General features: G+C 65.8%; 55 protein-coding genes (2 of these 55 only partly in view). 30 read left to right on the top strand and 25 right to left on the bottom strand.

Features of this window, described 5'->3' with window-relative positions:
• Nucleotides 1-756 carry the end of an FAD-dependent oxidoreductase gene (locus NGM29_RS01425; RefSeq protein WP_254158487.1) on the top strand. It extends 795 nt beyond the left edge of the window, so 756 of the gene's 1,551 nt are visible here — the last part of the coding sequence; its start codon lies beyond the left edge, outside the window; the stop codon is at nt 754-756.
• An 83-nt stretch (nt 757-839) separates the two neighbouring features.
• Nucleotides 840-1,424: an L-threonylcarbamoyladenylate synthase gene (locus NGM29_RS01420; RefSeq protein ID WP_254158486.1), complete on the top strand. Its 585-nt coding sequence runs from the start codon at nt 840-842 to the stop codon at nt 1,422-1,424.
• A gap of 30 nt (nt 1,425-1,454) precedes the next feature.
• Here NGM29_RS01420 and NGM29_RS01415 read toward each other — a convergent pair whose 3' ends face one another.
• Both NGM29_RS01415 and NGM29_RS01410 read right to left on the bottom strand, forming a co-directional pair.
• Entirely contained in the window at nt 1,455-2,186 is a 732-nt protein-coding gene (locus tag NGM29_RS01415; protein ID WP_254158485.1) for a CRISPR-associated protein Cas4, read from the bottom strand.
• Between the two features lie 139 nt (nt 2,187-2,325).
• Nucleotides 2,326-2,916 carry a conditioned medium-induced protein 4 gene (locus tag NGM29_RS01410; RefSeq protein WP_254158484.1) on the bottom strand — a complete coding sequence of 197 codons (591 nt, stop codon included), beginning with the start codon at nt 2,914-2,916 and terminating at the stop codon, nt 2,326-2,328.
• 177 nt (nt 2,917-3,093) lie between these two features.
• Between NGM29_RS01410 and NGM29_RS01405 the strand changes: the two genes are divergently transcribed.
• Complete coding sequence (locus tag NGM29_RS01405) at nt 3,094-5,241, top strand: heterodisulfide reductase-related iron-sulfur binding cluster (RefSeq protein WP_254158483.1); 2,148 nt, start codon at nt 3,094-3,096, stop codon at nt 5,239-5,241.
• Here NGM29_RS01405 and NGM29_RS01400 read toward each other — a convergent pair whose 3' ends face one another.
• Nucleotides 5,242-5,961 carry a type 1 glutamine amidotransferase gene (locus tag NGM29_RS01400; RefSeq protein ID WP_254158482.1) on the bottom strand — a complete coding sequence of 240 codons (720 nt, stop codon included), beginning with the start codon at nt 5,959-5,961 and terminating at the stop codon, nt 5,242-5,244.
• Nucleotides 5,962-6,222: 261 nt separating this feature from the next.
• Nucleotides 6,223-7,065 (bottom strand): alpha/beta fold hydrolase, encoded by an 843-nt coding sequence (locus NGM29_RS01395; RefSeq protein ID WP_254158481.1) that lies wholly within the window; start codon nt 7,063-7,065, stop codon nt 6,223-6,225.
• 173 nt (nt 7,066-7,238) lie between these two features.
• Between NGM29_RS01395 and NGM29_RS01390 the strand changes: the two genes are divergently transcribed.
• Both NGM29_RS01390 and NGM29_RS01385 read left to right on the top strand, forming a co-directional pair.
• Entirely contained in the window at nt 7,239-8,399 is a 1,161-nt protein-coding gene (locus NGM29_RS01390) for an HD domain-containing protein (protein WP_254158480.1), read from the top strand.
• Between the two features lie 302 nt (nt 8,400-8,701).
• Complete coding sequence (locus NGM29_RS01385) at nt 8,702-9,346, top strand: hypothetical protein (RefSeq protein ID WP_254158479.1); 645 nt, start codon at nt 8,702-8,704, stop codon at nt 9,344-9,346.
• A 15-nt stretch (nt 9,347-9,361) separates the two neighbouring features.
• Here the strand turns inward: NGM29_RS01385 and hisB are convergent, their stop codons facing one another.
• A complete protein-coding gene (hisB, locus tag NGM29_RS01380; protein WP_254158478.1) occupies nt 9,362-9,949 on the bottom strand; it encodes an imidazoleglycerol-phosphate dehydratase HisB in 588 nt (195 codons plus the stop codon).
• Between the two features lie 268 nt (nt 9,950-10,217).
• Here hisB and NGM29_RS01375 point away from each other — a divergent pair, with 268 nt between their 5' ends.
• Nucleotides 10,218-10,487 carry a DUF8028 family protein gene (locus tag NGM29_RS01375; protein WP_253430712.1) on the top strand — a complete coding sequence of 90 codons (270 nt, stop codon included), beginning with the start codon at nt 10,218-10,220 and terminating at the stop codon, nt 10,485-10,487.
• A gap of 178 nt (nt 10,488-10,665) precedes the next feature.
• On the opposite strand, the gene hisA is transcribed toward NGM29_RS01375, so the two are convergent.
• Nucleotides 10,666-11,403: a 1-(5-phosphoribosyl)-5-[(5-phosphoribosylamino)methylideneamino]imidazole-4-carboxamide isomerase gene (gene hisA / locus NGM29_RS01370; protein WP_254158477.1), complete on the bottom strand. Its 738-nt coding sequence runs from the start codon at nt 11,401-11,403 to the stop codon at nt 10,666-10,668.
• 188 nt (nt 11,404-11,591) lie between these two features.
• On the opposite strand from hisA, the gene NGM29_RS01365 reads away from it, so the two are divergent.
• From NGM29_RS01365 to NGM29_RS01355, 3 genes are all read left to right on the top strand, one after another.
• The gene (locus NGM29_RS01365; protein WP_254158476.1) at nt 11,592-12,773 is read left to right on the top strand and encodes an inorganic phosphate transporter; all 1,182 of its coding nucleotides are present in this window, start codon (nt 11,592-11,594) and stop codon (nt 12,771-12,773) included.
• A gap of 93 nt (nt 12,774-12,866) precedes the next feature.
• Nucleotides 12,867-13,256 carry a ferredoxin Fer gene (fer, locus tag NGM29_RS01360; RefSeq protein WP_253430706.1) on the top strand — a complete coding sequence of 130 codons (390 nt, stop codon included), beginning with the start codon at nt 12,867-12,869 and terminating at the stop codon, nt 13,254-13,256.
• 217 nt (nt 13,257-13,473) lie between these two features.
• Nucleotides 13,474-14,490, top strand: coding sequence for an A24 family peptidase C-terminal domain-containing protein (locus NGM29_RS01355; RefSeq protein ID WP_254158475.1), 1,017 nt, complete (start codon nt 13,474-13,476; stop codon nt 14,488-14,490).
• 24 nt (nt 14,491-14,514) lie between these two features.
• On the opposite strand, the gene NGM29_RS01350 is transcribed toward NGM29_RS01355, so the two are convergent.
• Complete coding sequence (locus NGM29_RS01350) at nt 14,515-16,374, bottom strand: asparagine synthase-related protein (RefSeq protein ID WP_254158474.1); 1,860 nt, start codon at nt 16,372-16,374, stop codon at nt 14,515-14,517.
• 350 nt (nt 16,375-16,724) lie between these two features.
• Between NGM29_RS01350 and NGM29_RS01345 the strand changes: the two genes are divergently transcribed.
• On the top strand, nt 16,725-17,003 hold the full coding sequence (locus tag NGM29_RS01345; protein ID WP_254158473.1) for a hypothetical protein: 279 nt from the start codon (nt 16,725-16,727) through the stop codon (nt 17,001-17,003).
• Between the two features lie 12 nt (nt 17,004-17,015).
• Here the strand turns inward: NGM29_RS01345 and NGM29_RS01340 are convergent, their stop codons facing one another.
• The 3 genes from NGM29_RS01340 to NGM29_RS01330 form a co-directional block, all read right to left on the bottom strand.
• A complete protein-coding gene (locus NGM29_RS01340; protein WP_254158472.1) occupies nt 17,016-18,986 on the bottom strand; it encodes an AMP-dependent synthetase/ligase in 1,971 nt (656 codons plus the stop codon).
• 196 nt (nt 18,987-19,182) lie between these two features.
• The gene (locus NGM29_RS01335) at nt 19,183-21,144 is read right to left on the bottom strand and encodes an AMP-dependent synthetase/ligase (protein ID WP_254158471.1); all 1,962 of its coding nucleotides are present in this window, start codon (nt 21,142-21,144) and stop codon (nt 19,183-19,185) included.
• Nucleotides 21,145-21,296: 152 nt separating this feature from the next.
• Complete coding sequence (locus tag NGM29_RS01330) at nt 21,297-21,752, bottom strand: universal stress protein (RefSeq protein WP_254158470.1); 456 nt, start codon at nt 21,750-21,752, stop codon at nt 21,297-21,299.
• A 115-nt stretch (nt 21,753-21,867) separates the two neighbouring features.
• Between NGM29_RS01330 and NGM29_RS01325 the strand changes: the two genes are divergently transcribed.
• From NGM29_RS01325 to glmM, 3 genes are all read left to right on the top strand, one after another.
• The gene (locus NGM29_RS01325) at nt 21,868-22,608 is read left to right on the top strand and encodes an SDR family NAD(P)-dependent oxidoreductase (protein ID WP_254158469.1); all 741 of its coding nucleotides are present in this window, start codon (nt 21,868-21,870) and stop codon (nt 22,606-22,608) included.
• 255 nt (nt 22,609-22,863) lie between these two features.
• Nucleotides 22,864-23,793, top strand: a complete 930-nt coding sequence (locus tag NGM29_RS01320) for a hypothetical protein (RefSeq protein ID WP_254158468.1) — start codon at nt 22,864-22,866, stop codon at nt 23,791-23,793.
• Nucleotides 23,794-23,947: 154 nt separating this feature from the next.
• Nucleotides 23,948-25,264: a phosphoglucosamine mutase gene (gene glmM, locus NGM29_RS01315; RefSeq protein ID WP_254158467.1), complete on the top strand. Its 1,317-nt coding sequence runs from the start codon at nt 23,948-23,950 to the stop codon at nt 25,262-25,264.
• Between the two features lie 57 nt (nt 25,265-25,321).
• On the opposite strand, the gene NGM29_RS01310 is transcribed toward glmM, so the two are convergent.
• Nucleotides 25,322-25,483 (bottom strand): hypothetical protein, encoded by a 162-nt coding sequence (locus NGM29_RS01310; RefSeq protein ID WP_254158466.1) that lies wholly within the window; start codon nt 25,481-25,483, stop codon nt 25,322-25,324.
• Between the two features lie 234 nt (nt 25,484-25,717).
• Here NGM29_RS01310 and ddfA point away from each other — a divergent pair, with 234 nt between their 5' ends.
• Nucleotides 25,718-26,059: a DdfA family disk-determining factor gene (ddfA, locus tag NGM29_RS01305; RefSeq protein WP_254158465.1), complete on the top strand. Its 342-nt coding sequence runs from the start codon at nt 25,718-25,720 to the stop codon at nt 26,057-26,059.
• Between the two features lie 56 nt (nt 26,060-26,115).
• On the opposite strand, the gene NGM29_RS01300 is transcribed toward ddfA, so the two are convergent.
• The gene (locus NGM29_RS01300; RefSeq protein ID WP_254158464.1) at nt 26,116-27,051 is read right to left on the bottom strand and encodes a class I SAM-dependent methyltransferase; all 936 of its coding nucleotides are present in this window, start codon (nt 27,049-27,051) and stop codon (nt 26,116-26,118) included.
• 204 nt (nt 27,052-27,255) lie between these two features.
• Between NGM29_RS01300 and dnaG the strand changes: the two genes are divergently transcribed.
• The gene (gene dnaG, locus NGM29_RS01295; RefSeq protein WP_254158463.1) at nt 27,256-28,599 is read left to right on the top strand and encodes a DNA primase DnaG; all 1,344 of its coding nucleotides are present in this window, start codon (nt 27,256-27,258) and stop codon (nt 28,597-28,599) included.
• Nucleotides 28,600-28,740: 141 nt separating this feature from the next.
• Here the strand turns inward: dnaG and NGM29_RS01290 are convergent, their stop codons facing one another.
• Nucleotides 28,741-30,387 (bottom strand): long-chain fatty acid--CoA ligase, encoded by a 1,647-nt coding sequence (locus NGM29_RS01290; protein WP_254158462.1) that lies wholly within the window; start codon nt 30,385-30,387, stop codon nt 28,741-28,743.
• 109 nt (nt 30,388-30,496) lie between these two features.
• Complete coding sequence (locus tag NGM29_RS01285) at nt 30,497-30,739, bottom strand: DUF7533 family protein (protein ID WP_254158461.1); 243 nt, start codon at nt 30,737-30,739, stop codon at nt 30,497-30,499.
• A 119-nt stretch (nt 30,740-30,858) separates the two neighbouring features.
• On the opposite strand from NGM29_RS01285, the gene NGM29_RS01280 reads away from it, so the two are divergent.
• Nucleotides 30,859-31,485 (top strand): riboflavin synthase, encoded by a 627-nt coding sequence (locus NGM29_RS01280; RefSeq protein WP_254158460.1) that lies wholly within the window; start codon nt 30,859-30,861, stop codon nt 31,483-31,485.
• Nucleotides 31,486-31,509: 24 nt separating this feature from the next.
• Here NGM29_RS01280 and NGM29_RS01275 read toward each other — a convergent pair whose 3' ends face one another.
• Nucleotides 31,510-32,520: a PrsW family intramembrane metalloprotease gene (locus NGM29_RS01275; RefSeq protein ID WP_254158459.1), complete on the bottom strand. Its 1,011-nt coding sequence runs from the start codon at nt 32,518-32,520 to the stop codon at nt 31,510-31,512.
• 120 nt (nt 32,521-32,640) lie between these two features.
• On the opposite strand from NGM29_RS01275, the gene NGM29_RS01270 reads away from it, so the two are divergent.
• The 5 genes from NGM29_RS01270 (at nt 32,641) to NGM29_RS01250 (ending at nt 38,479) form a co-directional block, all read left to right on the top strand.
• Nucleotides 32,641-32,889, top strand: coding sequence for a hypothetical protein (locus tag NGM29_RS01270; RefSeq protein ID WP_254158458.1), 249 nt, complete (start codon nt 32,641-32,643; stop codon nt 32,887-32,889).
• 154 nt (nt 32,890-33,043) lie between these two features.
• The gene (locus NGM29_RS01265) at nt 33,044-33,421 is read left to right on the top strand and encodes a DUF7532 family protein (RefSeq protein ID WP_254158457.1); all 378 of its coding nucleotides are present in this window, start codon (nt 33,044-33,046) and stop codon (nt 33,419-33,421) included.
• Nucleotides 33,418-34,890, top strand: a complete 1,473-nt coding sequence (locus NGM29_RS01260) for a ribonuclease FAU-1 family protein (RefSeq protein ID WP_254158456.1) — start codon at nt 33,418-33,420, stop codon at nt 34,888-34,890. The genes NGM29_RS01265 and NGM29_RS01260 overlap by 4 nt, the downstream gene beginning before the upstream one ends.
• A 254-nt stretch (nt 34,891-35,144) precedes the next feature.
• On the top strand, nt 35,145-36,686 hold the full coding sequence (pheS, locus tag NGM29_RS01255; protein ID WP_254158455.1) for a phenylalanine--tRNA ligase subunit alpha: 1,542 nt from the start codon (nt 35,145-35,147) through the stop codon (nt 36,684-36,686).
• Nucleotides 36,686-38,479, top strand: a complete 1,794-nt coding sequence (locus NGM29_RS01250; protein ID WP_254158454.1) for a tRNA ligase subunit PheS family protein — start codon at nt 36,686-36,688, stop codon at nt 38,477-38,479. The genes pheS and NGM29_RS01250 overlap by 1 nt, the downstream gene beginning before the upstream one ends.
• A 34-nt stretch (nt 38,480-38,513) precedes the next feature.
• Here NGM29_RS01250 and NGM29_RS01245 read toward each other — a convergent pair whose 3' ends face one another.
• Together NGM29_RS01245 and NGM29_RS01240 are read right to left on the bottom strand one after the other, a co-directional pair.
• Nucleotides 38,514-39,767 carry a GNAT family N-acetyltransferase gene (locus NGM29_RS01245; RefSeq protein ID WP_254158453.1) on the bottom strand — a complete coding sequence of 418 codons (1,254 nt, stop codon included), beginning with the start codon at nt 39,765-39,767 and terminating at the stop codon, nt 38,514-38,516.
• 331 nt (nt 39,768-40,098) lie between these two features.
• The gene (locus NGM29_RS01240; RefSeq protein ID WP_008013187.1) at nt 40,099-40,296 is read right to left on the bottom strand and encodes a hypothetical protein; all 198 of its coding nucleotides are present in this window, start codon (nt 40,294-40,296) and stop codon (nt 40,099-40,101) included.
• Between the two features lie 239 nt (nt 40,297-40,535).
• On the opposite strand from NGM29_RS01240, the gene NGM29_RS01235 reads away from it, so the two are divergent.
• Nucleotides 40,536-40,844 (top strand): non-histone chromosomal MC1 family protein, encoded by a 309-nt coding sequence (locus NGM29_RS01235; protein WP_253430680.1) that lies wholly within the window; start codon nt 40,536-40,538, stop codon nt 40,842-40,844.
• 55 nt (nt 40,845-40,899) lie between these two features.
• Here NGM29_RS01235 and NGM29_RS01230 read toward each other — a convergent pair whose 3' ends face one another.
• Nucleotides 40,900-41,145 (bottom strand): ferredoxin, encoded by a 246-nt coding sequence (locus tag NGM29_RS01230; protein WP_254158452.1) that lies wholly within the window; start codon nt 41,143-41,145, stop codon nt 40,900-40,902.
• Between the two features lie 230 nt (nt 41,146-41,375).
• Here NGM29_RS01230 and NGM29_RS01225 point away from each other — a divergent pair, with 230 nt between their 5' ends.
• Nucleotides 41,376-42,125: a class I SAM-dependent methyltransferase gene (locus NGM29_RS01225; protein WP_254158451.1), complete on the top strand. Its 750-nt coding sequence runs from the start codon at nt 41,376-41,378 to the stop codon at nt 42,123-42,125.
• 14 nt (nt 42,126-42,139) lie between these two features.
• Here NGM29_RS01225 and NGM29_RS01220 read toward each other — a convergent pair whose 3' ends face one another.
• Nucleotides 42,140-43,309 carry a CBS domain-containing protein gene (locus tag NGM29_RS01220; RefSeq protein WP_254158450.1) on the bottom strand — a complete coding sequence of 390 codons (1,170 nt, stop codon included), beginning with the start codon at nt 43,307-43,309 and terminating at the stop codon, nt 42,140-42,142.
• A gap of 212 nt (nt 43,310-43,521) precedes the next feature.
• On the opposite strand from NGM29_RS01220, the gene NGM29_RS01215 reads away from it, so the two are divergent.
• Together NGM29_RS01215 and NGM29_RS01210 are read left to right on the top strand one after the other, a co-directional pair.
• Entirely contained in the window at nt 43,522-44,052 is a 531-nt protein-coding gene (locus tag NGM29_RS01215) for a 50S ribosomal protein L16 (protein ID WP_254158449.1), read from the top strand.
• A gap of 162 nt (nt 44,053-44,214) precedes the next feature.
• Entirely contained in the window at nt 44,215-44,670 is a 456-nt protein-coding gene (locus NGM29_RS01210) for a GNAT family N-acetyltransferase (protein WP_254158448.1), read from the top strand.
• A gap of 79 nt (nt 44,671-44,749) precedes the next feature.
• On the opposite strand, the gene NGM29_RS01205 is transcribed toward NGM29_RS01210, so the two are convergent.
• Complete coding sequence (locus tag NGM29_RS01205) at nt 44,750-45,592, bottom strand: beta-keto acid cleavage family enzyme (RefSeq protein ID WP_254158447.1); 843 nt, start codon at nt 45,590-45,592, stop codon at nt 44,750-44,752.
• Nucleotides 45,589-45,780 carry a hypothetical protein gene (locus tag NGM29_RS01200; RefSeq protein WP_254158446.1) on the bottom strand — a complete coding sequence of 64 codons (192 nt, stop codon included), beginning with the start codon at nt 45,778-45,780 and terminating at the stop codon, nt 45,589-45,591. The genes NGM29_RS01205 and NGM29_RS01200 overlap by 4 nt, the downstream gene beginning before the upstream one ends.
• A 129-nt stretch (nt 45,781-45,909) precedes the next feature.
• On the opposite strand from NGM29_RS01200, the gene NGM29_RS01195 reads away from it, so the two are divergent.
• From NGM29_RS01195 to NGM29_RS01185, 3 genes are read left to right on the top strand one after another with little or no spacing between them, the layout of a single operon-like run.
• Complete coding sequence (locus NGM29_RS01195; RefSeq protein WP_254158445.1) at nt 45,910-46,881, top strand: ring-cleaving dioxygenase; 972 nt, start codon at nt 45,910-45,912, stop codon at nt 46,879-46,881.
• Between the two features lies 1 nt (nt 46,882).
• Nucleotides 46,883-48,085 carry an iron-containing alcohol dehydrogenase family protein gene (locus tag NGM29_RS01190; protein WP_254158444.1) on the top strand — a complete coding sequence of 401 codons (1,203 nt, stop codon included), beginning with the start codon at nt 46,883-46,885 and terminating at the stop codon, nt 48,083-48,085.
• A 56-nt stretch (nt 48,086-48,141) separates the two neighbouring features.
• The gene (locus NGM29_RS01185) at nt 48,142-49,008 is read left to right on the top strand and encodes an ATP-grasp domain-containing protein (protein ID WP_254158443.1); all 867 of its coding nucleotides are present in this window, start codon (nt 48,142-48,144) and stop codon (nt 49,006-49,008) included.
• A gap of 208 nt (nt 49,009-49,216) precedes the next feature.
• Here the strand turns inward: NGM29_RS01185 and thsA are convergent, their stop codons facing one another.
• The 4 genes from thsA to NGM29_RS01165 form a co-directional block, all read right to left on the bottom strand.
• Nucleotides 49,217-50,887, bottom strand: coding sequence for a thermosome subunit alpha (gene thsA / locus NGM29_RS01180; RefSeq protein WP_254160665.1), 1,671 nt, complete (start codon nt 50,885-50,887; stop codon nt 49,217-49,219).
• A 202-nt stretch (nt 50,888-51,089) separates the two neighbouring features.
• A complete protein-coding gene (locus NGM29_RS01175; protein ID WP_254158442.1) occupies nt 51,090-51,869 on the bottom strand; it encodes a hypothetical protein in 780 nt (259 codons plus the stop codon).
• 78 nt (nt 51,870-51,947) lie between these two features.
• Nucleotides 51,948-52,505, bottom strand: a complete 558-nt coding sequence (locus NGM29_RS01170) for a KH domain-containing protein (RefSeq protein ID WP_254158441.1) — start codon at nt 52,503-52,505, stop codon at nt 51,948-51,950.
• Between the two features lie 82 nt (nt 52,506-52,587).
• Entirely contained in the window at nt 52,588-53,427 is an 840-nt protein-coding gene (locus tag NGM29_RS01165) for a sulfurtransferase (protein ID WP_254158440.1), read from the bottom strand.
• A gap of 239 nt (nt 53,428-53,666) precedes the next feature.
• On the opposite strand from NGM29_RS01165, the gene NGM29_RS01160 reads away from it, so the two are divergent.
• Entirely contained in the window at nt 53,667-54,533 is an 867-nt protein-coding gene (locus NGM29_RS01160) for a sulfurtransferase (protein ID WP_254158439.1), read from the top strand.
• Nucleotides 54,534-54,684: 151 nt separating this feature from the next.
• Nucleotides 54,685-55,206 carry the 5' portion of a rubrerythrin family protein gene (locus NGM29_RS01155; RefSeq protein ID WP_254158438.1) on the top strand. 117 nt of this gene lie beyond the right edge of the window, so the window shows 522 of its 639 coding nt (coding positions 1-522); it begins with the start codon at nt 54,685-54,687; its stop codon lies beyond the right edge, outside the window.

Below are 55,206 nucleotides of genomic sequence, written 5' to 3'. Positions count from 1 at the left end.
GACGAGCCACCCGAGGGTATGTACTACCGGGACGACGACCCATACCGGTCCGTCCGAACGTACTGCGACGACGACGAGACGCTGTTGTTAGTCGGCGGCGAGAACCACAAGACTGGACAGGGGGGCTCGACCGCCGACCGGTACCGCCGACTGGCCCACTGGACGCGCGAGCACTTTCCCGTGGCGTCGATCGAGTACCGCTGGTCGACGCAGGACTACGTCTCGGTCGATTCCGTGCCGTTCGTCGGCCCCGCAGGTCCGGGGGCGAAACACGTCCTCGTCGCGACTGGGTTCGGGGGCTGGGGAATGACCAATGGCACTGCCGCTGGACAGCTACTCGCCGAGACCATCGCCGGTGACGCGCCGACACCACGGGCCCTCGAGACGTTCGATCCACTTCGATTCACGCCGAAGCCCTCGCTCCCGAAGACGCTCACCGAGAACGCCGACGCTGCGAGCCAGTTCGTCACCGACTGGGCGCGGACGCTCCTCTCGCCGGCCGTCGCGTCGATCGAATCGGGGGAGGGCCGAGTCCTGCGGCGAGGGCCGAAACCGGTCGCTGCCGCGCGCGACGACGAGGGCGACCTCCACGCGGTGTCGGCCGTCTGTACGCACACCTACTGCGTCGTCGACTGGAACGACGCCGAGTGCACCTGGGACTGTCCCTGTCACGGGTCGCGATTTTCGCCCGACGGGACCCTGCTCGAGGGGCCGGCGACCGAGGACCTCGAGCCCACGAGTCGCGACCTCGAGTGACGTCGTAGCGCTCGACTGATCGTCGAACGAACCGACGGTCGCGGGACGGTACGTTTTTGCCCCCGACGAACCGACGCTCGCACATGTCCGACCTCGAGCGAGCGGCGACGGCTATTCGGAACGGGAGCCTCGTCGTCTACCCGACCGAAACCGTCTACGGACTCGCGGCGAACGCCCTCGACCCCACGGCCGTCGAGCGAGTCTTCGAGGTCAAGCGCCGTGATCGATCGAACCCCATCTCGCTCGCCGTTCCGTCGGTTCCGGCGGCCCTCGAGTACGTCCGGGCGAGTGACCGCGAACGTCAGTTCATGGCGCGGTTTCTCCCCGGTCCGGTGACGGTGCTCTGTCGTCGCCGCGAGACCGTTCCCGACGTACTCACCGCCGGCAACGACCGGGTGGGTGTTCGCGTTCCGGATCACGACCTCGCGCTCCGCCTCTGTGAACGCGCCGAAACGCCGATCACGGCGACGAGCGCCAACGTCAGCGGCCGCGGGAGCGTTCGACGTCCCGCCGATCTCGATCCCGAGGTTCGAGAGGCCGTCGACGTCGTCCTCGAGGCCGGCGAGACGGCCGGTACCGAGAGCACCGTCGTCGACATCGCTTCGGGGACGATCCACCGGCGTGGCGCGCTCGCCGACGAAATCGAGGCCTGGCTCGCCGCCTACTGACGACGCTCGCGTCCTCATCGTCGATTCGAGTCACCCGAATCCCAGCAGCGATCGGAGGCTTCGTGTTCGGACACCACAGGTGTCGGCGTACTCGCAGGCGGTACACTTCTCGCGGTTGCTGAGTCGCGACGGTGGCTCCTCGAGTTCGCGGACGGTTCGGAGTGCCCGTCGGTACTCGGCCTTCCGGCGCGTCCTCATCGGAACGTAGCGGATCTCCCCGTAGGCTGGATACTCGAGCCAGGCACCGCCAACCGGTTGTTCGTGTGTCCATGCGAGGGCCTTCGCGGCGGCGACGGCGTGGACGCGCTGGGATTTCCAGACGCCCTGGTCGGGCGGTTTGCCGGCGGAGACGAGGGCCGGTTCGAGCGGATCGTGCAGTACTTTGTGAACGATACCACGGCACTCTCGACCGGTGACGAGGGCGTCCACGGTGGCGGGGTCACAGGTCGCCGCCCATCGGTCCCCGTTCGTCGCGTCGTGGTCGCGATTCGGCGGCGGCTGGAACCGCGTCTCCTCGGCGGCGTTCGTCAATCGATCGCGCGTTCGACAGAGCCTGGCGCGATAGACGGACGGCTCGAGTTCAATCGGTTCGTGGGCGAGTGCCTTGTCGGTCGCCGTGAGGAGGGATTCGTACCGGGTCGCGAGGTCTCGGACGGCGGCGACTCCGGGTGGCGGCTCGCGGTCGTCGGCGCGTCGGGCGTAATAGAGCTTTCGCGGACAGTAGGTGGCCGTCCGGAGGTCGCTGAACGCGACGTGCGTCATGGTCGGTCTGGCCGCGTATTGGTATATAAATTGCTGGCTCGGTGGGGAAGGGGCTGAGCTGCACGGGAGCGACGCGGTCAGCAGGAAACAGCTGTACGCGGTAGCCAATTAGAAGCAAACCGCTCTACGAAGTGACCGATCAGAAGGAGACGTCCGTTTCCATGCCCTCGGTCGCGTCCTCGAGACCGTCCTTCCGGACGTCGCTCGCCATCTTGGAGGCGAGTTCCGAGTCGGCCAGCAGGCTATCGAACTCGTCGCGGTAGCGGTCGTTCGCCGCTCGCGATTCCGCTTTCGCGGCCGCGACGAGGCGGTAGCGCCGGATCGTCTCCGGGTCGACGTCGTACTCCTCGGCGAGGGTCGCGTCGGCCTCGTCACGTTCGCGAATCGCTACCAGGTCGATCTCGTCGGCGTCGCCCTCGTCCACGAGGTGTAGCGCACACCGGGCCTCGAAGACGTTCTGTGGGTCGACCTCGAGGTCGGCGGCGATCTCGTCGTCATCGTCGCGTTCGTAGTAGCGTCTCGCGACGGTCTGTAGCTCCGCCTCCGATAACGGCGTCTCGAAGCCGTATCGTTCGCGCATCTGTGCGATCACGTTCTCGAGGCGCTCCTCGACGGTTCGCTCGTCCTTCTCGAGCGATCCACGGGTGTCTTCCTGGGATTCGGTGACGGTCTCTTCGCCGTCGGTAACGCTGGTGAAGATGTCTCGGAGTTCTTCGGTTTTCTCGTTCATGGATGCACACTGGAGACGGGTGGATATTTAAGCCTGTTGCCGTATAGCGTTGGCCGACGGGTGAGCGAATCGTTCTCAATAAACTCTCAACGGCGTATCGATTCTCGGACGACGGCTCCGGGACACCCCGTGGACGGTGTGACAAGAGTTAAGTACGTTCTCTCCGCGTCATAGTACATGAACGTTATCGCACAGACGGAGGTGACCAGGGAAACGTACTACGGCATCTCCTCCGTGGAGAAGGTGCTGTTTTACTTCCTCGCCGCCGTCGCCATCCTCGTCTTCCTGTTCGGCGTCTACGCACGGTTCGCCCGTTACGCCGAGGGAGACGACGACCCCTTCCCTCGCGTCGACGACCTCGCGAGTCGAGTCGTGGCCGCGTCGAAAATCGTCCTGACGAACGAGAAGCAGTTCAATCGCGACCTCTACGGCGGACTGATGCACGCCTTCATCTTCTGGGGCTTTCTCTCGCTGTTCATCGCGACCTCGATTCTCGCATTCGACGAGTACGCCTACGGCCTCGTGTTCGACGCCTCCTTCTGGCACGGCGACTTCTACCTGGCCTACCAGTTCATGGTCGACGCGATGGGCCTGCTGTTCGTCGTCGGCCTCGGAATGGCGATGTACCGCCGGTACTGGGTACAGAACGAACGCCTGTGGGGTCGACACACCTCCCTCGAGGACACCGCGTTCGTCTGGATTCTCTTTCTCCTGGGCCTCGGCGGGTTCGCCCTCGAGGGAATCCGGATCTACGCGACCGGCATGCCCGAGTTCGAGGTGGTGAGCTTCGTCGGCTACGGCCTGGCGATGGGCCTCGGAGCGCTCGAGTCGATGGGCATGAGCGAGTCGCTCGCGACCTCGATGCACTGGTGGGCCTGGTGGTCGCACTCGCTGCTCGCGTTCTTCTTCATCGCGTGGATTCCCTACGCGAAGCCGTTCCACATGCTCTCCTCGTTCGCCAACGTCGTCACGCGCGACGAGAAGACCGGCAAGCGCCTGCCCGGCGTCCCAGCCGACCTGGACGCGACGAACGCCGAGTCCATCGACGACTTCACCTGGAAGGAGATTCTCGACCAGGACGCCTGTACCAAGTGTGGGCGCTGCTCGTCGGTCTGCCCCGCGAAGGCGTCCGACCGGCCGCTCGACCCGCGGAACGTCATCCTCGACCTGAAATCCTACCGCGAGAGTCTCAACGCCGGTGGCGAGGAACGACCGATCATCGCCGACGGCGGTACCTCGGTTATCGACGCGGAGACGATGGAATCGTGCATGGCCTGCATGGCCTGCATGGACGCCTGTCCCGTCGAGATCGAGCACCTCCAGTCCTTTACGCGACTCAACCGCCAGCTGGTCGACCAGGGTGACGTCGACTCGAACATGCAGGACGTCTTCCAGAACGTCATGCAGAACGGCAACACCTTCGGCGACTCGCCGCGGAACCGCGCCGACTGGGCCGACGAACTCGAGTTCGACCTCGTGGACGCTCGCGATGAGGAGGTCGAGTACCTCTGGTACGTCGGCGACTACCCGAGCTACGACGAGCGCAACAAGCGAGTCGCCCGCTCGCTGGCGACCATCCTCGAGGCCGCCGACGTCAGCTTCGGCATTCTCTTCGAGGACGAGAAGTACGACGGCAACGACATCCGCCGCATCGGCGAGGAGTTCCTCTACCTCGAGCTGGCGGGCCACCACGTCGAGTCGTTCGAGGCCTGTGACTTCGAGAAGCTGATCTGCACCGACCCGCACAGCTACAACACGTTCGAGAACGAGTACCCCGAGGTCGACTTCGCGGAGTTCGCGGACGATCCGATGATGCCGTTCGAGTACGACGAGTACTGGAATCAGCGCGGGGAAATCGAGGTGCTCCACTGGACGCAGGCCGTCGAGGAGCTGGTCCAGGACGGCAAGTTGGCCCTGTCGGGCACCGAACTCGACTACACCGTCACCTACCACGACCCCTGTCACCTCGGGCGGTACAACGACGAGTACGAGGCTCCGCGCGAACTCATCCGGGCGACCGGCTGTGACCTCCAGGAGATGCCGCGCAATCGTGCCGACTCGTTCTGTTGTGGCGGCGGTGGCGGTGGCCTCTGGATGGACTTCGACGAAGAGCCGAAACCGAGCGAGGAACGGCTTCGCGAGGCGCTCGAGGACACCGACGCCGGCGCTGGCGTCGAGAAGTTCGTTGTCGCCTGCCCGATGTGCATGACGATGTACGAGGACGGGCGCAAAACTGGTGGATTCGAAGAGGACATCGAGATCGTCGACGTCGCGGAACTGCTCGTCGAGGCCATCGGTGAGCGAGAGACGGCGGGCCTCGAGTGATCACGCCGAGACGTCTCGAGCCCCGTCGTCCGCGGCCGCTCGCTCACGAACTTCGCGCACGAAATCGACGAAGTTCTCGAAGACGAGACTCGCCGGGCGCGTCCTCGCGTGGTTCTCGTCGGTGACCTCGGCGAGCAGACGCTCGCGGGTTTCGGACTCGAGGTCCTTGTTCTCGAGCAGCTTTCGCATCGTCGGCTGGTCGAACTCGGGGTGGAACTGGACGCCGAAGACGTTCCCGAGGCGATAGCCGTGGTTCGAGTACTCGTTTTCGGCCAGGGGCTCGGCATTGGGGGGTAACTCGAGGACGGCGTCGGAGTGGCTCGTGTAGCCGACGAACTCGCGGTCGATTCCGTCGAACAGGGGCGAGTCGCCGGTGTGCTCGATATGACTGTAGCCGACCTCGTACTCGCCCATGTCGTCGACGGACCCGCCGAGGACGTCAGCCAGGAGCTGGTGGCCCCAGCAGATGCCCAGAAACGGGACGTCGCGATCGATGGCTTCGGCGACCCACGTCTTCGCTGGCTCGATCCAGTCTTCGTCCCAGTAGACCGAGGCTCTCGAGCCCGTGACGACGACGCCGTCGTAATCGTAGGTTTCGGGGAGTTCGCCGTCGGTGATGTCGAACTCGGCGAGCGAGGCGTCGAGTTCGCGTCGAAAGTTTCGTCGCGTGCTCTCGCCCTCGTAGGCGGCGTTGAGCAGCGCGAGACGCACCTGTGTCATAGGTCTGTAAATGTCCTCCGGATAGTAAGGCCTTCTGCCCGCTCGCTCACGGAAGTCGCTCTCGAGAAAAACACGGGGGAATGTGGTGGTTGATAGGTGGTGTGGGTGGAACGTTGACGATCGATTCGACAGACTGATCCCGCCCGTCCCCGTGCAGATTCTACTCCGGAGCGAGCGAGCATGAATCCACCGGATACCGTCAGTTAACTAGCCGATTTTTGGCGTCAGCGTCCTCGTTCACGGATGGCACGGCTAGGGCGCTCACCGCTCGAGGCCGTCGGTGTGATCCTCGAGGAACCCAAACAACCGATCGTTTACCGTCCGCGAGCGTTCGACGTTCGCGAGGTGGCCAGCGCCCTCGAGCGGGACGAACGTCCCCCTCGGAAGGCCGTCGGCGAGGTCGCGTCCGGCGCCAGACGGGACGAGTGCGTCGGCCGTGCCGTGGAGGACTAACGTCGGCTGGGTCACCTCCACGAGCCACTTCTGAGCGTCGAACTCGGCTAGAGCGGCAAGTTGCGCACGTCGCCCGGCGGAATCGGCGTCGCCCTCGAGACGCCAGTCCACGATGCCGTCGACGACGTCCGGCTGGCGGTTTCGAAAGTCCCCGGAGAGGGCGGACTCGAGGGTGGCTCGAATCGCGTTGCGTCGGTCGTCTTGGGCGGTCGTCGCGTCACCACTCGTTTCTTCGCCGCCGTCTTCCAGCGGGTCGAACAGCGCCTCGAGGTCGAACGCCGACCCGTGTGCGGCGGTTCCCAGGAGCGTTAGCGTCTCGACGCGACCGCTCGAGCGAGCGGCTTCGAGGGCAATGGCGCTGCCGAGTCCCAGGCCGACGGCGTGGACGCTCCGGCTCCCAATCTCGCGGCAGACGGCCTCGAAGTCGCTCGCGAGCGTCTCAAGGTCGTACGGCCCGGTCGTCCCCTCGGAGCGACCGGTGCCCCGGAGGTCCCAGACGACAGTCTCGAAAGGGCCTGCCAGGGAGGCGTGTTGCCAGCCCCAGAGCCAGCCGCCGAGGCCGGCCTCGTTGACGAAGACCACCGCTGGCCCCTCGTCGCCGCCCTCGGCGCTGTAGAACAGCGACGCACCGCGGTTCCGTACGGTCGGCATGCGGTATTCGAGGGGGCGGGAACACAGGGGCGTTTCGGTTCGTGCACGTCGACTCGAGAACGAAACCGAGACCGTGAACGAGAACGAGAACGAAACCGAGACCCTGAACGAGAACGAAAACCCGGTCGCGACGGTTCCGATTTCGTTTTGACACTCCCGCCGCGAGTACGCCCATGAACGCGATCAAAGACGCCGTCCACGACTACGTCGAGGTCGACGGCGTCGTACAGGATCTCCTGGACACGGCGGCGATGCAGCGACTCCGGTACGTCAAACAGCTCTCGACCGTCCGACTGGTCTACCCCTCGGCCAGCCACACCCGGTTCGAACACAGTCTCGGAGTCTATCACCTCGCGCGCCAGGCGCTCACCCACCTCGGCGTCGAGGGGGCCCGCGCGGAGGCCGTCCGCGCAGCGGCCCTGCTCCACGACGTCGGCCACGGTCCCTACGGCCACCAGACCGAACGGATCATCGAGCGCCACCTCGGGCGCCACCACGACGACGTTCACCACCTCTTCGAGGACTCGGAACTGGCGGCCGTCCTCGAGTCCCACGGCCTCGCCCCGGAAGTGGTCGCGAACCTGATCGCCGGCGAGGGCAAACTCGGCCAGCTCGTCTCGGGGGACCTCGACGTCGACCGGATGGACTACCTCGTGCGCGACGCCCACCACACGGGCGTCCCCTACGGCACGGTCGATCCGGGGCGGCTCGTTCGAGTCCTCCGGTTCGTCGACGACGCGCTCGTCCTCGAGGAGGGCAACGTCGCGACCGCCGAGAGCCTGCTCGTTGCCCGCGCGCTGATGAACGCGACCGTCTATCGCCACCACGTCTCCCGCATCGCGGGGTCGATGCTCGAGCGCGCCTCCGAGACCCTGCTCGAGGAGACCGATCTGACGGCCGAGCGATTCGCCCGGATGACCGATGCGGACCTCCTGTCGGCGCTCCGGGAGTGCCAGCCCACGACCGATTTCGCGGCTCGACTCGCGGAACGGCGCCTCTACAAGCGAGCGGCCTGGGCCGAACTCGAGGCGGTGCCGGAATGGCTGCTCGAGGCCGACCACGACGAGGTTCGAGAACTCGAAGACGACGTCGCCGACCGGGCAGACGTCGATTCGCGGTCGGTCGTCGTCGACTGTCCAGGTCGGCCGAGCATGCCCGAGACCGAGACGCGCGTCGTCGTCGGCGGCTCCGTCCGCAGGCTTCACGAACAGTCGCCGCTCGTCCAGGGGTTACAGGCCGCCCAGCGCGCCCAGTGGCGGCTCGGTGTCTACGCCCCGGAGGCCGACCTCGAGGCGGTCGAACGGGCGGTCTCGTCAGTGCTGGCCCTCGAGTGATCGCGGTCGGTGTGTCGCAGAGGGAGGAAGAGTGCCCACGGTCGACGTATCGCAGAATACGGGGGGATGGGCGACGCGTGTGACGCCGCCACCGTACTGGATTCGTGGCCCGTCGCAGGTACCCCTACCCAGGACAGGATCTATGTGATATGGTCTCAAGGAACATGATTCTGTCGCTCGCTGTCGGCCAGTGAGACACGAGGGCGGCGCTCCGTGGCGAGACGACGTTTGCTCGATTCGTCGAGACTCGACCCCATCGCGTCTGACTCACGTTTTTGGTTGTCCGGTTCGGACGAACGTTCATGCGCGCAATCCAAAGCTGTGACTTTTGTGGAGAACCGGCCGCCGGAACCTTCGAAATCGTCCCGGCAACGCTCGAACCGAACGAGCGCGAACAAGGTCGCGCGGTTCTCTGTGATGCCTGCCACGCCCGCCTGGAGACGCTCCTCGAGCCGTTGCTCGACCGACTCGGAGGCGGCGAGAGCGGACGCGACGGAAATGGTCGTCCCTCGCGTGACCGCGCGCCGTCCGAAACTGGCGCTGCTTCTGAAACCGACGATGTCGCCGTGTCGATCGGCAGAAACGACGAAACCCGGGCCGCTGACGAGAGGCGAAGCGACGACGCCGAGGGCGCCGCTCGAGCGAGCAGGCAGGGGGTTACGACAGAGACGAACGTCGAAGCCGACCGAGAATCTGCTGGAGGCGGTTCTGAACCCGTCGAAAGGGATACTGAACCCGCGTCGGGTGACGACTCGCAGCCGCCAGCCGCCTACGGCAAGGTCCTTCGACTCCTCCGCAATCGCGAACTCCCGATGGACCGCGCCGACCTCGAGGGGCTCGCTGCCGGCGCCTACGACCTCGAGAACCACGAGGTCGACGCGATCATCGACCACGCGCTCGAGGAGGGGAAACTCGTCGAGGACGGCGATCAGTTGCGTCGGCCGTAGCGGACGTCGTCGTAGTCAGAGCGTCCCCTTCGTGCTCGGCGTCCCCTCGCGCCGCTCGTCGAGTCGCGTCGCGTCGTCGAGCGTTCGCGCGAGCGCCTTGAACAGCGCCTCGACTTCGTGGTGGGCGTTCTCGCCGTCGACGGCCAGGTGGAGGGTGAGCCCGGCGTGCATCGCCAGCGACTCGGCGAAGTGACGCGCCATGTCGCTCGTGAACTCCCCTACTCGATCCTGTGAGAACGTGCCGTCGAAGTAAAACCGGGAGCGCCCGCTCACGTCGATGACTGCGTCTGCGACCGCCTCGTCGAGCGGGACGCGCCGGTCGGCGTACCGGACGATTCCCGCGCGGTCACCGAGCGCCTCGTCGAACGCGGTTCCGACGACAATGGCGACGTCCTCGACGGTGTGGTGGTCGTCGACGTGGAGGTCGCCGTCGCAGTCGAGTTCGAGGTCGAACAGGCCGTGCTCGGCGAAGGCGGTACACATGTGATCGAAGAAGCCGATCCCGGTGTCGATCTCGGCGGTTCCCGACCCGTCGACGGCGAGAGTGCACTCGATAGTCGTCTCGCCCGTTTCGCGGGAAACGGTCGCCGTTCGCTGACTCATGCTCGAGGTATGCGGCGGCCGATACAAGGCGATTGCGCTCGAGGCGGTGTCAGATCGGCTCGAGTTTAGTCCTGTTTGTGTCGAGATTCGACGACAGAAATTACCGCCTCTAATGGTGTTTTAAAATTTTAGGAGCGTTCTAAACGCGTTTCAGGCATCCGATACCCCAGTCGATAATCGGTGAAACGGACCGAAACGACCTCAATGTTCGTCCCCTTATATGATGGGTGCAGTGAATGTCTCTGCTACCCAGAGGTGTTCGATGACCATGCCAAATCCGTCCCCGCCCTCGACTGAATCGCTCACGCCGTCTCCCGAAGCGGTCAGCCAGTACAGTTCCCGACTTCGCCAGACGCTCGGCGTCGTCAGACCCTCAGCACAGTTCCTGAGTTTCTGGATCGCCATCGCGCTGCCGTTCGCGTATCTACCCCTCCTCGCGAACGGCCTGAACGATCCGACGATCGCCCTGACATTCGTGACGCTGCTGGTCGTCAACGTCTTCGCCCTGTACGCCGGTCACGGCTACAATCAGCACTGACGGTCGACACTGCTGGGGCCCTCCACTCCTCCAACTTCGACCCTCCACTCCTCCAACTCTGTCTTCCTTCTCGACCCACGTACCACGCTCCACTCCACTTTTTACGCGTCATCGGATACCTTGGAGCGGCGATACGTTCGCCCGTCGCCGGTGAACGATCGTCACGCCGTCCGCCGAATTACCCGCCGTCAGCCACTCGCTGGGCCGCCTCGAGCGTGAACGCCCCCTCGTAGAGTGCGCTTCCGACTACGACCGCCGCGGCCCCGGCCTCGTGAAGCGCCGCGATGTCCTCGAGCGACGCCACCCCGCCGCTGGCGACGATCGGGACGTCGGTTGCGTCGACGAGGTCGTGAACCGGTTCGGTCTGGACGCCCTCGAGTTGCCCCTCGACGTCGACGTTCGTGAAGAGGATTGCCGCAGCGCCGAGGTCGTCGTACCGCCTCGCGGCGTCGACGGGCGTGATGCCGGCGCCTTCGGTCCAGCCCTCGACGACGACCTCGCCACCTTTCGCGTCGAGGCTGACGACGACGGAGTCCGGGTACTCGGCGCTGATCTCGGCCACGACGTCGGGATTCTCGACGGCCGCCGTTCCCAGGATGACCCGATCGAGGCCGCGCTCGAGGAGGTCGAACGCGTCGCTGGCGGTTCGAATGCCGCCGCCGAGCTGGGTCGGCACGTCGACGACCTCGAGGACGGCGTCGATGGCGTCGGCGTTCGCTCGCTCGCCCTCGAACGCGCCGTCGAGGTCGACCAGGTGGAGACTGCGAGCACCGGCGTCGATCCACCGCTTCGCGGCCGCCACGGGGTCCCCGTAGCGTTTCTCGGTGCCGCGCTCGCCCTGGACGAGCTGGACGACCTCGCCGTCCTGGACGTCGACCGCCGGAATCACCTCGAACTCCGCGAACTGCTGGCTCATGCGGAGTACGCAGAGGGCGACGCGAGTAAATGCCCCGGTTTTCGGCTACGGTACGGTCCCACGGTCGTCGTTTTACCACTCCTGTTGACGCTCGTGACGACTCCCTGAATCGTCGCCCTCTGAAGCGTCTGACCGTCCGACCGACCCAAATAGGCGCGTTTTTAGGCCCCTGCCCCATACGTTCGTCCGTGTCGGAGATACTGTTATACGCAGGTGTTCTCGTCGCGATTTTCGTCGGCTACAACATCGGCGGCGCGACCACGGGCCCGGCGTTCGGTCCCGCCGTCGGCGCGAACGTCATCACGAAGGTCGCTGCCGCGGGACTGATGTCTATCTTCTTCTTCGTCGGCGCCTGGACCATCGGCCCCGCCGTCGTCGACACGCTCGGCAACGACCTTATCACTGACAGCGACATCTTCACGCTCGAGGCCAACGTCGCCGTCCTCTTTTTCATCGGCGGCGCCCTCTTCATCGGGAACTACGCGGGCGTCCCCGCGTCGACCTCGATGACCGCGGTCGGCGCCATCGCCGCGCTCGGGTTCGCGACCGGCGAGTTGAACGTCGGCGTCGTCCTCGAGATCGCCATCTGGTGGGTCGTCGCGCCCGTCATCGGCTTCTGGGTGTCGGGCGTCATCGGCCGCTACTTCTACCCGCAGATCAATGCCTGGGTCGCCATCGAGTCCAAGCGCGGCGGCGAGCCGATGCTCTCGCTCGACCGCTCCGGGCTGGTCCCGCGGGTCGCCTACCGCGCCGGTTCGGGCCGTCGACAGCGAACTGGTGCGATAGTCGTCGTCGTGATCGGCTGTCTGATGGCCTTCAGTTCTGGAACGAGTAACATCGCCAACGCCATCGCCCCGATCTACGGCGCCGGCGGCCTCGACCTGGGTCCGCTCATCGTCATCGGCTCGATCGCCGTCGCCGTCGGGGCGTTCACCATCGCCCGCCGGACCCTCGACACACTCGGTAACGACATCACGAACCTGCCGCTGACGGCGGCAATCGTCGTCGCGGTCGTGGCCTCGGCGATCGTCATTTTCCTCTCGCTCATCGGGATTCCCGCCAGCTTCGTCGTCGTCGCAACCATGTGCATCGTCGGGCTGGGCTGGGGACGAGCGACCCGGACGACGACGCTTTCGGACGCCGCCCGCGGCGAGGAAACGGCCGTCTCGATCGGTGCGCTCACGGCCGACGAAGAGGGCGAACGACCGCCCGAAATCGGCGAGGAAAGCGCCGAGGACATCCCGAAGGCGGCCGACCTGTTCGACCCGTCGACGACCGCTCGCGTCATCCTGATGCAAAACGTCGTTCCGCTCATCTCGACGGTCGCGGCGTTTCTCACCTTCCGATTCGTCCCGCTGTTTGGCTTTTGAGCCCGACCGTTCTCGGATCGGGACTGTCCGGACTGATAAACCGTTGCAAATGAACAGCAAGCTATACCAGTACGGGCCTCGAAGCGCCACCTGATGCCCACGGTAGAATACCTCAACTACGAAGTATTGGACGACCAGGGATGGAGTGTCGACGACGACGACGTCTTCGAAAAAGCCGCCGACGCCGACTTCGACGCCGAGGACTACGGAACCCTCGAGGTCAACGAGGGCGAGTACATCCTCGAGTCCGCCGAGGCCCAGGGCTACGACTGGCCCTTCTCGTGCCGTGCCGGCGCCTGTGCAAACTGTGCGGCCATCCTCAAGGAGGGCGAAATCCAGATGGACATGCAGCAGATCCTCAGCGACGAGGAAGTCGAGGACAAGAACGTCCGCCTGACCTGCATCGGTACTGCCGAGTCCGAGGAGGTCAAGATCGTTTACAACGCCAAGCACCTCGACTACCTGCAGAACCGCGTCATCTAGTCCGGAACGCGCTTTCCAACATTTTCTAGTATCACGGGTAAACGCATTTGTATCCGATCGGCTCGAGCGAGAGCGGGTCGAGGACCGGACGCAATTCGTGTTGCTCGAGGATCGTCACGGGTTCTAGGCGCCTTCCCAGTGATTCCGGGCGTGCCACCTCGTTCGAGACTCCGTTGCAGCCGTAACACCTACCACCCACCGGGACGCCGTAGCGAACGTGTACGACGTCGTCCCGATCGCCTCGACGCCTGACGTCCTCCGGCTCGTCGCCGTCCCCGTCTTCGCCTGGGCGGCCGTCCGCGACGTGAAGACCCGCCGGATCTCGAGTTCGGTTTGGGTCCCGCTGTCGGCGCTCGCCGCGGTCCTGTTCGTCTGGGACGGCTGGGTCGCCTACCAGGCTGGCGGGGTCGTCTGGAGCCACGAGTTTCTCGTCCCCTCGGCGCTGAGTCTCGGGGTCGTCGTCCCGCTCGCGTACCTCTTCTGGTGGTTCGGCGGATTCGGCGGTGCCGACGCGAAGGCGTTGCTGGTGCTCGCGTTGCTGTTTCCGACGTACCCTGCCTACGAAATCGGCTCGTGGACGCTCCCCACCGTCACCCCAGAGATCGCCAGCGCGTTCTCGCTCGCCATCCTGACCAACGCGGTCCTCCTCGGCGTCCTCATCCCGGTCGTCCTCGCGATTCGAAACGCCATCGCTGGGCGAATCGCCCCCGTGATGTTCATCGGCTGGCCGGTCGAGTGGACGACCGTCTCGAGCACCCACGGACGACTCCTGGACGCGCCCTCGGGGCGGTCCCTGAGCGGTCTCGACCTGGACGCCCTCCGAATGTATCTTCGCTGGCGGGGTCTCAGCCTCGAGGAACTCCGGACGGACCCGGAGACGTATCGCGACCCGGCGAGTCTCCCCGACGAACCGAATCCGCCGACCGACGGCGCGGTGACGGCCGAGGTTCGGAGCGACGGCGGGTCGAGTCCCGTCCAGGACAGCCTCGAGCGCGATACCGACGCATCAGCCGACATCGAAGTCGAAGACCCCTGGGGCGCCGCAGCCTTCCTCGAGGACATCGACGGCACGGCCTACGGCACCGGCCCCGAGACGCTCCGAGACGGCCTCGAGGTCCTCACCGAACGCGAGGCCGTCTGGATTTCGCCGGGAACGCCGTTCCTGGTGCCGATCTTCGCGGGGCTAGTCGTCGCGCTCGTCTACGGCGACCTCCTGTTTACCCTTCTGTTCTAACTCCCCGAGTTACTCGAGTGACGATTACTCGAACCACTCCTCACCTACGTCGGCGAGCCACGACGGATCCCCGAGGTCGACGCCTTCGACCCGCGCCAGCGTTCGCAGCGCGTAGAGGTTTCGGCTCGAGGGAACGGCCTCGAGAACCGCATCGTCGACGATTCCGTGCCAGGCGAGCGGGTGGGAGCCGGGTTCGCGCCACCGTTCGCGCGGGGCGAGAAACGGCGGCTCCCAGTCGCCGCCGCGCTCGAGGAACTGCCGAACGGGGGTGTGACGGACGAGTGAGAGCAAGCGATCGACGGGCTCGAGCGTTCGATCCGTCACCGCGGCCCGGTCGTGGGTGACACCGGCGACCCGCCAGTAGATGGCCGTGGCGAGGTCGGCGTGGAGCCCCTTTCCGCGACGGAAGGCGAGGGGAACCGCCTCCCAGGCCCGGACGTAGGCGGGGTCCCACAGCGGGAGCCACCACTCGAGGCCGGCGTCCTCGTAGACCCGGCAGTCGCCGTTGGTGAACGTCGACATGCGCCCGCGCCACTCCCAGCGTTCGTAGGCTGCGGCGGCCGTCGCGGGGTCAGAGATCGTCTGAGGATCTCGGTCGTCGAGGAGGCCGCGTCGAATGCGCTCGCGAAACGCATCCTGGATGCTTCCGCCATCGTCCGTGGGCACGTTCGCGACGTCGTCCAGATCCCAGAGCACGTAGTGCGTCTCGAGGACGTACTCGACCAGCGCCTCGAGCGTGGGGTCGATCGTCTCGAGGGCTTCGTCGACGGTTCCCCGTTCGTCGGCATCCACGGCGGGCCCACAGCCGACAGTCGTCCGGTCGATGTCGAACCGGGGCTCGCCCGCGAATCGCGGCAGTCGTTCGCTGGGTGTCGCCACGGTGTGACCTGGACAGTAGAGCGCGTCTTCTGGAAGCCGGCCGTCCTCGAGCAACCCGTGGACGGCGGGCCACTCGGCCAGAAACGGGAGGGCGTCCCTGCTGAAGGCCCACTCCCGGTAACGGTGGCCGGCCTCGCCGTGGTACCGCTCACGCCACATCGCTCGCGAGTAGGGGTAGAACTCCCAGCGGATCCCGAGTTCGGCCGCGACCTCTCGGCTGACCTCGACGTCGGGGTGGCCCGAGCGGCCGAAGGTAAAGCCGATCACCTCCCGTCCGCGCTCGACGAGGGCTGCGGCGAGCAGTCGGGAGTCGTACCCGCCCGAGAGTGGGAGGACGACGGGGCGGTCGCCGGCGACGACCTCGAGTCGGTCGAGTGCGGCCTGGAGGCCGGCCTCGAGGCGCGTGAGGGGTGCCTCGAGCATGTCGCCGGCGCACTCGTCCTCGGCAGTCGGCGTTTCGGCGGCGGGCCAGTACTCGCGGTAGGTGTGGCGAGTGACGATTCGATAGCCGTCGCTGGTGGTGCCAGTGCCGTCGACGTCGCTCGACTCGAGTCGAACCATTTCCCCCGGTTGCACGGCGAAGACGTCCCGCCAGATGGTGTCGGGACCGGTTACGTACCGCGTCAGGAGGAACTCGCGCTCGGCGACCGGGTCTCGAGGCGCGTCGACGGCGTCTCTGGCGATCCACCCGCGATCGCTGACGACCGACCCGGCGGCGTCGTACCAGAGGGGAATCGAGCGAGCGCCGTCGGCGACGAGGTACGTCGAGTCTGCGTCGAGGCCGACGACGGCCGCGAAGAAGCCCTCGAGGGAGTCGGCGCAGGCGGCGACGGCCTCGAGGTGAGCGTCCCCGTCTTGATTCCGGCCGGCCCTGTCCTCGAGCGCCCGTGCGAACCGCTCGGCGATGGCCGGCGCCTCGAGGAGGTCCGCCCCGTCGAATGCCTGGCCCCGGACGGCGACGCCGCGGCGGCGCACCCACCTCTCGTCCTGTAGTCGAACGTTCATTCGTCGATGTATTCACTACCGAAACCACCCAGTTATAGCTCTCGACTGATCGCTGCCGGATTCGGCTCGATCGAAGGGAACGCACTCGAGTGCTCGTGCGGACCGTTCAGCGATAACTGCAGCGACGGCCGACGCCTCAAGGACCTGCCCTCCGTCGAACGCACGGTCGCGAACGACGACGTCAACGCGCCGGATCCACTGGTCGGCCCGTAGCGCCACGTTCGTGGCTCGAGTAACCGTGGTATTCCCATCTGGAATGTGGATACGCCGGATCAGCGAGTGGACCGCCGATCGGATGTGGTCGACGTATCCGTGAAAAAACACTTGTGGCAGCAAGAGCGAGGTGTACCATGGTCCTCCAGCGATTGAACCGGTACGGATACGCCGTCCTCGGCTGTCTGATCGCCGCACTCGCGTCGGTGATCGCAGGTGTGAGCGAATTCGCCTGGGCGTTTCTCGTTCTCTCCGGTGTGCTCCTGTGGCTGGCACTGACCCGGAACACGCGCTCGGATTCGGAGGGCGTCTATCCCCACGATCGCGAACCCGACCCGGAGGCGGAAGAAGAACGGACCCGAACCCGCGAATCCGAACTCGAGGGCGACAAGGCGAGAGGGGGTGGACTGGGGTAGTCGCGTTCCCGCTCAGTCGGCCGCTTCGGCCGGTCGATCGGACGCGCGCTCGGGATAGATGTCCGCCACCTCCTCGTCGAATTTCTCGAGGATCACGCGACGCTTCTTCTTCATCGTCGGCGTCAGCATCTCGTTTTCCTCGGTGAACTCTTCGGGAACGAGCTGGAAACGCTTGATCTGCTCGTGTTTCTCGAAGTTCTCGTTCACCGCGTCGATCTCCGCCTGGACGAGGTCGTGGGCGGCCTCGCTGTCGACGATCCGCGCGTCGTCCTCGAGCTCGAGTTCGTCTCGCAGATACTGGAAGTTGGGAACGACGAGCGCGCCGACGAACTTCTCGCCGTCACCGACGACCATGCACTGCTCGACGACCTGACTCTGGGCGAAGCTGTCCTCGATGGGGGCGGGGGCGACGTTCTTCCCCGTCGAGAGGACGAGCATCTGTTTCGAACGCTCGTGGAAGACGAGGTAGCCGTCGGGTCGAATTGTGACGATGTCGCCGGTGCGGAACCACCGTCCCTCGTTGTCCTCGACGAACGCCTCGGCGGTCTTCTCGGGCTTGTTCCAGTATCCCTTCGCGACCTGCGGGCCCTTGATGAGCAACTCGCCGGTTTCGCCGATCGCGGTGTCGGTGCTCTCCTCGGGGACGACGGTCTCGTCGACCTTCAGATCGGTGTCGACGAGGGCGGGGCCGATCGTCCCGATCTTGGGTTCTTCCGGCGGATTCGTCGTGACCACGGGTGCGGTCTCGGTCAGGCCGTAGCCCTCGTAGATGGGCAGGCCCATCCCGTGATAGAGTGTGCAGAGCTCGGCCGAGAGGGTGCCGCCGCCGCTGACGAGCATATCGATGTTGCCGCCGAGGGCCTCCTTGACCTGCGAGAAGACCAGCGTGTCGGCGACCGTCATCTTCAGCTTCAGACCGGCTCCGGGGCTGTCAGCGCGGTAGTACGCCCGGCTGACATCGGTCGCCCACTCGAAGATGCGCTCCTTGATCGGCGATTCGCTCGCCTGTTCGCGGATGGCGTCGTAGATCTTCTCGTAGACCCGCGGCACGCTCGTCGCCGTCGTTGGCGAGACGAGCTGGAAGTCCTCCTTGAGCGTGTCCGAACTCTCGGCGTAGGCGACGCAGGCCCCGCTGGCGAACATCAGGAAGTGTCCCGCGGTGCGCTCGAAGACGTGTGCCAGTGGGAGGAACGAGACGCTTTGTGTGTTGCTGTTGATCGAGGGCGTCCCCGCCGGTTTCCCCGGACGCGGCCCGAACCGCCGGTAGGTCTGGTTGACGTTCGCCCGGAAGTTCCGGTGGGTCAGCTGGACGCCCTTCGGCTGGCCGGTCGTTCCGCTAGTGTAGATCAGACTCGCCAGGTCGTCCGGCGTGCGCTCGGCGAGCCAGCTCTGGTAGGTCTCCTCGTCATAACCCTCGTCGCCGCGCTCGTAGACGTCCGCGAGGGTGCAGATGTCGTCGCGGTCGTCGTACGTGCTGGAGAGGTCGTCCATGGAGACGATAAATTCGAGGTCGAGGTCCTCCTCCACCTCGAGGACGCGCTCGAGCAGGGCTTCGTTCTCGACGACGACGCCGGTCGCCCCCGGGTCGTCGAGCAGGTACCGAACCTGGTCGGGCGACGAGCTGCGGTAGACGGTAGTGACTACGGCGCCGGCCGAGAGCAGCGCGAAGTCTGTCTGGGCCCACTCCATGCGCGTCCCAGCAAATATGGCGACGCGATCACCGGCGTCGACGCCGAGGTCGCGAAAGCCGGTCGCGAGTCGTTCGACGAGCGCCCCCATCTCGGCGTAGCTGAGCACTGCGTAGTCGCCGTCGGGTGCGGGATCGACCACCGGCCCCGCGAGCGAGCGGTCGTAAATCCCGCCCTTGTAACGCTGGGCCGGTGCGTCCCTGTTGCGCTCGACCGTCTTCGCGAACAGCTGTCCCAGTGTGTCCATATCGAGCACGTCGTCCTCGAACTCTCGTTCGGATTCCCTCCATCCCATGGTATGGTTCCTCAATGCACATGCCACCTCTTGAACTATTCGGCTGTTTTGAGTGGTTCGGGCGGTGGCAGCGCTTGAGCGGCGACGGCGCTTGGACGGTGGCGGCGTTCTGATGGCAACGGGCGGCGATCAACGGACGGCGGACGACAGAACGAGTTAGGGAGGGGGGGATGGTGTCGGGACGTCGAAACACCGGTCAGGCGTCGGCGTAGACCTCGTCGACCCGGTCGTCGAAGCGCTCGAGAATAACGCGACGTTTCTTCTTCATCGTCGGCGTCAGCATCTCGTTGTCCTCGGTGAACTCGACGGGGACGAGGCGGAACTGCTTGATCGTCTCGTGTTTCTCGAAGCTCTCGTTCACCGCGTCGACTTCCTCGCCGACGTAGGATCGGACGCGCTCGTCCTCGCAGACGGCTTCGGCGTCCTCGGGGAGGTCGACCCCCTCTCGGTCGGCCCACTCGCGAACGTGCTCGAGGTTCGGGACGAGGAGTGCGCCGACGAACTTCTCGCCGTCGCCGACGACCATGCACTGCTCGACGACCTCGCTGGCAGCGAAGGCGTCCTCGATGGGGGCGGGGGCGACGTTCTTCCCCGTCGAGAGCACGAGGATCTGTTTGACTCGCTCGCGGAATTCGACGTAACCGTCCGGACGAAGGTGGACGATGTCGCCGGTGCGGAACCAGCGCCCACCGTCGTCCTCGCTCTCGAAGAACGCCCGGTCGGTAGCGCTGGGTTTCTCCCAGTAGCCCTCGGTCACGTTCGGTCCTCGAACGAGCAACTCCCCGACCTGACCGGGGTCGTCGAAGACGTCCTGGTCAGCGACGGACTCGTCGATGCGAAGCGTGACGTCGGGCAGCGCGGGACCGACCGTCCCGATTTTGGGCTCCTCGGGCGGGTTGACCGTCACTACGGGGGCGGTCTCGGTCAGGCCGTACCCCTCGTAGATGGGCAGGCCCATCCCGTGATAGAGCGTACAGAGTTCCTTCGAGAGGCTTCCGCCGCCGCTGATGAGGAGTTCGACGTTGCCCCCGAGGGCCTCCTTGACCTGCGAGAAGACGAGTCGGTCCGCGAGGGCGTGTTTCGCCCGCAGGGCCGGTCCTGGCACGTCCGCCTCGGCGTACTCGACGCCGACGTCGGTCGCCCAGTGGAAGATCCGTTCCTTGATCGCGGACTCGCTCGCCTGTTCGCGGATGGCGTCGTAGATCTTCTCGTAGACGCGCGGCACGCTCGTCGCCGAGTTCGGCCGAACCGCGCTGAAGTCTGCTTGCAGGGTGTCGGGGCTCTCGGCGTAGGCGACGCAGGCCCCGCTGGCGAACATCAGGAAGTGCCCTGCGGTGCGCTCGAAGACGTGGGCCAGCGGCAGGAACGAGACCGTTTGCACCGATTCGTCGATCACCGGCAGGTCCGCGGACTTGTCCGGTCGCGGCCCGTAGCGCTTGCGAATCTGGTTGACGTTCGCCCGGAAGTTACCGTGGGTCAGCTGGACTCCCTTCGGCCGACCGGTCGTCCCGCTGGTGTATATCAGACTCGCCAGGTCGTCGGCCTCGGGTTCGTCGACCCAACTCTGGTACGCCTCGAGGTCGAAGGTCTTCTCCCCGCGCGCGTAGACGTCCGCGAGCGTGTAGACGTCGTCGCGGTCGTCGTACGTGCCGGAGAGGTCGTCCATCGAAACGACGAACTCGAGGTCGAGGTCCTCCTCCACCTCGAGGACGCGCTCGAGCAGGGCTTCGTTCTCGACGACGACGCCCGTCGCCTCCGGGTCGTCGAGCAAGTAGCGGACCTGGTCGGGCGACGAACTGCGGTAGACGGTGGTGACCACGGCGCCGGCCGAGAGCAGCGCGAAGTCGGTCTGGGCCCACTCCATGCGGGTGTCGGCGAAGACGCCGATCCGGTCGCCGAACTCGACGCCGAGGTCGCGAAAGCCGGCCGCGAGTTTCCGGACGACGTCGCGCATTTCGGCGTACGAGATCGCGCGGAAGTCGCCGTCGGCGGCCGCCCGCAACACGCCGTCGGTGAGCGAGCGGTCGTAGACCCCGCCCTTGTAGCGCTGTGCCGGGCGATTGGGGTGTTGCTCGGCGGCGTCCTCGAACAGCCGACCCAGGCTGGTCGTATCAATGACCGCGTCGTCGTACTCGCGTTCTGCGTCCCGCCAGTTCATATGCACGTGGCAAGGACTCACGGGCGATAAAACGTGAGGGAACGCGTTTCCCGTGACGGACGGTTTATTCGGCGTCTCGAGCGACTAGGGCGAGAACGGCGGAGTCGGTCGTCGTCTGGGAGTTCACTTACGATCCGAAAACCGGAATCCGATCAGTCGGAACTGCGGACGAACGTCACGGGACACGGCGCCGAGAGCAAGACTTCCTGGGCGGTCGAGCCGAAGACGGCCTTCCCGGTCGGGGAGCGTTTTCGTCCGCCGACGACGACGCGGTCGGCGTTCACGTCGGTCGCCAAATCGACGATTGCCTTGCCGTGATCGCCCACCGAGCCGCGAACCTCGTAGTTCACGCCCGCGTCGTCGAGCGGATTCCGGAGGTCGCGGATCGTGGCGTGACGTCCAGCGACTTCGTTCGGGTCGACCTCCTCGACTTCGGGGTCGAAGGAGAGCTGGTCCAGGACCTTCTCGTACTCGTCGTCGGTGAAGACGTGAGCGAGCACGACCGTCGACTCTGCGGGCGCTGCGACTTCGATGACTGCCTCGGCGAGTGCGTCCGTCCGTTCGGCATCGCCCGGACCAACCGCGAGCAGGATTGTTTCGAGCGTCATACTCAGTACGTATACCCTCCACTACCTTAAGCGTTCATACGATTACTCGATATCGAGTAAAAACTCCCACCTGCCGACCCCGGCGACTTTTCGTGCTCCTGAGTGAGGATGACGTATGGACGAACCAGACCTCACCGGTCGGACCGTACTGGTCACCGGCAGCGCGCGCGGCATCGGTCGGGCGTTCCTGCTGGCGCTGGCCGAACGCGGCGCGAAGACGGCCGTTCACTACCACACCAGCGACGAAGCCGCTCGTTCCGTCGCCGACGAGGCTCGAGACCGCGGCGCCGAGGCTGTCACGACGGTTCGCGGCGACGTGATCGACCCCGGAAGCGTCGACGAACTGTTCTCGAGCGTCGAGGACGATCTGGGGGCCGTCGACGTACTCGTCAACAACGTCGGCGACTTCGCACCCACCCACTGGGCAGACATCGAGTTCGAGACCTGGAACCGCGTCTTGGAGACGAACCTCAACGGGACCTACCTCTGCACGAAGCGTGCCCTCCCCGGCATGCGCGAGAACGGATTCGGCCGCATCGTCAACCTCGGCAACGCCTCGAGCGAGAAGGGACTCGTCAACCCGGTGAATTTCCCGTACTTCGTCGCCAAGGCTGGTGTGATCATGTTCACACGGATGCTCGCCGCCGACACCCAGGACGACGGCATCACCGTGAACGCCATCTCGCCGTACGTCGTCGAGAACTCCGAGGCGTTCCCCGAAGAGATTCCTCGAGGGCGCCCCGCCAGTTTCGACGACCTCGTCCGCCCGCTCCTGTTCTTCGTCGACCCGGAGAGCGACTACGTGAGCGGTCAGAATCTCGAGGTCGATGGTGGGTGGCTTCCGGAGACGGTGTGACGGCGGGTGGCCCCCAAGAGACGGTCTAGCGGCTGCCGGCTCCCGGGGACCGTCTGCCGACTGCCGACTCGAGCGACGCGCTACTCGATTCGACCTTGTTCGCACGTCGTCGCTCGAGCCTCGACAAACACCCGAAACCGGGCCCTCGAACACGGTTTTCCCGTCGATGAACTCGACTATGGAGTTGTTATACGGCGACCAAGGTGACTTATCAGGGCTATAATGATGTGACGGAAGCCGATACAGACGTCCACGATGCAGTTCAGAAAACTCGCTGTGATCGGCGTCGTCTTGCTCGTCGGCTTCTCGGGGTGTACGTCCCTCGGGGGGTTCGGCGCGGGCGACTCGCCGAACGAGACACAGCCCGACGGGGAGGATCCGTCGGAGAACACGTCAGAGAACGATACCGACGAAAACGATTCGCCGAACGAGAGCCAGGATGCCGAAGACGACTCGGACGGGGATGATTCCACCGACGACGCAAACGGTGACGGTTCCACCGACGACGGGGAAGGCGACGAATCGACCCAGTCCAGCTGGTCACCGCCACAGCAGCCGAACATGCCGCTCGAATGGAAAGACGAGAGTTCGACCCGGATCAAGAGCGTCGAGTTCGTCGACAAAGTAGAGGCGGAAAACGGCGAGGGCTACTCGGACTTCAACATCGAAATCGTCGCCAACACGAGCATGGAGGACGTCGACCCGCCGGAGTACGGTAACGTCATCGGTGAGCCGTACTTCTTCGTCAAGATCAACGAAGGAGAAGGCAACCGGAAGATCGTCGAGCGCACCGGTCAGGTCAAGATGACCGAAAACGGGACGTTCCACATCGAGGTCCGGCCAGGCGGTCTCGAGGAGTTCGGCGAAAACGAGCGCCTCACCGTCGAGGTCTTCCTGATGGACGAAGACAAACAGTACGACGACATCTACGGTGCGGTCTCCAAAACCATCCACTTTAATCCGGACGTGGAGTCCGACTCGAGTGAAGAGACGGACGAGACCGAGTCTGACGAGGCCGACGATTCCAACGAGAGTGACGAGACAGACGAATCGAACGATACCTCTGAGTCTGACGGCACCGACGACACTAACGAGACAGACGACACTAACGAGACAGACGACACTAACGAAACAGACGACACTAACGAAACAGACGAGGCCACAGAAAACGAAACCAGCGACTGACGACCGCTTCGCTCGAAACCCTATCGTCTCTTCGACTTTCTTCGATCGTAGCGACGAATGCCTCTCGAGATATACCCTCGAGCGCCGGCAGTCGCCGGCGCTCTCGACTGGTCCAATCGACAGTATAACGTAACCGTACGTCACACTCCTCGCTATGTTCGGAACGAGCGGTATTCGCGGTGCCGTGGGTGAGGAAGTCACGGCCGAACTCGCGCTCTCGGTCGGCCGAGCGGTCGCCTCCGAGGGCTACGACCGGGTCGTCCTCGGCCGCGACGCCAGGGAGAGCGGCAGGGTCCTCGGCCGGGCGCTCGAGGCCGGCCTCCGCGAGTGCGGCGCGGACGTCGTCGACCTCGGACTCGCAGCCACGCCCACCGTCGCCCGCGCAGTCGGCACGCTCGAGGCCGACGCAGGCGTCGTCATTACGGCCTCGCACAACCCGGCGACCGACAACGGAATCAAACTCTGGACGCCCTCCGGGAAGGCGTTCGGTCCCGACCAGCGAGACGCGATTTCGTCCCGCATCGAGCGGGGCGACTACGACCTCACGGACTGGGACGGCCACGGCACCGTTCGCGCGTACCAGGACGCCGCCGTGGATCACGGCGACGCCATCCGGGACGCCGTTTCGCTCGAGACGCCGCTCTCGATCGTGCTCGACCTCGGGAACGGCGCGGGGCGGGTCACTGCGGACGTGCTCGCCGACCTCGGCTGTACGGTCACGACGCTCAACGGCCAGCCAGACGGCTCGTTTCCCGGTCGGCCGAGCGAACCAAACGAGGAGACCCTCGAGACGCTGCTCGAGACGGTCGCGGCCACGGACGCCGACCTGGGCATCGCCCACGACGGGGACGCCGACCGGATGGTCGCGGTCGACGAGACGGGGCGGTTCGTCCCGAAGGACGTCCTGCTAGCGCTGTTCGCCCGGGAGGCTGCGAGCGAGGGAGACCGGGTGGCTGCACCGGTGGACACCAGCCTGACCGTCGACGACGCGCTGGCCGCCGTCGGCGCGTCGCTCACGAAGACGCCGGTCGGCGACGTCTACGTGGCCGAACGGGCGACCGACGCGGACGTCGTCTTCGGCGGCGAACCCAGCGGCGCCTGGATCTGGCCCGCGGAAACGCTCTGTCCGGACGGGCCGCTCGCGGCCGCGGAACTCGTCGAACTGGTCGCCGAATCCGGTCCGCTCTCGGCGCTCGTCGACAGCGTCGACACCTACCCCATCCGGCGCGATTCCCTCGAGGTTGACCAGAAGGGCGCCGTGATGGACGCAGTTGCGGAGTCGGTCCTCGAGCGATACGACGACGTCGACACCCTCGACGGTGTGCGCGTCGACCGCGGCGACGGCTGGTTCCTGCTCCGGGCGAGTGGCACACAGCCGCTGATCCGGGTCACCGCCGAGGCGCGGTCTGCCGACCGGGCGGACGAACTCCGGGCCGAGGCGATCGAGTTGCTCGAGTCGGCGAAAAACTGAGATTGGGGCTGAGACTGAAACTGAGATTGGTACTGGTACTGATTTCTGCCCCGACGCCTACGCGAGTACGGAGTACGCCAGGTACGCGAGTGCGACCACCACGGCGAGGACCACGAGGCTGATGACCGCCGAGACGATGCCGACGACGACCTCGAGTACGACCCAGAGGACCACGAGCGCGAGCAGGCCGAGTCCGGCGAGGCGAAGGAGCGAATCCATACGGTAGTCTTTCCAGTCGGCAACTATGAACGTTGCGTCCGTCCTCGTTGTGCTATTGACCCTCTGTCTCCCGGAATGCTGCGTGTTCCTCCCCATCACACGAGCGTCGACTCGTCGTGCCCTCACGCGCTCTCCTCGAGAAGGCGGTATCGTGACGCTGTCTCGAAAGGTCGTACTTAAAGGATCAATATAATCAGCACCAGAGACATGGGGGCGACTCGAGTGGATGCGTGTATGGATTCCGCTGACGATTCGCTCCCTCCCTCCGCGACCGTCGACCGAACGAAGCGCACGCACACCGAGTCGTTCGATCCGACGGAGGGGCCGGTCGAGACGATCGTCGACCTGGTCGCTGCGGCCTCCGGGCGGTCGCTGGTCGAGATGCCGCCGATCTACGAGGTCATTGATCCGGACGCGCTCAACGCGCTGTTTCGTCCGCGAAACAGTGGCGCCGACCTCGAGGACAGGGTCTTCGAGTTTACCTACGAAGGGTACCACGTCAGCGTCCACGGGGACGGCCGCGTCCGCCTCACCGAGCCCACCAATCCCACGAAGGTAACCGAGCCGCTCGAGTAGGCGGCACCAATACTATTGATCCTATAGTAAAATAGTTCAACAACAATAGTGGGCGCTCAGGCTCGAGCGACCACGAGGATGTGGTTCGACCAGTCGACGACGGCGGGGTCCGTCCGCAGGCCGCGAACGGCCTCGGTGACAGCCTCGACCACGTCCGGCTCGAGGTCCTCTAGATCCTGTCGCTCACCGACGTTCGCCGCAATTCCCTCGAGTCCCACCAGCGCTTCGATCTCGAACCCGGCCGACTCCAGGACGGCCTCGAGTTCCGCGGCCCGAAAGAAGTGACACGCGGTGAAGCCGGGTTCCTCGAGGTGGGTGAGGTGCTCGCGGGCGAAGTCGGCGTCGTAGGTGCCGCTCTCGACCATCGCCAGGATGCCGGGGGCGTACTCGACGGAGCGAACGAGGTTCTGGAGGAGCGCGAGTCGGCCCATAACGGAGACGAAGACGGGGCTCTCGGACCGGGCGACGCGGCGGAGTTCCGCGAGCGCCTGCTCTCGGCTGGATTCGTCGGTGAGGTGGGAGAGCGGCCCGCCGGTACAGCAGACGGCGTCGAACCGGTCGCCGGCGAACGGCAGCGCGCGCAGGTCGGCGCGCTCGACCGTCACGCGGTCGGCGACGCCGTGTTCGCGGACTTTCGCTCGAGCGATTTCACACTGGCGACGGCTCTGATCGGCGAGCGTCACCGAGTACCCGCGCTCGGCGAGCCAGACGGCGTACCGCCCCGCACCGCCGCCCGCGTCCAGGACGTGACCCGAGTTCGGCAGGTAGCGCTCGAGGTAGGTCGTCGTCCCCTCGAATTCGAGGTGACCGCCTAGCGTGGCCTCGAGACGGTTCCACTCCTCGTGGCCGTACTCGTCGTAGTAGCGTTCGGGATCGAGCGACGACAGGTCCTGCGCTCGAGTGCGGTCGTCTTCGTCGTCGTCGCGGTCCGAACGCCCGCCGTGCTCGCGCCGTTCGGTGCCCGAACCGGTGTCCTGCGTCTCCTCGCTCATACGCTCTCTCGAGTCGACGGGCCTATCAAGGCACTGGGGGTGTGTCACTACGTGTCATCTGTCCGACGACGTTTCGGCTGGACCGACTGCCCTTCGAGGTGAACCTGCCGGTCAACAGGTATTTGCCGTCGAGCACCTATATACGAGTAAACGGTCTACGGGCGCGATGTTCGCGCCGCAGGTCCGACACGGACCGGATCTCCCATGGAAGACACGTCAAAATATCTCATTCGGGCGAACGTCATGGCCGACGGGGTGGTCGAGCGCAGTGACGTCGTCGGCGCCATCTTCGGCCAGACCGAGGGCCTCCTCGGCGACGAACTCGACCTCCGCGAACTCCGTCAGTCGGGCAAGGTCGGTCACATCGACGTCGAAATCACCAGCACTCACGGAACGTCGCAGGGTCACCTGACCATTGCGACCAGCCTCGACAAGGTTGAAACTGCCACGCTCGCAGCCTCTCTCGAGACCATCACCCGGGTCGGTCCCTGTCGAGCGAACCTCGAGGTCGGCGACATCGAGGACGTTCGCGCGGCAAAGCGCAAGGACGTCGTCGAGCGGGCGAAGGAACTCCTCCGGACGGGGTTCGACGACTCCGTCATGTCCTCGGACGAGATCCTCGAGGAGGTTCGCGAGTACGTCCGCGTCGCGGACATCACCGAGTTCGAGGGCCTGCCGGCCGGGCCGCGGGTCGCCGACAGCGACGCCATCATCGTCGTCGAGGGGCGATCGGACGTCCTCACCATGCTCAAGTATGGCGTCAAGAACGCCATCGCCGTCGAGGGGACGAACGTCCCCGACGCGGTCGCCGAACTCACCCATCACCGGACGGTCACGGTGTTCCTCGACGGCGACCGCGGCGGCGACCTGATCTTCGAGGAACTCTCCCAGGTCGGCGACATCGACTACGTCACGTTCGCCCCGGCGGGGACGTCGGTCGAGGACCTCGATCACACCCAGCTGTTCACGGCCCTGCGAAACAAGGTCCCCTTCGAATCCGTCTCCGGGGCGAACGAGCCGCGGGACGCCATCGCCGCGACCGACGGCAGCCAGACGCCTGCGCCGCCAGCGAGTACCAAGTCACCAGCCGATGACTCGGTTCAGCCCGACTCGAGTCCAGGACCCGAGGCCGATTCACCGTCGCTCGAGGGAGACGTCGACGACGGTTCGACGTCAGACCCAGGTACCGAATCCGCTCCAGAACCCGAAGCGGCGCCCACCGATTCCGCGGAACCAGTACCGCGAACCGTCTACGACCACGCCACCGAGGTGATCCGAAACGAGACCGGGCGCGTTCGGTTCCTCGACGCCGACGGCGAGATCCTCGAGGAGGGCGAGGCGAGCGACGCCCAGGCGTTGCTCGAGGCGGCAGAGCCCGATTCGGTCTCGACGATGCTCTTCGACGGGATCGTGAGCCAGCAACTGCTCGACGTCGGCGCGGACGCGGGGGTCGACCGCCTCGTCGGGCGATTGCTCGGGCAGTTCACGAAGCGACCGACGGGCGTTCGCGTGTACGCGATCGACGACATCGCGGAATCGGCCCCGTGATCAGTGCCGTAGCGAATGTGGGTCCGTAATCGGGGGATCGATGATCGGTGATCGGCACTCAGGGCCCGCGTGTCGGGTGCCCAGAACGTATACGTCCTCGAGAGAGCGGCCCTGGTCACGGACGGCGACCCTGTCTGCTCTCTACTCCGGCGCGGCGTCCTCGGGTACTTTCCCGTCGACGAGCGACTGGTCGGCGTAGCGCTCGCGGATGTCCTTCTTCGAGAACTTGCCCGTCGCGGTCTTCGGTACCTCCTCGATGAACTCGACGTCGTCCGGGAGCCACCACTTCGGGTAGTCCGCGGCGAGGTCGTCGGTAACTTCTTTGATTAGCCGGTCGCGATCGGCGCCTTCAGACGGAACGACGAACGCCACAGGTCGTTCCTGCCAGCGCTCGTGAGGGACGCCGACCACGGCTGCCTCCGCGACGTCGTCGTGGGCCATGATCGCGTTCTCGAGTTCGACTGAGGAGATCCACTCGCCGCCGGACTTGATCACGTCCTTGGCCCGATCGACGATCTGCAGGTATCCGTCCGGGTCGACGGTGACCACGTCGCCCGTTTTGAGCCAGCCGTCCTCGAAGTCGGCCTCGTTGGCCTCCGGGCGCTCGAAGTATTCGGTGGTGACCCAGGGTCCACGAACCCACAATTCGCCGAAGGCTTCGCCGTCGTGGGGTATCTCCTCGCCGGATTCGTCGATCACCCGGAACTCGAGGCCGGGGACGATCAGGCCCTGTTTGCTCCGCTTGTCGAGTTGCGTCTCGTAATCCGCGCCGCGCAGGTCGGCCTTGAGGTGGGCGACCGTCCCGATGGGCGCCATCTCGGTCATCCCCCAGGCGTGGAGCACCTCGACGTCGCGGTCGTCGAACCACTCGATCATCGACTTCGGGGCCGCGGCTCCGCCGACGACCACCGTCTCGAGGCTCGAGAGGTCCACGTCGTTCTCCTGGCAGTACTCCATCAGCCCCAGCCAGACGGTCGGGACGCCGGCGGTGATGGTGACGCCTTCCTCCTCGATGAGCGTCGCGAGGTCGCCCGGCTCGGGCGAGGGGCCGGGGTAGACGTGCTTGGAACCGCCCGCCGTCGCGCTGAAGGGCATGCCCCAGGCGTTGACGTGGAACATCGGCACGACGGGCATGACCACGTCGTCGTCGGCCATCGGAATCCCCTGCGGGGTCAGCGTCGCCATCGTGTGACTCCAGAGCATCCCCTGGGTGTACTCGACACCCTTCGGCTTCCCGGTCGTCCCCGAGGTGTAACACATCCCGGCCCGCTGGTCCTCGTCGACGTCGGGCCAGTCGTAGTCGGTCCCGTAGCCGTCGATGAACGACTCGTAGGGCGTCGCCTCGAGGTGGTCCGTCGGCTCGCTTCCCACGACGACGAAGTCGACGTCGTCGAACTCGCCGTCCGCGCCGCTCGCGGCGCTCGCGAGTTTTCCCGCTAGTGAGGGATCGACGAAGATGATCTCGTCGTCGGCGTTGTCGACGATGTATCGAATGTGCTCGTCGGGGAGCAACGGGTTGATCGTGTGCAGTTGTGCCCCCATCGACGGGACGGCGAAGTAGGTCTCGAAGTGCCGGGCGTGGTTCCAGCAGAACGTGCCCACTCGATCGCCCGGTTCGATGCCGGCGCCCTCGAGGGCGTACGCGAGTTGGCTCACGCGGTCAGCGTACTCACTGTAGGTGTATCGCTGGAGCCCGTCGTGATTACGAGAGACGATTTCCGTGTCGCCGTAGAGGGTTTCCGCGCGCCACAAAAACGGTCGAAGTGTCTGGTCCGTCGTGCCTGGCATATCCACTCGAGACGACGAGAAACGCAGGTATTACCTTTTTTATCGTTAGGGTTAGGTATACTCGCACTCGACGGTGGCGAATTACTCGTCTACAACGAAGCGGCGAGATTCACTCCTCTGACTCTTCGGGGTCCCGAACCGCTTTTCCGACCACTCGACTCACGACCATCCCCGGAAGATCACCGGGCGTCGTCAGATAGTGGTCGATGACGACCAGCATGATCGCCAGGCCGACGAGTGCGCCGCCGACGAGCGTGTTCCCCCGCAACGCCAGCTCGAGTCCGGCGAGGCCCGCCGGAATGGCGAATACGAGGATACCGGCGAGTTTGATCGTGTCGATGAGGCCACCCATTGAGGACCAATTCGTCGGGAAGCGGGAAAAACACGACGACTACGCTCGAGCACCGTAACGAATGTGGGATGCATTACAGATCCGGAACGTATTTGGTCACGAGCGCGCGAGTCTCGAGCATGTTCACCGGCATCGTCGAGGAGACGGGCGAAATCGTCGACCGAACCGAGACGGACGAGGGCCTCAGACTCCGGATCGGTGCGGACGAGGTCGCCAGGAACCCGGCACACGGCCAGTCGATCAGCGTCAGCGGCGCCTGCCTGACCGTCGAGGCGTTCGAACCCGGTACCTGGTTCGAGGTCTTCCTCGCCAGCGAGACCGTCGAGCGGACCTACCTGGGCTCACTCGCGGTCGGCGACGCCGTCAACCTCGAGCGAGCGATGCCCGCCGACGGCCGCTTCGACGGCCACGTCGTCCAGGGGCACGTCGACAGCGTCGCGACCGTTCGCGACGTGGAGTCCGTCGGCGACGACTGGTTCTTCGAGTTCGACCTTCCCGAGGGCTACGGCCGCTACGTCGTCGAGAAGGGGTCGATCACGCTCGACGGGATCAGCCTCACCGTGGCCGACCTGACCGACGACGGCCGGGTGACGGTGGCGATCATCCCGACGACCTACGACCTGACGACCCTCTCGGAAAAATCGCCCGGCGATCCCGTCCACCTCGAGGTCGACGTCCTCGCGAAGTACGTCGAACGGTTGCTCGAGGGACACCTCGAGCGCGACCGCCTCGCGGCTACGCAGTAACGGAACGAAGTCAATTTCGCATGTTCAGCGCTGACCTGGTTCGAACTCCGTCATCTCGGCGCCGTGGTCGCCGCCGTCGTTGCGGACGGCGCGGTAGGTTCGCCGGTAGCGGCTGAGTTTTCGGTAGAGGTAGAAGGCGGCTAGTCCGTCGTAGACGACGACGTAGATGATAACCGCGAGCGCGGGGCCGATCCCCCAGAGTGCGGCGATCACCGGCGGCACGACCTGGACGGTGACGTTGTACGTCGCGTGGATGAACGAGGCGACGAGCAGGCCCTTGACGACGATTGGCCCGGCGTTTGCCGGGTTGAACTTCGCGAGGCCAAGGTAGTAGCCGGCGACGGCGGAGTAGATGACGTGACCGGGGCCGGCGAGCGCGCGGGTCGTCGTGATCCCGCCCGCGGCAGCGAACAGGCTGGTCTCGGCGCCGACGGTGCCGACGGACTGGGTGATGTAGAGAGCGTTCTCGATGGCGGCGAAACCCAGGCCCGCGACGGCCCCGTAGACGGCGCCGTCGATCACGGCGTCGAAGGAGTCGTTCCGGAAGGCGAAGACGCGCACAGCGAGGAGTTTGACCGCCTCCTCGACGGGCCCGACGATCAGGTAGAAAAAGAGGATCGTCCCGACGATGGGAATCGGTTGCAGGAAGGAGCCAGCGAACGTATTCGTGACGGCGGCGAACGTAGCGAAGAGGACGGCCAGGACGAACGTGCTGACGAGGAGCGAGAGCGGTTCGCTCGTGGTGATGTCCGCGTACCAGATATACGCGGCGAGGAGCGCGGCGGGGACGACCGAGAGTGCGAAGAACGCGCCGATGAGTGGCTCGTCGAGCACGAGAAACGTGGGCGAAGCCAGGAGTGAAATCGTGATCAACAGGGCGACGGCGAGCACGATGGCGTGGAGCCCGTAACTGATCGCGGCGTACAGCCAGGCGGCGAATCGGTCGAGTCGCGAGCGAGGTTCCCAGGTCGAGACGTCGTAGAGGTCGGCCGAGGAGCCGGCCGCTCGTTCGATCGGGTCGCGCTTGCTGGCCATATCCACCATACATTGGCCAGCGATCAAATACGTTCGTGGGTACCCACTCCTTATATGTGATTATATGACAATAGGTGTTTAAGGATCGGCTTTATGCGGAATGAATGCCCACCCTCCACCATGACTCGACCCACCCGTGGGGTCCTCCTCACGTCGCCGCCCTCCCCGGAGGACACAACACACGTACGAGACCTTCCGCCGGCGATCGCCGGTACACTCGAGAAAGAGGCCAAACGACTCGAGGACGAACCTGAACCGGAAACCGAACGCATCGAACCCGACCAACCCGACGCCGACCCGACGCCGACGACGTCCCTGTCGTCCGGACCCACCTATTCTTCGCTGACTGGCGCTCACGCCGACGACTGATTCCGACGACGAGCCGTCGCTGCCAACACCACCGTCTCGAGCCGCCGCCGTGTCCGCTGTTGCTGTTGGGTCCGTACCACTGAATTCACAAACTCGAGTCGCCGTTCGCCGCGAACCCACAATCCACAAACGCTCCCGGTGCTAACCGTCGTCCATGCACTTCGATCAGCGAACCCAGCGGGCTCTCCGGGAGGTCGGCCTCGAGACCGACGACCTCGGGCGAGCCTCGGAACTCGTCGTCGAGGCCGTCGCCGCAGACGCTGCGGCCCTCGAGTCGTTCTTCGAGCGTCACGACACCGTCTACTCGGATCTCGACATGGCCCACTCGAGCGCCGAGTATCCCGAACACGCCGTGGAGGGCCTCGACCTGACCACCCACGCCGCCGAGATGCGCGGCTGGCTCCGGTTCGACACCTGGGGCGTCTACGTCGAAGACGGTCGGGTGCTCGACGAGGAGTTCGTCGAACTGACGCTCGGCCCCTCGGTCAACGACCGGGTCCGGTTCGCCGCCGACCGGGAGACGCTCCGATGAGCGAGGGGGGTACCGGTACCGACGGGTCGGCCGATCCAGGTACCGCCGTCGACGTTCGCATTCGCGTCCGCGGCATCTACACCACCGCCGTGACCCAGCGGCTACTCGAGGCCGGCCACACGGTCGTCCAGGCCTCGGAACCCATCCGAGCGCGGTTTGAGACCGACTTCCCGACGGCACCCGCTGACGTCCGGATCGAGACGACTCGCGACCGTCAGGGTCTCGAGGTGTCGGGCGACCCCGAGTGCGTCGATCGCGTGCTCGCACACCTCGAGTCGCTGGCGCTCGACACGTTCCGCTGGGCGGATCCCGTCCCTCGGGGAGCGGTGTTCGACGGCGCGGTCCGCGAGGCCGACGGCGGCCGCGGCGCTCCCGTCTCCCTCGGCGACGGACGACGAGGGTACCTCAAGTACGACGACGCCGACGGTTACGTCGACGCTGACGACCGCTACCGTCTGCAGGTCCGCGAGCCGACGTCCCCGTGGGCCGACGACGCTCCTCGCCTGTCACCCGGACTCGCCGTCGAGGGCGGCTTCTGTACCCTCTCCCGGGACCGAAGCGGCATCGGTGCCGATTTCGACGGAGCGCGAGCCGAGGAACTCGTCGGGATGACGGACCTGCTCTCGACCTCGATTCCGGATGGCTGGGGCCTCCGGTGGCACCGCAGCGCCGTGGACGCCGACCTCGAGGCGATGACCGCGGCTCTCGAGGACGCCGTCGATCGCGTGCGAACGCTCGAGGCCCATCTCGAGGACGCGCCCGAGGAACCCGGCGACCCCGCGCGACTCGCCGACCCGCAGGCGACCGCCTGGCTCTGGTTCGGCCGCGAGTCGCGACTCGCCCTAGACGAGGTGCGACGAACCGTCGAGACCACGATGGTCGGCCACCACCGGATCAAGGCCGGCGACCGGTCGGCAAGCGTGGCCGTCGACTTCGCCGAGGCCGTCGCCGATCCGACAGGCGAGGAAGAGTTCCCCTTTGCCGCCGTCTCTCGCCAGTTCGGCCCGACGGCGGGCGACCGCCTCGCGCTCGGCCACGGCAAGCCCGACGGCCGCCTCATCACCCTCGGGACCGGCGAGGTGACCGACTGGAGCGAGGACGGTAGCCTGACCCTCGAGCGAAGCATGCGCGGGGGCGGGACCTACGACGCCCTCGAGGTTCCCATTGAAGACGGCGACGTGGCGATTACCAAACTCAAGGAGGGGCGTTGGTGGTACCCGACGACCTACAAAGCCGCCGATGGGAGGACGAAGGGCACCTACGTGAACGTCTGTACGCCCGTGGAACTGTTTCCCGACAGCGCTCGGTACGTCGACCTCCACGTCGACGTGATCCGCCGAACGGACGGCTCGGTTGCGGTCGTCGACGAGGACGAACTCGAGGCGGCCGTCGACGCCGGCCAGATTTCGCCGGAACTCGCCGAGAAGGCCCGCAGCGTCGCCGCCGCGGTCGAGCGGGCGCTCTCCTGACCACAACGCTTTTGATGCAACTCGCCGCAGTAGCGGGTATGGCACCCGAATCCCGACCGCGTGCCCGCACCGCCGCCCAGCCGACCAGCCGCCGCGCGGGATTCGGCTTTTTTACCCGGTGACCGGCCGGTGGACCTCGAGGGGGAGCGATCACCCTCGAGTCGAAACCGACCGGACGACGCCTCGACTCGCGTAGCCGGGGCCGAGACTTCGGAACCGCTAACTGACCGACACCCAGTCATACGAGCAAGCGAATGCAGCTACCCACACCACAGGCCGCGGTCGTCCAGGCCGCGAGCGCAGACGAGGCACGGAGCGTCGACGCCCTCGCCGACGCGACCGACGTGCCCCCCGAGACCGTCACCGGCGCGGTTTTCGAACTCGAGGAGGCAGGTCTGGTCGACGTCACCGAGCGAATCGACGAAACGATCACTCTCACCGACGAGGGTCGCGAGTACGCCGCCGACGGCCTCCCCGAGATGCGCCTCTACGAGGCTGCCCTCGCGGCCGGAGCCGACGACGAGGCCGTCGAGATGGGCCGCGTCATCGGCCAGTCCGGACTCGAGGGGCCGCAGGTCAACATCGCGCTGTCGAACTACGCGCGCAAGGGCTACGGCGCGATCGACGGCGGCGAGATCACGGCCGACCCCGACGCCGACCCAGAATCGGACGCCGAGGCGAGCGCGCTCGAGGAGCTGGTCGACGGCGAAAGCGACGGCGACGCCGAAACCGCGACCGACGCCCTCGAGCTCGACGACGACACCCTTGAGCACCTCGAGCGGCGGGGCCTGCTCGAGCGAAGCGAGTCGACCGTCCGCGAGGCGACGCTCACCGAAACGGGTGTCACGGAATTGATGGCGGGCATCGAGACGGCCGAAACGGTCGGCCAGGTCACCCCCGACCTCCTGACTAGCGGCGACTGGCGTGACGCCGAGTTCACCGAGTACAATGTCGAGGCCGACGCGGCACCCGTCGACGGCGGCAGCGTCCACATCCTGCGCCAGACCGCCGAGCGGGTCAAGGACACCCTCGTCGGCATGGGCTTCCAGGAGATGGACGGCCCCCACGCGGACGCTGACTTCTGGATCAACGACTGCCTGTTCATGCCCCAGGACCACCCGGCTAGAACGCACTGGGACCGGTTCGCCCTCGAGCACCCGACTCACATCGACCACCTTCCCGAGGATCTCGTCGAGCGCGTCGAGCGCGCCCACCGCGAGGGCGTCGGCGAGGACGGCGAGGGCTACAACTCGCCGTGGGACGAGGACTTCGCGCGCGCCATCGCGCTTCGCGGGCACACGACGTCGCTCTCGGCGCGATACCTGTCGGGTCACCAGATCGGTGACCTCGAGCCGCCACAGCGGTACTTCAGCGTGGAGAAGGTGTACCGGAACGACACGCTGGACCCGACTCACTTACTGGAGTTCTTCCAGATCGAGGGTTGGGTGATGGCCGAGAACCTGTCCGTGCGGGACCTGATGGGCACCTTCGAGGAGTTCTACGCCCAGTTCGGGATCACGGACATCGAGTTCAAACCCCACTACAACCCCTACACGGAGCCGAGCTTCGAGCTGTTCGGCACCCACCCGACGACGGGCGAGATGGTGGAAATCGGCAACTCGGGCATCTTCCGCGAGGAGATGCTGGAACCGCTGGGCGTCGACTGTGACGTGATGGCCTGGGGGCTCGCCCTCGAGCGCCTGCTCATGCTGATGTACGGCTTCGAGGACATCCGGGACATCCACGGGACGCTGTGTGATCTGGAACTGCTGCGCGAGACGGAGGTGACCTACTGATGCCAACGGTCGAAATTGACCCCGACGAACTGCGCGAACTGACCGGCCACGAGGAGAAAGGCGACGAGGAACTCAAGTCGGACCTGTTCGGCCTCGGCCTCGAGTACGAGGGCCGTACGGACGAGGGGGAGTTCGAACTCGAGTTCGCCCCGGACCGCCTCGACCGACTGTCGGTCGAGGGCGTCGCCCGCTCGCTTCGCTACCAGTACGGCGACGCCCGCGGCGTATACGTCCCGACGACGAACGCCCACGACTGGACCATCGTCGTCGACGACTCCGTGCCCGACGAGCGCCCGTACGTCACGGGTGCCGTGATCCGGGACGTGGACCTGGACGAAGCGGCCCTCGAGTCGCTGATCCAGCTCCAGGAGAAGTTGCACGCGACGATGGGGCGCAAGCGAGCGAAGGGGGCCATCGGGATTCACGACCTCACCATGCTGAAGGGGAGCGCTGCGACCGAGGGGAACCCCACCATCGAGTACGTCGGCGTCGAACCCGACGAGGACCGGTTCGTGCCCCTCGATTCGGATCGGGAACTGACACCTGCCGAGGTGCTCGAGGAACACCAGACGGGCAAGACGTACGCCGACCTCGTGAGCGGCTACGAGCGCTACCCGGCGATCTACGACGACCTGGGCCTGTTCTCGTTCCCGCCCGTGATCAACGGGCGCCGGACGGAGGTCTCGACTGACTCCCGCGACCTCTTCGTCGAGATGACGGGGACCGACCAGTGGACGATCGACCGGATGCTCAATATCGTCTGCTACGCCCTGTCGGCCCGCGGGGCGACGGTGGAGGAGGTGGCTGTCGAGTATCCAGACCAGCGAGTCGTCCGGCCCGACTTCTCGACGAAGACCAAGACCGTCCCTCACGCCCGCATCAAGTCCATCCTCGGGATCGACCTCGAGCCCGAGCAGGTGGTCGACCTGGCCGAGCGTTCGGGTCTCGAGGCTGAGCGCTCCGACCGGTCGGAACCCGCGGGAACCGCGGGAACCGTGGGAGCCGAAGAGGGCGAGGGCGAGGATGAAGAAGGAGACGAGAGCGACGAACACGATGCCCTCACCTACGAGGTCACCATCCCGCCCTACCGCGTCGACGTCCTCCACCCCCTCGACGTCATCGACGACCTCGGGCGCGCTTACGGCTTCAACGACCTCGAGCCCCGCTACCCTGACGTGGGGACCATCGGCGGCCGCCACGAGCGCTCCCGCCTCGAGAACGCCGCTCGGACCCGACTGGTCGGCCTCGGCTTCCAGGACCTGCTGAACTTCCACATGATCAGCGAAGCCGAGAACTTCGATCGGATGGATCTCGGACCAGACGACGATGCCTACGGCGCGGGCGAGCCCGCGACGATCAAGGGGCCCTACAGCGAGGACTACACGATGCTCCGCACCTGGATCACGCCCTCGCTACTGATGGTCCTCGAGAACAACACCCACCGCCGGTACCCGCAGGACCTGGCCGAGATCGGCTTCGCCGCGCGGGTTGACGACGCCGAGAACACGGGCGTCTGCGAAGGACGGTACGTCGGCGCCGTCCTTACCCGCCACGACGCCGCCTACGAGGACGCAAAGTCCCGCCTGCAGGCGCTCGTCCGGAGCTTCGACGGCGACCTCGAGACGCCCCCGACGAAGCATCCGTCGTACATCCCCGGTCGGACCGCGGCCGTCGTGATCGACGGCGAGAAGGTCGGCGTGATCGGCGAAGTCCACCCGACGGTCCTCGTCGAGCACGATCTGGAGGTCCCCGTCGCTGGCTTCGAGTTCGACCTCGAGGCGCTGGCGGAGTGAATCGCCTCGACCTGCTCCGCCTGTAGAACCCGGCTCAGGTCGTATCCAGGTCCAGCCGCGACAGGTGCCAGTCATCGACCGTGCTCGAGGCGAGTCGCCGACTCACTTCGTCGTCGAGTCCACGGGCGTACAGCGTTCGCGTGGTCGGCCGGAGGATCGGCTCGAGGGGCGCCCGGGTATCGGGAAGGAACCGGTAGCGGAGCGGATCGGGAAGGACGTCGCCGAACGCCGTTAGAAACGGTTTCTCCTGGTACGCCTCGAGCACCGCGAGGAGCAGGTACTCAAGCGCCGAAGCGGCGGGGTCGTTCGCGTCGACGCCGCGCGGGAGGGCGTCGACCAGTCGGACGTGGTCGTCCTGTGGCGAGACGATCATCGCGGCGATCGGGAGTCCGGTGTCCGCTCGCCTCGCGAGAACGGTCACGTACTCGTGGAGAGGATTGTCCAGTCGCCACCGGTAGAACGTCGACGACCGGCGGACGCGGATGCCGTCCAGTCGTGACCGGCGCGCGAGCGTCTCGAGCGTTCCAACTGGTGCCAGATCGTACCGTTCGACGTTCACGTCGACGTCCGCGTCGCGCAGTGACCGCCGTGCGAGCAGTCGATCACCCAGCCGGTGGCCCGTCGTCACGGCGCTGGTGAGGCCGCGGGCGAACGCGTCTGTCGGCCCCGTTGTTTCTCCAGTAGCCGACTGATCGGTCGAGTCGGAGTCGGCGTTCGTGTCGGCTGAACCGGCTGAACCGGTTGAATCGGCGGTAATTGGCACGCGGGAGTCGACAGTCGAATCGACCGCCCGGAGCCATCGAGCGAGGACTGCCACGGGATTCTGGACCCGGTAGTACATCGGCACGGGTCCGAGCGGGCGCCAGCCGAGTCGTTCGTTACCCGGTTTCGCCTGCGCATTCGGGAAGTTGAAGAAGAAGGCCGGGCCGTCGTCGTCGTATCGTTCGAGGCCCCAGCGGTTCATCGCCGTGAACAGCCCGCGGCGTCGGTGATCCGGGTGGACCATCGTATCGCAGGGCTGGAACGCGAGGTGGGCCTCGTCGTCGACGCTGACCTCGAGCGGAAAGTGGGCGCGACAGCCGACGACGGTCCCCGAAGGCTGTCGTCTCGCGACGGCGATGGGAACGTGATCGACGTATGGGTTGGCCTCGTACTTCCACCGAAACCATTCGGCGGTTCGCTGGCGGTCGAAGACGGTCGCGTAGAGGTCCAGAAACGACTCCCGGTCGTGTTCGCGAAACCAGTCGATTGCGTACCCGGAGAGGGTCGACGAACGTGTGTGTGTCACGATGTGATTGGTGGGGAGTCGCGTGGTACCCTGTGGGATCTGGCACCAGGTGCCTGATACCTGGCACCGCCGTCGGTCACAGCCGGGTTCGGTCGATTCGATTCAGACGATGTGGGCGGGGAACGGGGCCGTAATCGCGGTCGATCCCCCGGCGCCGAGGAGCTGACGCAGCGTTGGCGTACCCGTTCGATAGCCCACTCTCTCCGGGAGTACACCAACAAGTAGAATATAACCACCACCCTGCGATGACAACCGCCGGGATGTTATCGACCGCATACTCACCGGCGAGCGGCGCGCTCGAGAGCGAGTCGATCCGGGCCGGCAGAGTGCGTTAGAATTCGTGTTCGACGTCGTCCTCGTCGGCTTTCTGGATGATGATCTTGCCGTCCCTGACACGGACGAAAACCTCGTCGCCGATATCCATGCCCGCGACTGCGAGTTCGTCCTCGTGGAGGTTCAGGTGAACGTTGTGATAGTTGCCGTCGTCGTCTTTCGCACCGCTTGGACTCAGCTTCTTTTTCCGTACCATCGCGGGTTTCTAGCACGAACTTCGCCGTAGGATATACTTAAGTGTTTTCTACGCCACAACCAGTGTCTCGCGTTCCCACGGGAGACAGAATCAGTCAATTCGCTTACCACGGCGTCGTCTACGAGTCTTGCCGAGAGGTGGTGTTCGCTACCTACTTAAAGATACCGGCGCCGTCGGCCGGTTTTCGGGGATATCTTTATAGTAAACCGTGTGCTGGGTTGACACGGAGGTCGAAAACCATGGTACGTGAAGACGGTAAGCGAAACTTTGCACTGCGCGAAAACGGCGGCGACGAATCGAGCGTCTTCTCGGGCAACACGCCCCGACAGGCCGCGTTGAAGGCCGCTCGACGACTCGATCCCGGAAGCAGCGAGGACAGCGCCGACCGCGTCGAACTCCGACTCCGCGAGAAAGGGACGGAGAAGGTCCACATCTACGACGGCTGGGCCTGGGAGGAAGAGGCGCCGGACGACAAACCGGACTGGATGCCGAGCGATATCACCGAGGCGAACGTCTCGAAGAAGGGCATCGAGCACCTCGACGAGTAAGTCGCACACCACGACGATTTCTTGGCCAACGACCAGTGCTCGAGCGACGGCGTCGTCAGGGAATCAGTTGCTCGCCATCATCGTCGTAGATCGTGATCGCGTCGACGGGGCAGGTCCGGGCAGCGAACTTCGCGTCGAGTTCGGCGTCCTCTGGCACGTCGCGGGCGAAGATGCCGTCTTCGACCTCCTCGGACTCCAGCAGGACGGCTTTTCCCGCCGACTTGTCCTTCTCGAAGGCGCTCCACTCGGCGACGCACTGGTACATCCCGATGCACGTCTCTTCGTCGAACTCGACTCGCATGCTCGCTGGTTCGAGCGGCGAACCTAAATCGATGACGGACGGAGGACGAGAGCGGATTCACGAACGACGAGCCGACCGGGCGACCTCGAGGCGACGGTGAGCAGTTCGGCAGATGGCGGTGAGCGGTTCGGTCGGTGGCGGCAGATGTCTGGTGACAAGTGACGTGGTGCACGTTACTCGGAACCACATGTCATCGTGATTTTATCACCATCCGACTCGTCGCCTCGAGCATGGGGATCGACCCACAGCGAGCGAGCGATCCGCTCGGTCAGGCGATGTACGATTACCATCGCGGGGTCTACGGAACCCTTCGCTATCGCGATGGGACCCGTACTCGGGACGGCAACGTCGAGGGATTCTACTTCCAGCCGCGATCTGCATGGGCCGATCAGACGGTCGAACGCCTCGAGCGACTCGCTGCCCGGGGCGACCCGATGCTCGACGTGGGGTGCGGGTCGGGCCAGCACGTCCGCTGGTTTCAGGATCGGGGGTGCGTGACGACGGGAATCGACGTCGACCGATGGGCCGTCGCGACCGCTCGAGCGCGTGGTGCTGACGACGTGCTGGTCGGGGACATGTTCGACCTCCCGTTCGAAAACGGACAATTTCGCTCGCTTCAGTGCGTGGGGACCCAGCTCGGGCTGGGCGGTTCGATCGAGGGGATTTCGGCGCTTCTCGAGGAATTCGCGCGGGTGACCGACGACCGCGCGCTCGCGGTGGTCGACAACTACGATCCGCGAGGGCTCGACGAGTCGTTCCTGGGATACCGGTCTGACCCCCGTGACGGGGTCGCCCACCGGTGTTTTCACTTCGAGTACCATCCGGTGGGCGACGACTCGCAACTGGTCGGCCCGACGCTGCACTTCCTGCTGTGTTCACCCGACCGGTTACGGGAGGCCACGATCGGGACGCCCTGGACGCTCGTGGAGACGCTCGAGCGCGAGGCACACTACGTGGCGTGTCTCGAGAAGGGAGCCTGACACCGCTCGAGCCGTCAGTCGGCCGTACTGACCTCGGCTGCTGGGTTCAACGCCCCGCTCTCGCGGATGATGTTCAGCGCGGTCATCAGGTCTGTTCGCGTAATCAGGCCGACGAGGTCACCCTCGCCCGCACTGTCGACGACCAGGAGTCGACCGATGTCGTCCTGTTGCATCCGCTCGAGGGCCGTCATCGCGTCGGCGTTCGGCTCGATGGTCTTCAACTCGGTGCTCATCACGTCCGAGACGGTGAACGCGTCGCGCTCGACGGGCTTGACGTCCCGGGCGTCTGAGAGAGTGACCAGGCCGACCAGGTAGCCGTCCTCGAGGACGGGGTAGCCGGTGTGGCGTTCGCTGAACATGCGGCGGATGAGGTCGGCGACGCTCGTCTCGGGAGCCACGGTGTGGAGGTCCGTCGCTGGCGTCATGATGTCCGAGACGGTGACGCCCTCGAAAGCGGCCTTCATCGTCACCTGGCGGGACTCGCCAGAGGCGGCGATGTAGACGAAGAAGGCCACGGCGATGAGCAGGACCCGAAAGGTCAGCACGCCGAAGAGCGCCATGAGTACGGCGAACAGTTTGCCGACGCTCGCGGCCTGCTGGGTCGCCCTGGCGTAGGGCTGGTTGCGCGCCAGCAGCGCCCGGAGCACCCGTCCCCCGTCCATCGGGAACGCGGGGACCATGTTGAAGATCGCCAGGCCGACGTTCAAGACGGCCAGATAGCCGAGCACGAAGCGTACGCCGTCGAGCGACGCCGGCGTCACGGTAAAGAGGCCGTAGGAGGCGAATCCGACGAGGACGGAGACGATGGGGCCGGCGATCGCGATCGCGAGTTCCTGGCGCCAGTCCTCGGGCATCTCCGAGAGCGCCGCGAGGCCGCCGAGCAGCCAGAGGGTGATCGACTCGATCGGAAAGCCAAAGCGCTGGGCCGTCAGCGAGTGGCCGAGTTCGTGGAGCACGACGCCGACGAAGAGCCCAATCGCGGCCACGAGGCCGAGTATCCACGGCGTCGTACCGGTGGTGATTGCCTCGCTCGAGATGCCCGCGCCCATCACCTCGTTCAGGAGGTCGGCGACTGGCTCGATCTGGACCCCGATCAGGTACGCGAAGAAGGGGAGCACCAGGAGAAAGGTCACGTCGAGTTTGATGGGAATGCCGAACAGCGACCCGATCCGGAAACTCGTCATGATAGTGACTAACGGGGCAGTCCCCTTAAACGCGCCGTCGATCGGCAGTCGGTGGGACGTATTTCGGTCGTCCCGACTCGCATTTCCGAGCCGAGTTGGTGGGACGATTGCGAGCGTCCTGGACCGAATCCCGGCCTATCACAGCCGACGGTACCGCAGGAACGGTTCGAAGCCTTTATTCCCGCGGTGGGCCTCGTTCCCACCAAGTAACCATGTCCGACAAACCTGCCTCGATGTACCGGCAAATCGACAAGCCGGCCTACACGCGACGCGAGTACATCACCGGGATCCCCGGTTCGAAGATCGCCCAGCACAAGATGGGCGACACCAGCGCCGAGCCAGAAGACTACCCCGTCCAGATCAGCCTCGTCGTCGATGAGGAGTGCCAGATCCGCCACGGGAGCCTCGAGGCCGCTCGCCTCTCGGCGAACCGCCACATGATCAAGAACGCCGGCGAGTTCCAGTACAAGATGATCCTCCGAAAGTTTCCCCACCAGGTTCTGCGAGAGAACAAGCAGGCGACGGGTGCGGGTGCCGACCGTGTCTCCGACGGGATGCGCCAGTCGTTCGGGAAGATCGTCGGCACCGCCGCCCGCATCCAGCGCGGCGAGCGCCTCTTCACCGTCTGGTGTGACGTCGAGGACGCCGACTTCGCGAAGGACGCGTTCCGCCGGGCGTACAACAAGATCACGCCCCCGTGCCGGATCGTCGTCGAGCGCGGCGAAGAGAAGCTGATCTCCTGATCGGTTCCTCGGTTTTTGTCGGGTTCGGGTGCTCGAGCGACCGCTTTCTCGTGTGAATGATAGCTTCCTGACCGTACTACGATCATCGGATTCCACGGCAAACTAGCCTATCGAATTGGCAGAAAACGATTCCGTTACATTGTGCCCGTCTACTGTCTCTGTATGGAGTTCAATCTGGTTCCTGTGACCGGTTCTGCTGCCGAGAAGATAGCCGAATGGCGCTACGAACCGCCGTACGACTTTTACAATCTCGATGCTGATCCCGAGGACTATGCGGCGTTCATGGACCCCTCGAACTGGGAAACGAAGTTCGCAGTCGAGGACGGCGACGGAACGCTCGTCGGATTCTTCGATCTGACCCCACGTAACCAGTTCGTCGAAGTTGGCTTGGGGATGCACCCTGACCTCACCGGCCAGGGGCTCGGACGAACGTTCGTCGAGGCGGGTCTCCGACACGCACGTGATGATCTCGAAGCTGACGTGTTCGAACTCGCCGTTGCGACGTTCAATGATCGAGCAATCTCTGTCTACGAGGACATTGGATTCGAGTACGTAGAAACGTATTCTCAAAGGACTAACGGTGGCGAATACGAGTTCCTTCGAATGCGCCGAGAATGAGTAGTCAGTCTGCGTCCTGTACCGAGCAATCTCCCGCAAACTGTAGTCGAGGGCACTGAACCAGCACTCGAGTCCCCATCTACAACCCGAGAATCTCCCGTGCTTGCGCCGGCGTCGCGACCTCCCGCTCGAGTTCCCCAGCGATGCGGACGACCCGCTCGACCAGCTGGGCGTTGCTCGTCGCAAGTTCGCCCTGTCGGTAGTAGACGTTGTCCTCGAGGCCGACCCGGACGTGTCCGCCGAGGAGAATCCCCATCGTCGTGAGCGGCAGTTGGTGGCGGCCGAACCCGAGCGTGTTGAACAGCGCGCGGTCGGGGAGATTGGAGACGGCGTTCAACAGGTTTCGCGGTCGGGGGCGCGTGAGCGTGCCGCCGCCGAAGATGAGCGTCGTGTACACCGGATCGGCGAGATCGCGACGCTCGAGCAGGCCGTGGACCTCGTTGAGGTGGCCGTCGTTGAACACCTCGAGTTCCGGTTTGATCCCGCGGTCGCGCATCTCTTCGTGGAGGGCGTCGACCGTGCCGCGCGTGTTCTCGCTCGTCAGGTGGTCGTACCGGTTGAGCGGCCCCATATCGAGCGACGCCATCTCCGGCGACGGGTCAGTGCGAAGTGGGAGGCGGCGGTCCGCGGCCGGGGCGCCAGTCCCGCCCGTGGAGTGCTGGACGACGACGTTATCGGCGTGCGCTCGCACCGCGTCATCGATGGCTTGGAACCGCTCGGTGGAAAACGAGCGCTCGCCGTTCGGTTTCCGGGCGTGGAGGTGGACTACGGCGGCGCCCGCCTCTTCGGCAGCCGCGGCGGCGCGACCGATCTCTTCGGGTGTCTCCGGGAGATTCGGGTTGGCCTCCTTGCCGTGGACACCGCCGGTCAGCGCCGCGGTGACGATCAGCGGCTCGCCAGCGAGGTAGTCCGCGTAGCTCACGGCTCCGGCACCTCGGCGTGCTCGTGGTAGATCTCGCAGTGGGCCTCGTGCTCGAGGGCGTACCGGTCGTTGCAGATGTCGGCGCGCATCGGCTGGACGAACCGCTCGGCGGCGGTGCAGTACGCCCGCGGCTGGTCGAACTGTCGACCGTCGGCCTCATCGTGGTACTCCAGGTACGGGCAGGTCATGTGAGTCCTTCACGGGCCGTCCCAATAACGATTCGGCGACGCCGACGTCCGGTGCTAACCGCCTCGTCACCCGATAACGCCGGTGTCCGAACAACCCATACGTACCTCCAGCCCCTACCAGGACGTACGATGTCACCAACCACGCCGGGAATTCACCACGTGACCGCCATCGCGGGCGATCCGCAACGAAACGCCGAGTTCTACGTCGAGACGCTGGGGCTGCGGTTCGTCAAGCGGACGGTCAACCACGATGACACGGGCACGTACCACTTCTACTTCGGCGACGGCGAGGGAACGCCCGGGACGAACGTTACGTTCTTCCCCTGGACCAATAGTGGCCGACGGGGCCAGTTCGGCGCGGGGCAGACCCGGGAGACCGCCTACCTGATCCCCCCCGACTCGGTCGAGTACTGGATCGACCGACTCGAGTCGGCGGGAATCGAAGTCGACCGGGACGAACGGTTCGGCGAGCCGGTCCTGGGATTCGACGACCCGGACGGGATCGGTCTCGAGTTCGTCGCCTCAGAACAGGCGCTCGAGGCCGATGCGCAGCCGTGGCCGGAGAGCCCCGTTCCGGCGGAGTACCAGGCTCGCGGGTTCCACAGCGTCACGCTCGCCGTCTCGGCGTTCGGGCCGACCGCGTCGGTCCTCACGGACGTCCTCGGATTCGAACTCGAGGCCGAAGCGGACGGGCGCCGGCGCTACCGCGCGGCGGGCGGCGGCCCCGTCTCGATCGTCGACCTCGTCGAGACCGACGTGGGGCGCGGGCAGATGGGCGTCGGCACCGTCCACCACGTCGCGTTCGAGGCGGCCGACCTCGATGAACAGGAGCGCTGGCGGGAGGCGTTCGCCGATCACGGACTGAACGCGACCGAGATTATCGATCGCATGTACTTCCGCTCGGTCTACTCCCGCGAACCCGGCGGCGTCCTCTTCGAGATGGCGACGACGGAACCAGGATTCACCGTCGACGAGGACGTCGACGACCTGGGATCGGGACTGATGCTCCCGGAGTGGATCGAGGACGAACGCGACCGGATCGAGGCACAGCTTCCCGAGTTCGACCCCGAGACGATCGGGTTCGGGACGGGGGCGAACTGACGTGGCGCGCGACGATCAGTTTCGGTTCGAGTACGAGCCGGGGGTGCTGCGGTTCGGCACGGGCTCTGTCGACACCCTGTCGGACGAACTCGTCGAGCAGGGGTTCGACCGTGCGCTGGTCGTCTGCGGGTCGACGGTGGGCAGTACGCCCGAGGTGATCGACCCCGTCAAGCGGGGACTGGGAGAGCGGCTGGCTGGCGTCTTCGCGGAGACGACCGCGAGCAAGCGTCTGTCGACGGCTGTCGACGGCCTCGAGGCGATGCGCGCGGTCGACGCGGACGTCCTCGTCGGCCTGGGCGGCGGTAGCAGTCTCGACGTGGCGACGGTGATCGCCGTCCTGGCCGCGGATGACCGCGACCCCGCCGAGGCCGGCCGAGAACTCGCCGAAACCGGTTCGATCTCGGTCCCCGACGGCTCGCTGCCGCCGATCGTTGCGGTGCCGACGACGCTCGCCGGCGCCGAGCAGTCGAACGTGGCTGGCGTCACCGCCTCACCCGAGTCGGGATTGGTCGACGAACCGGCGAGCGGCGGCGTCTCCGACCGGCGACTGATGCCGCGGGCGGTCGTGTACGATCCGGCGTTGTTCGCGACGACGCCGAAATCGATTCTCGCTGCGTCCGCGATGAACGGCTTCGACAAGGGCCTCGAGACGCTGTACGCCCGCAATGCGACCCCGATCACCGACGCGACGGCGATGCGCGGCCTGCGATTGCTCCGTGACGGACTGGTGGACCTCGGCGAGCAGCCCATCGACGAGGACTTTCTGAAGCCGGTCGTCGAGGGCATCGCACTCGTCCAGTACGGCGTCTCGAGACCCGGGGAAACGACGCTCTCGATTATCCACGCGTTCGGCCACGGGTTGACCCGCACCTACGACGTCCAGCAAGGTGCCGCCCACGCCATCGTGGCTCCGCGGGTGCTCCGGTACCTGTTCGATGCCGTCGACACTCGGCGCGACCTGCTGGCCGACGCGCTCGCCCCTGACCGCGACGCCGACCCGGCCGAGGCGGTCGTCGAGGCGGTCGAGGACGTCCGCGAGGCGCTCGCCCTTCCCTCGCGGTTGCGCGACGTCGACGGCCCCGAACCCGAGGAGTTCCCCGCGGTGGCCGAGGCGATCCTCGAGGACTCGTTCATGGGCAACGCACCGCCCGGACTCGAGCCGACGGCGGACGAGATCGAGGCCGTCCTTCGGGACGCGTACTGACTCGCCGGTGGTCGACGAGGCGCTGGACCTTTTACCGACTCGCACCCACTACCGGTATGATCGACCTCGCCGTCGCTAACCGCAAAGAGACCTTCGAGCGCATGCACGAGCCTCTCGCCGAGCGAGGGATTTCCTGTCACCACGTGCCGGTTCGCGAGCGAACCGTTCCGCTCAGGGAACCGCCCTGGGATCCCGACGACTACGACCTCGGCTTCGTCTACCCCGGTCGGCTGATGGAAGGCGGCGTCGCCGACGCCCTTCTCGAGGTGCCCTGGCTCAACGGCCTCGAGGCCGTCGTCACGTCCCGGAACAAAGCGGGGGTGCTCGCCCGTCTCGAGCGCGCCGGCCTCCCGGTTCCCGACTCCGTCTATGTCTCCAACCCGGTCGACGACGAGGAATTGACGGCCGTCTTCGAGCGGTTCGAGCCGCCCGTCGTCGTCAAGCCGAACTCGACGACCCGGGGCGTCGGCGTCGCGAAGGCCCACGACCTCGACTCCTTCCTGGGGATCTGCGAGTACCTCTCGCTGGTCCACGACTACCGGGCGACTGGCGACAAGTCCTTCCTCGTCCAAGAGTACGTCCCCGGCGCGAGCGACTACCGCGTGATGGTCCTCGAGGGCGGGTACGTCGGCGCAGTCGAGCGACGACTCCCCGAGGGCGCTCGAGCCGACGGGCGATGGAAGCACAACGTCCACCGCGGGGGGCAGGCCACGGGTGTCGACCTGCCCGACGACCTCCGGGACCTCGCGCTCGCGGTCGCCGAAGAACTCGAGATTCCGTTCCTGGGGGTCGATCTCCTGGTGCCGGATGCTGGGGAGGCCGTCGTCAACGAGACCAACGCCCGTCCGACGATCGACGCCGCGACGAAGTACGAACCGGGATTTTACGATCGGCTGGCGACGGCGCTCGAGAAGCGGGTTTGAGGCGGCAACCGCGAGCATAGGTACTGCGCGCTCGAGGGGTTGGCAGCCTGGATTATAACTATAGGTTTTATAGTTGGGTTCGAGGTTACCTCGACGAATCGAGGACGTCAAACGAACTGTTGTCAGATACGAAAATCGGAAAATACGGGCCGACTACGCGTACGTTACTCGAGTGCGGTGGGTGATGGTGAGGTGGCGCCTGCAGCGCTTACATCGCACCGCCCATACCACCCATGCCGCCCATGCCGCCCATGCCGCCACCCATACCGCCGCCGGGTGGCATCTCGTCGTCGCCGTCGTCGTCGCTGCTACCGCCCTTCAGCTCGCCGGCGGCGATCACGTCGTCGATGCGCAGCAGCATGACGGCGGCCTCGGTGGCCGACTCGATGGCTTGAGTCTTGACGCGCAGGGGCTCGTAGACGCCCTCCTCGGCCATGTCGATCGTCTCGCCCGTGTAGGCGTCCAGCCCGGCGGCCGTGTCGCCACCGTCGTGGGCGCTGCGAAGCTCGACCAGGGAGTCGATGGGGTCGAGTCCGGCGTTCTCGGCGAGGGTGCGCGGGATGACTTCCAGCGCGTCCGCGAACGCCTCGATGGCCAGCTGTTCGCGGCCGCCGACGGAGTCGGCGAAGTCGCGCAGGGCCAGCGAGAGTTCGACTTCGGGGGCGCCACCGCCGGCGACGACCTTGCCGTCCTGGAGGGTCGTGCGGACGACGCCCAGGGAGTCCTCGATGGCGCGGTCGATCTCGTCGATGACGTGTTCGGTGCCGCCGCGGAGGATGAGGGTGACGGCCTTCGCGTCCTCGACGTCCTCGACGAAGAGCCGCTGATCGCCGGCGACGTCCTTCTGGGCGACGCTACCCGCGAAGCCGAGGTGGTCCTCGGTGAGGTCGTCGACGCTGTTGACGGCTCGAGCGCCGGTCGAGCGGGCCAGGCGGTTCATGTCGCTGGACTTGACCCGACGGAGCGCGATGATGCCCTCCTCGGCGAGGTAGTGCTGGGCCATGTCGTCGATGCCGCCGTCGACGAAGACGACGTCGACGCCGACGTCGACGAGCTGGTCGACCATCTCCTTGAGCTGAGCCTCTTCCTGCTCGAGGAACTGCTGGAGTTGGTCGGGGTCGGTGACGTTGACCTCGGCGTCGATCTCGGTCTCTTTGATCTCGAGGGCGCCGTCGATGAGGGCGACGTTGGCGTCCTCGGCGAAGTACGGCATGCTGTCGCTGACGCGCTCCTTGTCGATGATGACGCCCTCGACGAGTTCGGAGTTCTCGACGGAGCCGCCGACGACCTTCTCGACCTTGACGTTGTCCGTGTCGACGCCGTCCTCGTCGGCGACGGTCTGGACCGCGCGAACGACGAGTTCCGAGAGGAGGTCCTTCGCGTTCTCGGCGCCCTTGCCGGTCATCGCCGTCGCGGCGATCTGCTCGAGGATCTCCTCGTCGTCTGCGTCGACGTCGATGGCGATCTCCTCGAGGGCCTCGCCGGCCTTCTCGGCGGCCTGGCGGTACCCCTGGGCGAGGGTCGTGGCGTGGATGTCCTGCTCGAGGAGGTCCTCGGCGCGCTTGAGCAGTTCACCGGCGACGACGACGGCGGAGGTGGTGCCGTCGCCGACTTCCTCCTCCTGGGTCTCGGAGACTTCGACGATCATGTTGGCGGCGGGGTGATCGATTTCCATCTCCGTGAGGAGCGTGACGCCGTCGTTCGTGACGACGACGTTGCCCGTCGAGTCGACGAGCATCTTGTCCATCCCCTTCGGGCCGAGTGTCGTGCGTACCGCCTGGGCGACGGCTTTCCCGGCCGTGATGTTCATCGACTGTGCGTCCTTGCCGGACGTTCGCTGGCTGTCGTCGGAGAGGACGATGAGGGGCTGGTTGCCCATTTGCTGCTGTGACATAGTCATGGATGGATTGTTTGCTATTCTATATAAATGCATCGCTATCGAGTTTGTCAAATCGACACACAGCGCTCGTGTCTTGCGTTTGTGTGTGGCGGCGCTGGCGAGTATATATGTGGTCCGTTGCCGTGCGCCTGGATGGAGCGATGTGGCGATGTGGCGAAGTGGCGAAGTGGCGATGGGCCGCTCACTCCTCCCTGCCGTCCGCGGGCACCCAGTCCGGTCGCTCGAGGTCGATCACCTCGCCGGCGCGGTCGACGGTCACCCGAAGCGTGATCTCGACTGGTTCACCTCGTCGCGTTCCGTTGCCTCGCAGGACCAACTGTTCGATGTACCCGTCGTCGGTAACGACGATGGCGAACTCGGCGTCCCGGTAGGGAAACACGTTGGCACTCCCAGTCAGGACGTATCGCATCCCTCGTTCGGACCTCGTCGGCGTCACCGTCTCGACGGCGTTGAACAGGGCCCCCGGTTCGACCAGCAGTCTGGTGGCCGGGTCCGAAACCTGGGCTCCCGAGTGAACCGTCGTTCGGTTGCCCTCGGCCAGGCGGTATGCGGTCTCGTTATCGTCGGTCCACTGCTCGATCGTTCGCGTCGTCGTCTCGTTCGCGCCTTCGTCCTGTTCGGTGATCTTGACGATGATTCGCTCGGGGCCGTTGCTCGTGACGACCGCCTCCGATCGTCTGGTCTCGAGCACCGTCCCGTTCGAGTCGGCGTATTCCACCTCGGCGGTCGCTTCGTACGATGTCCCCTCGAGACGGTCGACGTGACCGGACCAGAGCGCGATCCAGTCGGTGACGTTGTTTGCTCCGAGGCCAGCGACCTCGGGTCCATCGGCGGGTCGAACCGGTTCGTCGATGCCGTAGACCTCCCTGTCGACGGAGTCGCCACCGGACAGGCCGGTACAGCCAGCGAGCAGGAGACAGGCGACGACGAGGAGTGCGCGAGTCCCGGCCGGGGCGTCCATGCGTCTGTCAAGACGTGGCAAGCGTAAAAACGGTGTGGGCGATCGGGTGGCGGGACGCTCGGTGCTCGACCAGGCCGTTTAGGACTCGCCGCCGGGGAAGCGGTGGTACTGCATTCCCTGGTGTTTCATCTCGTTGTGCCGGTCCTCGAGGAACGAGTAGACCGCGCCGTGCGGGGCGCCGTCGAGCAACATCTCGGCGGCCGTCCGGGCAGCGTCGACCTCCGGGGGCGTGCCGATGATGCCGAGCGTCGACCCGTAGATGACGACCGAGGCGCCCGAGAGTTCCTCCATGAGTTCGCGAGTGCGCCCACCCTCGCCGATGAGTCGCCCTTTCTGTCGCTGGAGGTCGTTCTTGTTGCGGGCGGCGGCGTCGATGTCGACCAGATCGAAGAGCATCATGTCGTCGGCGAGCAGGCGGAGCGCGTCGTCGGGGGCGAATCCACGACCGATGGCCCGGACGATTTCGGGGCCCTTGAGGCCGCGGACGGGGTCACCGACGGTCTCGACGGCGACCGATCCGTTCTCGGAGTCGATGTCGAGACGGACCTCGGCTTCGGACTCGATCCGACGCATCGTCTCGCCACCCTCGCCGATGAGAACGCCGATCCGGTCCTGCGGAATCTTCACGTGCTGCATGCCTCGAGTGTACTTCGTCGGGCCGGTTAAGCCCTTTGTCCGCGCGGGACGCCTCCACACGGCCTGTTTTTGGACCCTGCGCTCACCCACTTGCTCCCCGTTCGATCACGCCGTCTCGAGCCTCCCACTCGGTCAGGCTCCCCTCGTAGAAGCCGACACGCTCGAACCCGAGCCAGCGGAGGACGACGTACGTGTGGCTGATCCGGCGTGCCGTGTTGCAGTAGAGGATCACTCGCTTGTCGGGCGTGATCCCGTGATCGGCGAACAGTTCCTCGAGGTCGTCCCTGGGTTTGAGCCGACGGCGGTCCTCGTCGACGGTCGAGCGCCAGTCGAAGCGGACGGCGCCAGGCAGGTGCCCCGTCTCGAACTCCTCGCGTTCGCGCGTGTCGACCAGGACGTGATCGTTCGAGTCGGGTTCCTCGAGCACCGCCTCGATCGTCTCGGCGTCGACCAGGGGGCTCGTGTCGCGGTTGTGGTCGGGCTCGTGGTTGTGGTCGGGGTCGAGCGGCCGCGCCTCGTACACTGTTTCCTCGAACGCCGTCGATTCCTGGGACGTCTCGTGCTCGCGGGCCCAGCCGCTGTAATCGGTCTCGAGCAGGCGGACGTCGTCGTGACCGTAGAGCTGGAGGGTGACGAGCACCCGGGCGGCGAAGACGCCGTAGGTGTCGTCGTATACGACGACGGTTTCCGCGGACTCGACGCCAGCCGAACCCAGGAGGGATTCGACGACCGATTGCCCCGGAAGCGTCCCCGGGTCGTCGCTCTCGCGGTCGCGAAACTCGTCGAACGGGACGTTTACCGCCTCCGGCAGGTGGCCGATACCGTCGAACTCCCAGGCGTCGCGCACGTCGAGGAGGCGGACCGACGGGTCCTCCCGGTGGTCCTCGAGCCAGTCGACCGAAGCGACGATGGTCTCACTCATCGACGAGTATTCGTCGCCGAGGCTCCAGAGACCACCGATCACGGCAGGTGTCCCCGTCTGACCGAGGTAGCGGCAACAATTTCCGAACCCCGGACTCGATCGGTCGGAAACGCCTCGAGAACGCCGGTCGCGGTCCCGGCCCGCGTCGAAGTGGCGGCAAGATTGGCCAGTATGGTCGAGCGACGACCGTATTGGCCGATTCGCCAGTCGCTTTCTGTGCCGTCCCCGTAGTACCGGCCATGGCAGACGACACTTACGCCAACGACGTTCTGGTCACCGCCGACTGGGTGGCCGACCGACTCGATCAGTTCGAGAGCGACGACCCCGAATACCGGCTGCTCGAGGTCGACGTAGACACCGAGGCCTACGACGAGAGCCACGCCCCCGGCGCCATCGGGTTCAACTGGGAGACCCAGCTCCAGGACCAGACGACGCGCGACATCCTCTCGAAGGAGGACTTCGAGGACCTGCTGGGCAGTCACGGCGTCAGTGACGACTCGACGGTCGTCCTGTACGGGGACAACGCCAACTGGTTCGCCGCCTACACCTACTGGCAGTTCAAGTACTACGGCCACGACGACGTCCGCCTGCTCGACGGCGGCCGCGAGTACTGGCTTGAGAACGACTACCCGACGACCGACGAGGTCCCCGAGTTCCCTGCCGTCGAGTACGATGCGTCCGGCCCGCGCGAGTCCATTCGCGCCTACCGCGACGACGTCGAAAACGCCATCGACAAGGGCCTTCCGCTCGTCGACGTTCGCTCGCCCGAGGAGTTCTCCGGCGAGGTCCTCGCGCCTCCGGGACTGCAGGAGACCGCCCAGCGCGGCGGCCACGTCCCCGGCGCGAAGAACATCTCCTGGGCGGCCGTGACCGACGACGACGGCACGTTCAAGAGCCGCGACGAACTCGAGGAACTGTACGGCGAGGAGGGCATCGACGGCGACGAGACGACCGTCGCCTACTGCCGTATCGGCGAGCGCTCCTCGGTCGCCTGGTTCGCGCTGCACGAGCTGCTGGGCTACGAGGACGCCGTCAACTACGACGGCTCCTGGACCGAGTGGGGCAACCTCGTCGGCGCGCCGGTCGAGACCGGCGACGGCAGCTGAACAGCGCTGTACTGATCTCGACGGACTCACGATTCGAAAGGGCGAACGCTCGAGCGCTCGAGTTCGCTCGACCCGTCCATCGCCGTGACCGACGAGAGCCGAACACAGCGATAGAAACACGATTCTCCGCGTCCATCGTTTACGCAGACCCATGACCGACACCGACACCTTCCTCGAGACCATCGAAGACGAGAACCGGACTCCCCTCTCGCGACTCGGCTCCTCGAAGTCGCTGTACGCCGCGACCGAAGGCGACATCGACACCGAACCCGTCCTCCGGGCGGCCGCCGATGCCGAGTACGCTGCCTGGCAGACGTTCGAGACGTGGGCCGACGACGAATCCCACGACGATGCTCGCCAGACCTTCGCGGCGGCCGCGAGCGACGAGAACGACCACTACGAGACCGTCACTGACCTCCTCGAGGACGATCACGACCCGGAGGAAGCGGAGACGCCCGCGCTCCACGAGTTCCTTCGCGAGCGCGGGGACACCGTCTCCCGGCTGGGTGGCCTCCTCGGCCGCATCCTCGCGAGCGACCGCTCGAAGAGCCAGACCGTCGGCTTCTTCGTCGGCAGTGCCGACCCCCGGACCGCCCAGGTCTTCCGGGACTTCGGCGACGACCTCGAGACCCAGCGGGAGGCGACGCTCGAGGCGCTCTCGACGATCTGTGAA

This window comes from Natronosalvus rutilus (assembly GCF_024204665.1).
Lineage (GTDB): Archaea > Halobacteriota > Halobacteria > Halobacteriales > Natrialbaceae > Natronosalvus > Natronosalvus rutilus.
This window is presented reverse-complemented; position numbering and strand designations above follow the sequence as displayed.

What these genes read in the sequence shown, in the direction of transcription:
- NGM29_RS01420 (WP_254158486.1), top strand. Translation starts at nt 840, where the DNA reads ATGTCCGACCTCGAGCGAGCGGCGACGGCTATTCGGAACGGGAGCCTC.
- NGM29_RS01415 (WP_254158485.1), bottom strand. Translation starts at nt 2,186, where the DNA reads ATGACGCACGTCGCGTTCAGCGACCTCCGGACGGCCACCTACTGTCCG.
- NGM29_RS01410 (WP_254158484.1), bottom strand. Translation starts at nt 2,916, where the DNA reads ATGAACGAGAAAACCGAAGAACTCCGAGACATCTTCACCAGCGTTACC.
- NGM29_RS01405 (WP_254158483.1), top strand. Translation starts at nt 3,094, where the DNA reads ATGAACGTTATCGCACAGACGGAGGTGACCAGGGAAACGTACTACGGC.
- NGM29_RS01400 (WP_254158482.1), bottom strand. Translation starts at nt 5,961, where the DNA reads ATGACACAGGTGCGTCTCGCGCTGCTCAACGCCGCCTACGAGGGCGAG.
- NGM29_RS01395 (WP_254158481.1), bottom strand. Translation starts at nt 7,065, where the DNA reads ATGCCGACCGTACGGAACCGCGGTGCGTCGCTGTTCTACAGCGCCGAG.
- NGM29_RS01390 (WP_254158480.1), top strand. Translation starts at nt 7,239, where the DNA reads ATGAACGCGATCAAAGACGCCGTCCACGACTACGTCGAGGTCGACGGC.
- NGM29_RS01385 (WP_254158479.1), top strand. Translation starts at nt 8,702, where the DNA reads ATGCGCGCAATCCAAAGCTGTGACTTTTGTGGAGAACCGGCCGCCGGA.
- hisB (WP_254158478.1), bottom strand. Translation starts at nt 9,949, where the DNA reads ATGAGTCAGCGAACGGCGACCGTTTCCCGCGAAACGGGCGAGACGACT.
- NGM29_RS01375 (WP_253430712.1), top strand. Translation starts at nt 10,218, where the DNA reads ATGCCAAATCCGTCCCCGCCCTCGACTGAATCGCTCACGCCGTCTCCC.
- hisA (WP_254158477.1), bottom strand. Translation starts at nt 11,403, where the DNA reads ATGAGCCAGCAGTTCGCGGAGTTCGAGGTGATTCCGGCGGTCGACGTC.
- fer (WP_253430706.1), top strand. Translation starts at nt 12,867, where the DNA reads ATGCCCACGGTAGAATACCTCAACTACGAAGTATTGGACGACCAGGGA.
- NGM29_RS01350 (WP_254158474.1), bottom strand. Translation starts at nt 16,374, where the DNA reads ATGAACGTTCGACTACAGGACGAGAGGTGGGTGCGCCGCCGCGGCGTC.
- NGM29_RS01345 (WP_254158473.1), top strand. Translation starts at nt 16,725, where the DNA reads ATGGTCCTCCAGCGATTGAACCGGTACGGATACGCCGTCCTCGGCTGT.
- NGM29_RS01340 (WP_254158472.1), bottom strand. Translation starts at nt 18,986, where the DNA reads ATGGGATGGAGGGAATCCGAACGAGAGTTCGAGGACGACGTGCTCGAT.
- NGM29_RS01335 (WP_254158471.1), bottom strand. Translation starts at nt 21,144, where the DNA reads ATGAACTGGCGGGACGCAGAACGCGAGTACGACGACGCGGTCATTGAT.
- NGM29_RS01330 (WP_254158470.1), bottom strand. Translation starts at nt 21,752, where the DNA reads ATGACGCTCGAAACAATCCTGCTCGCGGTTGGTCCGGGCGATGCCGAA.
- NGM29_RS01325 (WP_254158469.1), top strand. Translation starts at nt 21,868, where the DNA reads ATGGACGAACCAGACCTCACCGGTCGGACCGTACTGGTCACCGGCAGC.
- NGM29_RS01320 (WP_254158468.1), top strand. Translation starts at nt 22,864, where the DNA reads ATGCAGTTCAGAAAACTCGCTGTGATCGGCGTCGTCTTGCTCGTCGGC.
- glmM (WP_254158467.1), top strand. Translation starts at nt 23,948, where the DNA reads ATGTTCGGAACGAGCGGTATTCGCGGTGCCGTGGGTGAGGAAGTCACG.
- NGM29_RS01310 (WP_254158466.1), bottom strand. Translation starts at nt 25,483, where the DNA reads ATGGATTCGCTCCTTCGCCTCGCCGGACTCGGCCTGCTCGCGCTCGTG.
- ddfA (WP_254158465.1), top strand. Translation starts at nt 25,718, where the DNA reads ATGGATTCCGCTGACGATTCGCTCCCTCCCTCCGCGACCGTCGACCGA.
- NGM29_RS01300 (WP_254158464.1), bottom strand. Translation starts at nt 27,051, where the DNA reads ATGAGCGAGGAGACGCAGGACACCGGTTCGGGCACCGAACGGCGCGAG.
- dnaG (WP_254158463.1), top strand. Translation starts at nt 27,256, where the DNA reads ATGGAAGACACGTCAAAATATCTCATTCGGGCGAACGTCATGGCCGAC.
- NGM29_RS01290 (WP_254158462.1), bottom strand. Translation starts at nt 30,387, where the DNA reads ATGCCAGGCACGACGGACCAGACACTTCGACCGTTTTTGTGGCGCGCG.
- NGM29_RS01285 (WP_254158461.1), bottom strand. Translation starts at nt 30,739, where the DNA reads ATGGGTGGCCTCATCGACACGATCAAACTCGCCGGTATCCTCGTATTC.
- NGM29_RS01280 (WP_254158460.1), top strand. Translation starts at nt 30,859, where the DNA reads ATGTTCACCGGCATCGTCGAGGAGACGGGCGAAATCGTCGACCGAACC.
- NGM29_RS01275 (WP_254158459.1), bottom strand. Translation starts at nt 32,520, where the DNA reads ATGGCCAGCAAGCGCGACCCGATCGAACGAGCGGCCGGCTCCTCGGCC.
- NGM29_RS01270 (WP_254158458.1), top strand. Translation starts at nt 32,641, where the DNA reads ATGACTCGACCCACCCGTGGGGTCCTCCTCACGTCGCCGCCCTCCCCG.
- NGM29_RS01265 (WP_254158457.1), top strand. Translation starts at nt 33,044, where the DNA reads ATGCACTTCGATCAGCGAACCCAGCGGGCTCTCCGGGAGGTCGGCCTC.
- NGM29_RS01260 (WP_254158456.1), top strand. Translation starts at nt 33,418, where the DNA reads ATGAGCGAGGGGGGTACCGGTACCGACGGGTCGGCCGATCCAGGTACC.
- pheS (WP_254158455.1), top strand. Translation starts at nt 35,145, where the DNA reads ATGCAGCTACCCACACCACAGGCCGCGGTCGTCCAGGCCGCGAGCGCA.
- NGM29_RS01250 (WP_254158454.1), top strand. Translation starts at nt 36,686, where the DNA reads ATGCCAACGGTCGAAATTGACCCCGACGAACTGCGCGAACTGACCGGC.
- NGM29_RS01240 (WP_008013187.1), bottom strand. Translation starts at nt 40,296, where the DNA reads ATGGTACGGAAAAAGAAGCTGAGTCCAAGCGGTGCGAAAGACGACGAC.
- NGM29_RS01235 (WP_253430680.1), top strand. Translation starts at nt 40,536, where the DNA reads ATGGTACGTGAAGACGGTAAGCGAAACTTTGCACTGCGCGAAAACGGC.
- NGM29_RS01230 (WP_254158452.1), bottom strand. Translation starts at nt 41,145, where the DNA reads ATGCGAGTCGAGTTCGACGAAGAGACGTGCATCGGGATGTACCAGTGC.
- NGM29_RS01225 (WP_254158451.1), top strand. Translation starts at nt 41,376, where the DNA reads ATGGGGATCGACCCACAGCGAGCGAGCGATCCGCTCGGTCAGGCGATG.
- NGM29_RS01220 (WP_254158450.1), bottom strand. Translation starts at nt 43,309, where the DNA reads ATGACGAGTTTCCGGATCGGGTCGCTGTTCGGCATTCCCATCAAACTC.
- NGM29_RS01215 (WP_254158449.1), top strand. Translation starts at nt 43,522, where the DNA reads ATGTCCGACAAACCTGCCTCGATGTACCGGCAAATCGACAAGCCGGCC.
- NGM29_RS01210 (WP_254158448.1), top strand. Translation starts at nt 44,215, where the DNA reads ATGGAGTTCAATCTGGTTCCTGTGACCGGTTCTGCTGCCGAGAAGATA.
- NGM29_RS01200 (WP_254158446.1), bottom strand. Translation starts at nt 45,780, where the DNA reads ATGACCTGCCCGTACCTGGAGTACCACGATGAGGCCGACGGTCGACAG.
- NGM29_RS01195 (WP_254158445.1), top strand. Translation starts at nt 45,910, where the DNA reads ATGTCACCAACCACGCCGGGAATTCACCACGTGACCGCCATCGCGGGC.
- NGM29_RS01185 (WP_254158443.1), top strand. Translation starts at nt 48,142, where the DNA reads ATGATCGACCTCGCCGTCGCTAACCGCAAAGAGACCTTCGAGCGCATG.
- thsA (WP_254160665.1), bottom strand. Translation starts at nt 50,887, where the DNA reads ATGGGCAACCAGCCCCTCATCGTCCTCTCCGACGACAGCCAGCGAACG.
- NGM29_RS01175 (WP_254158442.1), bottom strand. Translation starts at nt 51,869, where the DNA reads ATGGACGCCCCGGCCGGGACTCGCGCACTCCTCGTCGTCGCCTGTCTC.
- NGM29_RS01170 (WP_254158441.1), bottom strand. Translation starts at nt 52,505, where the DNA reads ATGCAGCACGTGAAGATTCCGCAGGACCGGATCGGCGTTCTCATCGGC.
- NGM29_RS01165 (WP_254158440.1), bottom strand. Translation starts at nt 53,427, where the DNA reads ATGAGTGAGACCATCGTCGCTTCGGTCGACTGGCTCGAGGACCACCGG.
- NGM29_RS01160 (WP_254158439.1), top strand. Translation starts at nt 53,667, where the DNA reads ATGGCAGACGACACTTACGCCAACGACGTTCTGGTCACCGCCGACTGG.